The sequence below is a fragment of the Hymenobacter amundsenii genome (assembly GCF_002204745.1).
Classification (GTDB): domain Bacteria; phylum Bacteroidota; class Bacteroidia; order Cytophagales; family Hymenobacteraceae; genus Hymenobacter; species Hymenobacter amundsenii.
Genome location: NZ_NIRR01000005.1, coordinates 1 through 55835, shown reverse-complemented (window position 1 = coordinate 55835; position 55835 = coordinate 1). Strand labels below are relative to the sequence as shown.

Genomic DNA, 55835 nt, shown 5'->3' with positions numbered 1-55835 from the left:
AAGGTGAATTTAGCGACCTGCTTTATGTTCGTTTCATTTTTTATACTATTCTCCATCTATGCAACGCCGCCCTATCCGTTCTACTTCCCTCAAAGCCGTGGGCTACGACCCGGCCACGCTAACGCTAGAAATCGAATACCGCCACGGGGGGCTGGTGCGCTATACCGGCGTGTCGGAGGAACTGCATCAGGCGTTACTGCGGGTGCCGGGCAAGGCGCTGTTTGTGGAGCAGGTTATAGAGCGCGGCGGTTTCGGGCGTGAGCAGTTGCGGGGGTAGCCCCGCAACTACTTCGGCCAGGCGTAAGCATCCGACCACTCCTGGAACTCGGCCAGCGTGGCCGTATGGGCCGCCAGCCACTGCTGCACCTCAGGCGTGGCGGCAGCGCGGGATTCCTGCACCGAATAGGCCAGCGCGGGCAGGTAGCCCTGCTTCTTCAGCTCCACGAAATACGGCACGAAGTACTGCCAGGCAAATCCCTGCTGCTGTGCGGGGCGCTGCTCATCTAGCACGCCAACCAGAGATTCGAGCTTGCGGATGAGCTGCTCGGTGGGCGTTTTATCCTTGTTCGCTTCGTCGAAGTCCAGGGCCCCGCTCATGCTCAGTAGCAGGTCAGCGCTGGCGAAATTGTCGGGGCCGCCTTTTTTGCCGGCGCCCTTCATAGTTTCTGCCGCTACGCTGATAGTCACGGCCTGTTCGCCGGTCTGCGCTACGCCCTGGCCCACCAGCTTATCGAGGCGGGCGAGGGTGGCGGCGGCCCGCTCGCCGGTGGGCTCCAGTTGCAGCTGGCGCAGCATTGCGAGCAGGGCCGGCACGCGGTTGCCCTGCTCCAGGGTGAGCTGCATCAGCGAATTAAGCGAGTTGAGGTGGGTGGGCCGACAGCGCACGGCCTGTTGCATACTCGCCAGCGACTCGTCTAACTGCCCCAGGCTCGCGGCCTGAGTTATGCCCAGGTTGTAGTACAGCGAGCCTTCGTTGGGGTAACGGCGCAGGCCCTGCTGGTAGGCTTTCACGGCTTCCTTGCTCTTGTGAAGGCCATCGAGGGCGTTGCCCCAGGTGTCGTAGAGGCTGGGGCCGGGGTTTGGGTCGTCTTTAGCCAACTGCCGGCACAGGCTTACGGCTTCCTCATTCTGGCCCAGCGAGTTGTAGGTCATGGCCAGCTCGTAGCGGGCCACATGGTTGGCTGGCTCCTGCCGCAGGGCCTGCTTGTAGCGCAGCACCGCTTCGTCGGGCTTGCCCTGGTCGAAGAGGGCCACCCCCTGCTTGATGAGGTCGGCGGCCGTGGTAGTTTGCTGGGCTTGCAAGGAGCCGGAGAGCAGGTGGAGACCGAGCAGCAGAACGGAACGGCAGAAATTCAAACGCATAACGACAGGTTTAGCGAGGTAGCAGAGGGATAATAAAAAGGAAACGGGGCCGTCTATCGAGTGACCAGCACAAAGCGGGACAGCGGCCCATTATCCGCCTGCCCAGCCTCGTCTGCCTCAGCCTTCGCGCAACTCAATTTCGCCTTTCAGATACGTCACGGCGTGGCCGCTCATCAGCACCCGGTCGGCGCGCAACTCGCACCACAGGTCGCCGCCCCGGGCCGATACCTGGCGGGCGTGGAGGGTGGTTTTACCCAGGCGCTCGGCCCAGTACGGCACCAGTGTGGTGTGGGCCGAACCGGTCACCGGGTCTTCGGGCACGCCCACCCGGGGGCCGAAAAAGCGCGACACGAAATCGATGCCGTCGGAGCCAGGGGCGGTGGCAATAACGCCCCGGTACTCGACCTCCGCCAGCCGGGTTTGGTTGGGCTGCAGGGCGCGCACATCGGCTTCGGAGCCGAAGACGCACACGAGGTCGGGGCCAGCCAGCAGGTGCAGGGGCGTGGCGCGCAGCCCGTCGAGCAGGCCGGTGGGGTGCTGGCTGATGGGGTGCGGGGGCCGGGCCGGAAAGTCGAGGGTGAGCATTCCCTGTTCAGCCCGGCTCACGCGCAAGGGGCCGCTTTTCGAGTGAAACACGATTTCCGGACCCTGGAAATTAAGGTGGTGGTAGAGCACGTGGGCCGAGGCCAGGGTTGCGTGCCCGCAGAGCTCCACCTCCACGGCCGGCGTAAACCAGCGGATTTCGTACGCGCCTGCGCTACCGGCTTGCGGCACGAAGAAGGCGGTTTCGGCAAGGTTGTTTTCGGCGGCAATGGCCTGCATGGTTTCGGCCGGCAGCCACTCGGCGAGGGGGCAGACGGCGGCGGGGTTGCCGGCGAAAGGCCGGTCGGTAAAGGCATCAACCTGATAAAGCGGTAGCAGCATAACGAAGCAAGAGAAGGAGAACCTGGGCCGCAACCGGAGCGGCCCGGCGAAACTACGGTTTCGGGCGCTATTGTTCGCCCGAAGAGCCTACCCGCCACCGGGCTCCGAAAAAATACTTACCTCCCGACGCAACCCGCCGCCGGGCCGCGTCGGTCATGGGGGCAGAATGTTAGCGCACGAAGTGTCTATCCGCTTATCTTCCTACGCCTATGGCCGAATCAATTGAAGCACTGGTAGCGGACTGCCGCCGCGGCCGGCCGGCGGCCCAACGGGCCCTCTACGAGCGGCTGGGCTACCAGCTGATGGGCGTGTGCCTGCGCTACTGCCCGTCGCGGGAGGAGGCCGAAGACGCCTTGCAACTCACGTTCGTGAAGATTTTCACCCGCCTCGACCAGTTTCGCAACCAGGGGCCGTTCGAGGCCTGGGCCCGGCGTATTGCCGTCACTACCTCGCTCAACCTCTGGCACCAGCACCAGCAACGAGGCCTGCCCCTGGCTATTGATGAAGCCCACGACGTGCCGGCGCCCGGCGGCACGCCCCTCGACCAACTCTCGGCCGACGACTTAGTGGGCCAGATTAACGCCCTGCCTCCGGGCTACCGGGCCGTACTGAACCTGTACGCTATTGAGGGCTACTCGCACGCCGAAATCGGGGAGCTGCTGGGTATTTCAGAGGGCACCAGCAAGTCGCAACTTTCCCGGGCCCGCCGCCTGCTCGAAGCCCGCCTGCACCAGCAGGCCCACATCTCCCGCTGCCATGACTGAGAAAGACTCTGACCAATTTTACCAGGACCTGCGCCGCAAACTGGAACCCTACGGCAGTCCGCCGCCCGAATCGGTGTGGGCGGGCATTCAGCAGCAGTTGCCACCCCAACGGCCGCCGTGGTGGCGGCGGCTCTTACCAGTAGCCGCGCTAATAGCCCTGCTGGTCGGCATCACGGTGAGCACTGCCTACTGGCGGCCCTTGTTTCAGGGTGAGTCGGCGAAACGCAGCCCTCTAGCGGTGAGCTCTCTGCCCACCCAGCGTGGGTCGGCAGAGCCAGAAGCCAGTTCAGCCGGCACTCCCGGGGCAGCAGTTCCGAGGGATAAGGCGGCGGCCGTTACTAGTTCCGCTGCTTCTAATATCTCCACCGCTTCAACCCCTTCGCCAGCGGCCTCCGGGCCCGATGTGCAGCTACTTAACCAAGCCTCCCCTACGGTGGCTGCGCTGCTCCAGGGCCGGCGCGGCGTACGGGCCAGTCGCCGTAAAATGCGTTCTGTCGCCAATCAGCCAGCTTCGGCCACCAAACAGTCCGCTCCAGCCGGAGGCACCACACACCTCCGCCCCGGGTCTGATCGGACTACTAATGAACGGGTGCCATCCGTTTCGGCCGCGGCCCGCCGCTTGGGTTTGCTGGTGGCCAGCAGCCCGACTAATAGCCGAGCCCGCTATCGGCTCACGGGCCGCAACGACCTAGCTACCCGCCCCGGCAGCCGCTCGGCCAGTCCTCGAACCCGGGCCGCCGAATTGGTGGCGCCAGCCGACCCGGTGGGTTCATTCGCGAATGGGCTACTGGTCCGGCGGCCCCGGCTAGCGTTGCGGCCGGCACCGCTTCTGGTAGTCCCGCCTAAGCTGGAAGGGTTGGCGCAACTCCCGCCGCCGCCCTCGCCGCAACGGCGCAACTGGAGCGTACAGCTCACCGGCGGCCCTAGCCTGACTTACCGGCGGCTACCTGGCACATCTACGCAGCTCGAAAAGCTGGAGCGCCCCGCCTGGGGCGGCAGCGGACAGCTGCTGGGGGCCTATGCCTTCTCGCCCCGGCTGACGGTCGCGGGGGGCCTGGGCTTCGCGCAGCATGCTGGTTCGTTGCGCTACACGCTCCAGAGTACGGCGTCGGGAGAAACCCGGCAGGTTGATTTCCGCGACGTGTACAACTTCGTAACCCTGCCGGTACAGGCCCAACTAACACTTGGGGGCAACCACCGCTGGCGTTACGGCGTGCTCGGTGGCGCCGTGGCGGCCCAGCTCATTAGTGCGCGCGTCACGACAGGCTCGGCTTGCAACTGCGCGCAGCAGCGCTGGCGCCCCAGCTCGGCCGATTCCATTTTTCAGCGCCGGAATCTGACCCTAACCGTTGGCGCGTTTGCCGATTACCAGCTCTCGCCCGGCAGGTGGCTGACCGTCCGGCCGCAAGCCGAGCTGTTTCTTAACTCCCTTACGCTTCCGCCCCGCACCTCCCGCTACCCCTGGGGACTCGGCGTGCAGGTAGGCTACCGCTGGGACCTCGCTCCCCGCAAACCCTAATAGCCAATCAAGCTGTCATTTCACTACCCTTACTCGCCTTATGAAACGGTTTTTGCTCGCCTCCCTGCTGTTACTACCCCTGCTGCCGGCTTGCCAGTTTGATGCTGGTACGGTTATCTGCGAAGATGGCACCACGCCCGGCCCCCAACTGCCGGCTACCATCCGCGAGCTGCAGACGCAGCTCGGGGCGGCCCGCCAGACGTTTACGTATATGCCCGGCCGGGCCAACACCTTTACCGGCACAAAAGGCACGGTGGTCACGATTCCGGCCAACGCCTTCGTCCGAAACGGACAAGCCCTGACAGCCCCCATTCAGCTTACGTTGCGCGAGGTGTACAGCCGGGCCGACATGGTGCTCAGCAATACGCCGACGGTGGCCTACGACCTAGCCCTCGAATCGGCGGGCGAAGTGTTTCTGCGGGCCGAGCAGGATTCGCTCGTCCGAATGGCCGCCGGAGCTACCATTCAGCTCCAGACCCTGAACCCACCCAACCTAGCCAGCCGCGACTCGATGCGCTTATTCGTGGCCGGGCTGGCCGGCGGCACCTGTTTTAATTGGTACCTGAACCCTGATTTTAACTCCGGCCTCAGCCCCACGCCCACGGGCAACATCCTAACTATCGGCAGCCTGCTTTACAACGGCGGCATCGGCTGGTTCAACTGCGACCGGTTCTACAACGCACCCAATCCGCTACCAGTGGTCGTGAATGTACCCGGTACCAACATCGACCCGACCACGAACACCACGGTGTTTGCCGTATTTCGGGATTTCAACGGCTCCGTGTCGGCCTGTAACTTCACCGCTCCCAACACGTTCCGGTCCGGCAACATGCCCCGTGGAGCCCGCGTGAGCGTAGTTGTTATCCGCATCGTCGAGGGCAAGCTCTACTATGGCCGGCAGGATGGCACGGTGCAGGCAACTACTCCTTTCGCACCAGCAATGCGGGAAATTACCACCGCCGCGCTGGTCACCGAACTGAACACTTTATAGGTTGAGTTGGCCGATACAAAAAGCCCGGTTGCCAGATTGGCAACCGGGCTTTTTGTATCGGCCTCAGCCCTAGCTTTTTTATTTGGCCGTCCGTAACAACGCTGAAACACCTAGTTCTCGTCCAGCCAACGTGGCATCATGGGCAAAATAGCCACGTGCAGCACCAACGCAGCGGCCCGCTTACCGGGTTCCAGGCGGCCACATCCAGGCTGCTGGCCGATAGTTCAAGCAATATCATCGATGACGGCGGCCCCGGCTTCTCCGGGCATCCGGTTCACTTTCAGTTGGGCTGGGCTCAAGATTAGCCACACAGATTCTCTTGGTCAAAAAACCAACTATCACCGTCGTATAATTCGCCGGCGGCTCTGGCTACATCTGAGCGTAGTGTTTTTCAGTGGAATTCGGAACAAAGCAGCTTTTTTGGAACAACAAAACTGCATACTTCCGTATATTAGAACGCATACCCTTTTTAGTCCTAAATTTACTATATATAGAAATACGCTATAAGCAGTTAATCATCAGTATATTAGCTCTCATATGTTAGTTATTACCTGCTCTTCCACCTCTGTTGCTTTCCCAAAATGAAAAAGTATCTACTGTTACTACTGACGCTTACCTCGGTTATCCAGGCGCGGGCGCAGTTTCCATCCAATAGCTTCGCCGTGCGTTCGGCCTGCCCAGGCAGTGCCAACAACCCCTCCACGCTCGAAATAATCAACGTTGATGGGTCGCTGACGCTGATTGGAACTGTGCAGGAAGGCACGACCCCGTTGGTGCTGAATGCCTTGGGCAACGATGCCCAGGACCGGCAAAACCTTTATGCGATGAACGTGGTGCAGCCCACGCTTTCCAACTTCAATACGCCACCCAATCTCTACCGCGTAAGCTTGGCCACGGCCCAGGCCACCAACCTCGGGCCAGTAGCGTCTCCTCCACCCGCGCCCACCACCACGGGGCCAACTGGCCCTGGCTATGTGCCTTTCAGTTTCAACCAAACCCTCAACTTTATCGGCGACGGCGATAATACCTCGAGCTATTTTGTGGGGGGCGTGGCTTTCAACTACAACCGTAACGCGTTCAACGCCAGCGCCAGCACCATCACCGATTTCCGCTTTTACGTGGGGCAGGTGCAGCTTACGCCCTTCGTCACGGCCACGCCTGTTTGGCGGCTGCTCGATGTGAGTGACCCCGCTACTGCGTCTATCATCAACGCATTCCGGTTGCAGACGCAAGCATACCTCAATAATTTTACCTTAACTGGCCAAAACAACAATACAGGCCCGATTCCCTCCGGAGGCATACAGGATTGGGTGTTTGACCCGTTTTCGGGCAATCTGGTCAGCTATATTGGTCAAGACAGTAAGTTCCTTACCATCAGCGGCATCAGTAGCAATCCGGTAGCCGTTACCACAACGCCCACCACTCCCCTGCCAGCAACCCAAGATATTGGGGCCATGTTTTCTGACCGCCAGGGCGGAGTATACGCCGTGACGGCCAACGATGGTACCATTTACAAGATTGACCGCCTGACTGGTAACTGGACGGGTCGCTCCTTCGGCTCGGATCTGGACTGCAACCGGGGCGATGCCGTGAGCTTCCCCGATGCGATACCCCTGCCCGTTACGCTCACTCGCTTCGAGGCCGCCACGGCCGGACAAGTGGTGCGCCTGAACTGGGCCACAGCTACCGAGGAGAAGGTTGGCTACTTCGAAGTGGAGCGCAGCGCCACGGCTACCAACTGGAGCCCCGTAGCGCGGGTGAGCGCCGGCAATCAGCCCGCGGGCCAGCAGTACAGCGTAGTTGATGAGCGTCCGCTTACCGGCCCGGCCTACTACCGGCTGGCCATCCACGACCTCGATGGCACGGTGGCCTACTCCGGCGTTCGGGCGGTACGCACCGCTTCTTCGGCCGCGGTGTATCCCAACCCAGTCCGGGGCGAGGCCCAGGTTCAGCTCCCCGACCCAGTGGGCGCGGCCACGCTGGAACTGCTTTCGGCTCAGGGGCAGGTGGTACGCCGCCTCGCGGTACCGGCCGGCCGGGGCCACGCCAGCCTGACCACCACCGGGCTACCCGGCGGCGTGTACTTGCTACGGGTGCAGCAGGCCGGAACCAGCACCACCACCCGGCTGGTAGTGCTCGAATAGTAAATCGCCTCGTTGGAAAACCAGGGCCTAGGTAGCGGTTTTCATCCGTCAATACCCCCGATCTGCGGCCAGCCGCGTATCGGGGGTATTCTGTTTACTGCCCATCTGCCTGCTCCTGATGATTGACGCTCCCCTGATTTTGACGCTCACCCTCGACGAAAACGCCCAGCAGTACTTCGACCAGTTGCGCACCGCCCACTTCCCTCCGGCCCGCAACTACCTGCGGGCTCACGTCACGCTATTTCATCACTTGCCGGGAGCCGATTACGCGGCCGTAACAGCCCGGTTGCGGACGGTAGCAGCAGGTACCCCACAACTGATGCTGCGCGTAACCGGCGTGCGGTTTTTAGGCCAGGGCGTGGCCTACACGCTCGAAAATGCGGCTTTGCAGCACCTGCACCGCGAGCTACAGGCTACCTGGGCCCCGGTGCTTCGCCCCCAAGACCTGCAACCACTGCGGCCCCACGTCACGGTGCAAAACAAAGTAACGCCGGCCACAGCCCGCGCCCTCCACGAGGAGCTGACGGCATCTTTTGAGCCTCATACAGTTACCGGCACTGGTCTGGCCCTGTGGGCCTACCGCAACGGCCCCTGGGACTTGCTCGACCGTTTCGCGTTCGAGCAGGAAAAGTAGCCCGTTAGCAACGAGAAAAACCAATTTACCTTCACTCCTAGCCGTTTACCGAGCCTTAATGGTGTGGGTAAGGGCTTTGAAGTGGCTGAGGGCCTGCTCGAAATCGGTGTGGGCGATGCCCTGCATAGCCACCGCCGTATTGCCCACCACCGTTACCTGCTGGTACACCAGCACCGCGTGCCCCCGCAGCTGCGCTAGGCCCTCGGTCTCGTAGGTCACCAAGTCGTTAATCTTGCTTGAAGTCGTTTTGCGAACGTGGTAGCCGTTGAGGCCGGTTTCGCGGCCCAGTACCTGCGCACCAATATCGGCGGCCGTGAGGGAGGGGTTGTAGGGGTAGGTGGTTACGGTCAGCAGCGGTTCGAGGCCGTAATCGGCCTTGCGCTGCCCCCCAACGGCGTAGGTATAGCGGTTATGGCCAGCCAGCGCCAGCGCGAACGGCGACTTGCTGCCATTGAGCACGAACACGGTGTTGCCCAGCTCGGCCGGGCCGGTTGCCTTAGTGGGGCGGTAAGTAGCCGAGAGCAAACTCCGGCGCAGGGCCGCACCCGTGGCGGTGTCGGCGGCAGGGTAGCGGGCATCGAGTAGCACTACGAAGGTAGAGTCGCCGAACAGCAGTTGGGCCGACTCTTGGGTGGGGCTTAGCCGCACCCGCGCCAGCTGCCCCGCGTACTCGCCTGCCACCAGCGGCCGGAATTCGAGTACCTGGCCTCCGCGAGCCGCGAAACGGGCGGGGCTGAAGCCGGCCGCCTGCTGGTAGTAGTTGCTGCCCGGCATTTCCATCACCTGCAACGCGGCCGCTCCCCGGCGCACCCCGCTCAGGCCGGCCGTGGGGCCGAAACCCGGGGGCGGCACCAACCAAACCTTAGTGCCCGCCATTTCGCGGGCCGCTGGCTCCGGCGCCGCTACCTGGGCCCGGACCTGCCCGGCCAGCATCGCGCTGCCGCCCACTAGTACTACTACCGCAAAAGAATGATTTTTCATGAATGCTACTGCCCAACCGGCCGATTTCCGGCCCATGTGGCCGCAAGGTAGGCAGGAATCGGGTCCGGGCAGGGGCCGGCGGCAGTTAGGGGCGGTAACGCACGGCCGCGCTTAGCACGGTATGCTGAAAATCCTGCAGCAGCAACTGGAGCGTGTGGTCGGCGAGGGCGTCGGGGGTTGGCTCGCAGCTGTCTCCTTGCTTCAGCAGCCGCCCCGACCTGCGGAGGATAGCCATTTCCCAGCACTGGAACTGCCGTTGCGCAATGGGCCCATTGGCCAGTACCTGCACATCGGCGTGGCGGCAATCGAGCCGAATGCGGGCAAACAGCTCACGCACTACGGCCCCGGGGCCCTCCAGGATATGCAGAAAACGCTGGCCATCGTACCAAAGGATTCCCGTGATGCCGGCCCGTTGGTTGGCTTGTTGCGACTGGTCGCGCAGGCGCTCCAGTTCGGTAGCCGATAGTGCCCGCAGCACCCGGCTCTGATAGATGAGATGATGTAATCTTTTCATAGTACTATACTTAAACTAATTGCTCCGGGCCAGATTACCGGTGGCCTGGGTAAATCTTAGATAAAATACGTAGCTCAACCGTAAACAATTAACCCGGAAGTATACTATTTTGAGCCCCGATCATCCCATTCTGACACTGCCGCTCGCATCGGCCCGCCTCGTACCTTTGCGTCTATGAAAGCTCTCCTGCTCATCGATATCCAGCATGACTTTATGCCCGGCGGCGCCCTGGCCGTAGCCGACGGCGATGCTATTATACCGCTGGTCAACGCCTTACAGCCAGCTTTTGGATTGGTGGTGGCCACCCAGGACTGGCACCCGGCCGACCACGGCAGTTTTGCCAGCCAGCATCCCGGCCGCCAGCCCTTTGAGCAAGCCGAGCTGCACGGGTTACCCCAAACCCTCTGGCCCGACCACTGCGTGCAAACCACAGCCGGAGCCGAATTCCACCCGGCCCTCGACCAGCAGCGCATCGAGGCCATTTTCCGCAAGGGCACCGACCCGGCCATCGATTCGTACAGTGGCTTTTTCGACAACGGCCACCGCAAAAGCACCGGCTTGGCCGACTACCTGCGCGGCCGGGGCGTCCGCCAAGTTTACCTAGCTGGCTTAGCCGCCGACTACTGCGTGTATTTCTCGGCGAAAGATGCGCTGGCAGAAGGATTCGAAGTGTTTTTCGTGGATGACGCCACCCGTGCCATCAACCCCGGGGGCTACGCACAGGCCCGCACCGATCTGCAGGCCCGCGGTGCCCGGTTCGTGCGGGCCGCAACGGTGCGTTAGGTTAGCCCCGCGAGGGTTAGGCCAGGGTGCTGAAGTCGCGGATCAGCTCGCGGATAGGCGACTCGGCCGGCGTAGGCAAGCCGGCCGTGAGCCAGTCGCCAACAGGGTCGCAGTAGCCGGCCAGCAGCGCGAAATCCTGGGGTACGGCCACCGCGAAGCCCATCGACCAGTCGGGAAACTCACGCTGCTCCACGAGGCCGTCGGCCAGCTTTTGCACTCGGCTGTGGCGGCAGTCCTGCTCGATGCGCGCGAAAAGCTGCTGCACAATCTGCTCTTCGCCCTCAATTACCTGCAGAATCTGGTTTCCGCAGTAGAGCAGTATGCCCGTAATGGCGCGGGCCTCGTTAGTTTTCCGCCAGCGCAGCAGCAGCTCCTTAAGTAGCGTTTCGTCCAGCTCACTGGTAGCCTGGCTCAGGTATACTATATGATACAAACTCATCGTGTCGCGGGGCCAGCAGCCCTCTGTTTTGCGTATGTGGGCGGCGGCCAACCTGTGCCGAACTCCCCTATGAAGATGATTTGGTTGCAGCTTAGTCAAAAGTAAACCAGTTGCACTATTCCCACAAGCTAAACTATAAGCCCACGGCTTCCGGCCCTAAGGGCCGGCACTAGTATTTTCGGGCTGGCGGGGTGCCAAAATACTCCTTCCGGCCGTATCTTTGTCGTCCGCCGGCCTGCTGCCGGGGGCTGCTCTTTGCTTCATGATTCGCCTCGATTACTTCACCCCCGCCGATTTTTCGCAACTTATTTCCTGGATTACTGATGAGCGTCTGATGCTAAGCTGGTCGGGCTCGCTCTTCTCCTTCCCCCTTACCCCCGACAAGCTAGCCTGGTACCTCGACGGCACCAACGACCCGGCTACGGCCGATGCCCTCGTGTATAAGGCTACCGATACGCTCACCGGCGAGGTAGTAGGTCATATTTCGCTTGGTGGCATCAGCCGCAAAAACCAGGCGGCCCGCATCAGCCGCGTAATTGTAGGCGCGCCCAACGCCCGGGGCCGGGGCATTGGCCGGCAGATGGTGGAGGCCGTACTGGACGTAGGTTTCGGACAGCTGGGACTGCACCGCATCGATTTGGGCGTTTACGATTTCAATACGGCCGCGCTGCGCTGCTACGAGCAGGCCGGCCTAGTGCGCGAGGGTTGCTCGCGCGACGTACTGCGCCACGAAAACGAGTACTGGAGCCTAGTTGAAATGAGCATGCTCGCTCCCGAGTGGCGGGCCCGACAGGCCGCCCGTACCAGCCAGCCGACGGCCGGGGAGCTGGCCGCCTGAGTCCGGCACCTGGGGTCCGGACTGAGTTCTTTGCCCGCAAAGGCGGCTTTTTCCGGGTTAACGCCGTAGGATAAACGTCCTATTTGACCTTTCCCTATGAGCCAACCAAACGCAACTACTCCCCCACTCACCGATGTGGTACTGATTGGCGCCGGCATTATGAGCGCCACGCTGGGCCTGATGCTCAAGGAGCTCGACCCGACGCTGAGTATCACCATTTTTGAGCGCCTCGACGTGGCCGCCGCCGAAAGCTCCGACGCCTGGAACAACGCCGGCACCGGCCACTCGGCCTTCTGCGAACTTAACTACACGCCCGAGCGCCCCGATGGCTCCATCGACATCAGCAAGGCGCTCAAAATTGCTGAGCAGTTCGAGCAGAGCAAGCAGTTCTGGGCCTACCTCATCGAGACCTATGACGTCCACGAAATCCAACGCTTCGTCAACCACATTCCGCACCTAAGCTTCGTGATGGGGGCTGAAAACGTGGAATTCCTGCGCAAGCGCCATGCGGCTCTCACCGAGTCGGCCCTGTTCAAGGGCATGAAATACACGCAAGACCGGGCCGAGATGGCAGACTGGATGCCGCTGATTATGGAGGGCCGCGACCCCGCCCAAACAGTGGCCGCCACCCGCATGGACCTGGGCACCGACGTCAACTTCGGTTCCCTGACCCGGGGCATGTTCTACCTGCTCCAGGAAAAGCCCGGGGTAACGGTGCATTTCCACCACGAGGTGGAGAAGTTGCGCCACAAGTTCGATGGTGCCTGGAGCGTGCAGGCCGAAAACCTCGATACCGGCGAGAACCTGAAAGTACGGGCCCGGTTCGTGTTCATCGGGGCCGGGGGTGGCTCGCTGCCGTTGCTCGAAAAATCGGGTATTCCGGAGGCCAATGGCTTTGGGGGTTTTCCGGTGAGCGGGCAATGGCTACGTTGCACCAACCCGGCCATTATTGCCCGCCACGAGGCCAAGGTATATGGCAAAGCCTCGGTAGGCTCGCCGCCCATGTCGGTGCCCCACCTCGACACGCGCCTGATTGACGGCGAGAAGCAGTTGCTATTTGGGCCCTACGCCGGCTTCAGCACTAAGTTCCTTAAAACGGGCTCCTACTTCGACCTGCCGGCGTCCATTCAGTTCGGCAACGTGAAGCCCATGATTATGGCGGGCCTCAAAAACCTCTCGCTCACTAAGTACCTCATTCAGCAGGTACGCCAGTCGCCCCAGGATCGGCTCGCGGCCCTGCGCGAATACATGCCCGAAGCCCAGGCCCCCGACTGGGAGTTGGCCATTGCCGGCCAGCGCGTGCAGGTCATCAAGAAAGACAAGAAGGAAGGCGGCGTCCTCGAATTCGGTACCGAAGTCGTGACGGCCACTGATGGCTCGATTGCCGCGCTACTCGGGGCCTCGCCCGGAGCTTCCACAGCCGTGAGCATTATGCTGGGCCTAGTGCAAAAGTGCTTCCCCGAGCAATCGGCCACGCCCGAATGGCAGGCTAAATTTCGCCAGATGATTCCCTCCTTTGGCCACACCCTGGCCGAAGAGCCGGAGTTGGTAGCCCAAATCAGGGCCCGCACCAGTGCCCTGCTGGGGCTGGTTGAGGTGGAAGGCTAGCGAGGAGAAAGCAAAAAGCCCCGATGGGGCATCCTTCGCTTTACTGAGGATGCCCCATCGGGGCTTTTTGCTTTCCCCTACGTCCAGTACAGCACTGGCGCATTCGGAAAGCGACGCTGCCATTCGGCGTAGAAGAACTCCTTTAGCTGGCGCATATCGGCGGGCTGATACACGAATTTGGTGCCGCCAAACTTGTTGCGCTTCACGGCCCGGGTGGCTTCGTCGAAATCGAGGCTGGTATTGGGATACCAGTCGAGGAGCACGTTCTTGGAACCCGGCGTGAAGCGATGGGTGATAAACTCCACCGTCAGGTCGCAGTCGAAATCGAGGGCCGCCGCGACCCGGTCGAGCAACTGGCCGTACGCCTGCTGCCAGTCCGGCAGGGGCATAATGGGCGCCAGCACCACACCCACGGGGTAGCCGCCCCCGCCCCGTTCCCGGGGCAGCGCCAGCCGACGCAACGCTTGCAGGCGGGCCTCCACCGAGGCCGTGCCGCCTTCGATCTTCCGCACCACCGGCTCAGCATTCAGGCTAAACCGGGCCCGGGTGCGGCCGTGGTGGGGCAGGCCGAGCAGCGAATCCACGTGGTCGTACTTGCTTACAAACCGCAAATGGGTGCCCTCGCGCCGCCCATAGTAGCGGATGCATTCGGCCAGCGAGCCAGTAAGGTGCTCAATGCCCAGCACATCGGTATAACAACTCACCTCGAAGCTCGTGGTGCGGCCGGGCTGCTCGTAGGTTTGGGTGTTCTGAAGCAGTTGGGGCAGGTTGGCGAAGGCCTTTATTACCGGCGGACCGCTCAGGCTGCCGGCCAGGTAGCAGTACTGGCAGTGCGCCGGGCAGCCCTCGGCTAAGTTCATCTGCCAATCGGCCGAGGGAGGCGTGGGTTGCAGGCGCAAGGCACCGGGCGGGGCGCACACTACGGCCAGCGTGCTTTTGGCCCGGCGATACGTCTCGCGCACATCGTCGCCGCGCAGGCCAGTGAGGCGGTTGCTCTTGAGCAGCTCTACTTCGAGGCCCTGGGCCGTTACGCGTGCCAGCATCTGCTGCCCGAAGGCCTCATCAAGGGCGGCCGGGGTGAACACCACGCGCTTAGGCAGCCACAGCTTGGCACTGTGCTGCCGCGGCGTGGAAGCGGGTTCGGGCAGGATATCGAGCGAGGGAAACAGGGCGGTTTGCGTCATTGGGTTGATAACGCTTTTCGAACCTTAAAAACTCCGTTAAATGGCTTTTTTGGCAAAGATTTCGACCTGGCAACTGTCCTAAATTTGCCCCGTGGCTACGCCCAACAATTCGGGCAGGAACACCTCGGCCAGCATGCACCGGACGCTGCCGCCGCCCAGGGTTTCGATGGTAGGGATGGGCAGTGGCAGCAACTCGGCGTGGCGGCTTAGCTGTTGCCGCTGCCGGGCCGTGAGCGAGTCGTGGGCCCTCTGCGACATGGCCAGCAGCACGGGGCCGCCGGCGGGCTGCAGGGCCAACATGTTGCCGGCAAAGCAAGCCACCTGGACCAGCGAAATAGGCACGATTTCGTGGCCTGTTTCGCGGAGCGAGTCCTCCACGGCCCGGCGCTCGGCTGCATCGGCAATGCTTTCCAGGCAGGCCACCGCAAAGCCGGGCCCGATGCTGAGCATCACGTTGGTGTGGTAAATTTCCTGTCCCCGCGCATCAACGGAGCGAAACAGTACCGGCTGATAACCCAGCCGGGCACAGATATCGGCCAGCAGGGCCGGCTCGGTGCGGGCCGAGCGGCCGGCGTAAGCGCGGCGGTGCTCGTGGTCGAAGATGATGCTGCCCGTGCCCTCCAAAAACCGGCCTTCCGCCTCCGCGCCCGACCAGTCCAGTACTTCCGTTATCCGAAATTCCTGGCCCAGGGCCGCCACAATATCGGGCCGGCGCTCGGGGCGGCGGCTGGGGGCGCACAGGGGGTAGAGCACGGCGTGCCCATCGGCGTGCAACGAAAGCCAGTTGTTGGGGAACACGGCATCGGGCTTGGCGGGCGCGGGTGTATCATCGAACACGCGCACCTGCACGCCTCGTCCGCGCAGCGTTTCCACCAGGGCATCGAACTCGGCCACGGCGCGGGCTTCAGCGGCGGCGGCGCTCAGATCGGCGGGGGCCTGCTGGAAGTGGTTGGACAGGGCCGTTTCGGCATTAAAGCCAAAGCGGGCGGGGCGGACGACAAAGACGGTGGAGGCGGCTTGCTTCATGGGGCTAAACTACGGGAAACTACCCCACAAATCCGGCCCGCTACCGCCCGCTATAGCGCACAAAAAAAGCACGCCCCTAGGTGGAGCGTGCTTTTTGCAACTACAAAAAGTAGGTTAGGCTAAGCGCGACGCACTTTAACGGCGTTCAGGCCCTTACGACCCTGCTCTACTTCGAATTCTACCTTATCATTGTCGCGGATTTCGTCAATGAGGCCGGTTACGTGTACGAAGATGTCTTCGCCGGTTTCGGCGTTGTTGATGAAACCAAACCCTTTGGTCTCATTGAAAAATTTTACGGTTCCCGTCTGCATGATGCTTTTTAGGAGGGTGATGGATGATGAAGCAAGCAGCAGCGGGACTATAACGTTAATTCAAACACACTGAATTAAGCTAGCGACTCGTTGGCGATTTGCCTTTTAACGCTGTAAAGATAGACTTTATTTTGACATCGCGCCGTGGGATTGCCAAGGCAGGTAAACTCGGCTGCAACTATCATCAGCAATCAGCGTCCCGCTTCCCGGCCAACGGCTTCGTAGCAGCCGTTTAACCTGTTTACAGAGCGGGAACAGCGGTTGCGCTGAATTAGGTAATCGAACGGACACCGCGTTTATATTTTTAAAAATCAAGCTATTATATCGGCAGCCCCTCATTGTTCACGAATGACCCAAGCAGAATCCGCAGGCCCTCGTCCATTTCGGGCGGGTGCGCTTCCAGGAATCGGAAGCGGCACGGACTTACGTAGCCAGTGAGCCGGACAAAATTTTCATCCGATAGTTTTTGGAAGCCCATCGACCAGGTAGCAAAAACCCGCTTTTGGATGGGCCCGGCCGACAAGGCCGCTACCCGGCTGTGGCGGCAATCCTGCTTGATTACACTAAACAGGTGTTCCAGAGGCATTTGCAAGCCTTCCAACACTTGTAGGTAGCGGCCATTGCCGTAAAGCAGCAGCCCCGTAATACCCAGCCCCGCATTGTTGCGCCTCGATTGCCGGAGCAGGAAGCGCAGGTCATCGGTCGTGGGCTGCCCAACGGCAACGCTGTGGTAAATGATATGATACATGGCGACAGACGACTAAAAGCAGGATGAGTCCAACGCGCCAATCTGGACAGGGCGAACTGGCTTTCAACAAGTTACTCTTTCTGAAAGCCTAATGCAAGCGCTGGGGCGCCACCCTTGATTTATGGGTCAGGAGGCCCGTGCAACACAACCGGTTTGCCCGCTGGACGTTGAATAGCGGGAACATTGGCGCTTCTGCGGCCGCTGTTTCTTCTGTTCGCCTCTCATTCCTGCTTATGCCAAAGCCTACTACCGCTTCCGTTTCCGATACCCCACTGATTGTACTGGCCGGCTCTACCGGGGCGCTAGGCCTGCTCATTGCCTACCACCTGCGCCGGCGCGGGGCCACTGTGCGGGCGTTGGTGCGGCCCCAGAGCAGCACCGGCGCGGAAGCCGAATCGTTGCGCCTCCAGGGTGCGGAAGTGCTGGCCGTGGATTATGAGAGCGTAGATGACCTTACGCAGGCCTGCCAAGGTGCCAGTTGCGTAGTATCGGCCCTGAACGGGCTGCGCGATATTATCGTGGATACCCAGCGGCGGCTGCTCGAAGCGGCCGTGGCGGCGGGAGTGCCGCGCTTTATCCCATCTGACTTCTCCGCTGATTTCACCCGCTTGCCCGAGGGCAGCAACCGCAACTTCGATCTGCGCCGGGAGTTTCAGCGCCATCTTGACAAAGCCCCCATTCAGGCTACTTCCGTGCTCAACGGTATGTTCACGGATTTGCTCACCGGCCAGGCCCCGCTGATTCAGCCCGGCATTGGCCGGGTGCTATACTGGGGCGACGCCGACCAGCCCCTGGACTTCACGACAATGGTGAACACGGCCGATTTCACGGCCGCAGCTGCCCTCGATGCCACCACGCCCCGCTACTTGCACGTGGCTGGCCAAGTGGCCAGCATCCGGGAGTTGGCCGGGGCCGCTACCGCCGCCACGGGCCGGCGCTTCGGCCTGTTGCGGGTGGGCAGCCTGGGGTTGCTCAGTACGCTCATCAAAGTCACCAAAACGCTCGTGCCGGCCCCCAACGAGGCCTTTCCGCCCTGGCAGGGCATGCAGTACCTGCACAATATGCTCAGCGGCCAGGCCAAGCTCCCCGAGCCCCTCGACAACGCCCGCTACCCCGATATCAGCTGGACGCCGGTGGAGGATGTATTGGCGAAGCGCCAGTAGGCAGGCCAGAAAGCGTGGCCGGCATGCGTAAGCAATGGCCGGGCTTTTGGCTACGGCCGTGACTGCCACCATGCCCACCCAAGCCGGCCCATCCAAGCCAGGGCCAGTAGCCAGAGCACCAATACCAGCCCGCCTACCAGCCAGTTGGCGCGCCGGGAAACCGGCGTAGTGGCCGCCCGCTGCCGGGCTTCACGCATCACCTCGGCTGGCACCAGCCGAATGCTGAGTGCGATGCCCGCCGGCACCAGAATCAGGTCGTCGAGGTAGCCCAAGACGGGGATAAAATCGGGAATCAGGTCGATGGGGCTGGCGGCGTAGGCCAGCGTTGCCAGCATTACCAGGCGGGCGTACCAGGGTGTGCGCGGGTCGCGGGCGGCATAGTAGAGGGCCACCAGTTCGGTTTTGAGGGCCCGGGCGCGTTTCTGAAGGTTGGCGAACATCATCGGCAAGGTAAGCTGCCGCTTGAGAACGGCACGAGCGGGGTATCTGGCTACCGGTTGCATTTTGCCGCCATCATCGTCTGGCCCACCGGCATCGTATCGGTCCGAATGTCGCGTCACTAGGTCAAAACGTAGCATTTGCCCCCGCCCGCCTGCAAGCAGGCCCCCTGACCCCGCTGCCAATCCGCCGCCCACCGCCCCGATACCGCGTTCTGCTGGCACTGCGGCGGCCCGGTGTAGCAGTATGGGTTTGGAGTGTTAGAACTATTAGTAAACCACAATGGGCTGCCCCTTTAGGGCAGTTCGTTGAAGGTACGCACGCGCACGTTGGGCATCTGCTGCAGCAGCAGGCGCATCTGCTGCCCGTGCGAGGCACCCACGGCTACCAGTACGCGCCGGGCACCCTGTTGCCGGGCTTGGCGCACCACGTTGTCGCACATGCCCTGGTTGCGCAGCACCCACTGCCGGCGCATTTCCTGCACGGCTTCGGTGGGGAAGCCCGGCGCACCATACAGCTCGTCGCCACCAAAGAAGTTGAGGGCCTTGTCGAGCTTTTCGTAGGCGGGGGCATTGAGCAGCAGGTATGCATCCACGTCGGTTTCAGCCTGGTTGAGGTGGGCAAAGTAGGCCTTGCGGGAGGCAGCCATCCGCCGGTAGGTCTGGGCCTGGGCGGTGGAGGAATCGGTTTGAAAACCCGCTTTCAGTGCGTTGTTCTGGGTGGCCGCCTGGGAGTACGCCTGGCCCCAGGGCTCCTCATACCGCTGGCAATCCATGCCGTAGAGTTGGGCCTGGCCCAACTCCGTGAGTAGAGGGAAGATGACTTTGTGGTATTCGCTCAGAGGCCGCACCAGCCGGATTTTACGCAGCGAATCGACTGGCCCCAGGGCTTGGGTGTAATAGAGCTGGTCGGCGGCAGTCAGGTTCTTTTTCAGCGGTTCTTCCAGCAGATACAGCTGATACTCGGCGTTGCCCCGGTCGTTGGTGAAGATGTAGTAGCGGGCCAGATCGATGCGCAGGCGGGCGAGCTGGGGCTGGCGGCGCAGCTGCCGGGTGGCGGCTACAGCGGCTCGGCTGGTCAGGGGGGCGGTGGTTAATGCGCGCCGGCGCAGGTAGCTTAGGCGGCGCTGCTGGGCCAGTTGGTACGGGCTGGTGGCGGGCAGCGCCTGGGCATCGGGGGCCGTGAGGTACTCGCCAAACACCATATCGGGCTTATAGGCCCGGAGCTTCCCGATGATGGGCTGATAGGTGGCCGCAGGGCTGTCGTTGTAGTGGGAAGCGGCCACAATCACCACTTCCAGGGGCTGCTGGGCATAGGCCGGGCTTATGGCTGCGCCCAGCAGACCGATGAATACGCTCAAAGTATGAAGTAGACGCATAGTTTATAACTGGAATGGCTGGCGCGATGGGTGCTCACTGAGGGCCAATACTACTCATAAATCATCAGCCCTGAATGGTAGCAAATGGCTCAATTCTTTCCAGAATTTACAGGCCCCGCTCCCGGCCCACTTCGGGCGTAAGTTCATGTTGCGCGTCGGCGTGGCGAAACGCATTTGTACCGTGGTCGGTAGTCAGAATCCGGTTTATATTCTCGGCCTTTTAGGGGGTGTCGGTGGCTATGGTGGTCGTGCCGGCGTGGGTGCCGTTGCCGATGCCCATGCTGCCGTTGTGGTGCAGGGCCCAGTGCGACCGAGGAAGAGGGCGCGTGAGCCTTAAAAAGAGGGAAGCAAATGGTGTACGGTGAGGCCCTAACTTCACCCCACCCTACCCGGACGAAGAAATATCGCCCTGTTTTCGGGCTTCATGACCCATAAACGCGTGTTCATATAATAATAATCTTCCGACAACAGACCAAGGTTTACCTTTGCCGTATGTATCGGCGTTGCCCCCAGGTGGTGGGCAATTTATTGACCAGGCTTTCTTTTTTTATGCAGCGTTTTTCTACTCTGTTCCGCTTTATTGCTCTGCTGTTATTACTCGCGCTAGGTGCCGCCAACCGGCCCCGCCCCGTGCAGCAGTCTTCCCTCTCTGATGATGTTTCGGCTCTCCTTCGGACCGTTACCATTACCAGAGGCTAACGGCGGATTTTCTTCCGGGTGTACTTATTAAACGCGGCGCTTCGGCTCCGCGTTTTTTTTGTGGGCGAGGGGTAGAGAAGGTTGGCAGACAGCTAGCAAACCAAGCCGTCATTCCGAGCCAAGCACAGGAATGGCGACCTGCCTACCCGTCGAGGCGGGCCAGGAGCTCCTCTACCTGCCGTTCCAGGCGGGTCACGCGGTCTTCGATGCGGGAGGGCGGGCGCAGGTGAGTAGTGAAAACGGCCTTTACTTCCCAAACCTCCAGTGCCTGATCGAAGGCGAATTCCTGGGCCCCATAGTCGGGGTTATCGGCGCGGAGCTTGAGCAGGCCGGCGGGCAGGCGCTCGGAAAGACGGCGCACCAACAGGCTGTTTTGGGTCACGAAGGCGTAGATGCGGCCGGGACGCAGGGTGGCCGTCGCCTTATCGACGCGGCAGCACAGCACTACGTCCTGGTGGCGCAGGCCCTGCTGCTGGTGCTGCATTTCGGCCCCCACGATTTCGAAGGCCCGCGTGGCGGGGCCGAGCTGGTGCGGAAACGTGAGCGGGGGCAGCGAATCGATAAAGCCGGTGTCGTGGTGCTGCACGATGTATTCGAGCAGCCGGTCAGCGGGCACGAAGGGCGTGGTGTTGGTGTGGCGGTCGGCTTCGGCGGTGGCCAAGGGCAACGCCGTGGCAGTACCCTCCTGGCGGAAGATATCGAAGTGGTACAGCTCGTTTACCGTCAGCTCTTTTGTTAGTAGCAAGTCTACAGACAAGCCAAAATGCTGAGCAATCTGGATCAGCGTCTCCATTTTGGGTTCCGACCGGCCCTCCTCGTAAGCCCCCACGCTGGGCCGGGCGAGGCCAAATAATTCGGCAAAAGCAGCCTGACTGAGCTTTTTGACGGTTCTAATCTTCCGAATGTTTTTTCCTACGTGCGACATGAGGCAAAATATTTTTCGCTCAAAGCTTGAGCATATCTCAAACTTTGAGTACACTTGCATCGTAAATCTACCACATTAGTTCCAACCACCCGGCTACCGGGGCTCTTTTTTTGAGCAACCCCACCCTACTGTGCTCCTCCTTCCGCTAACGACTCCTTCCACATCCCTATTTTTTCAGCAGATGACCAACTCCTACTTTACCACCATCCGGACTTATCTGCTGGAGCTAGGCTACGAGATTCACCACGAGCACGAGGCCAGCAACCTGCTGGTAGTAAGCCGTCCGGAACTGGGCATCGACCATCTGGTGCTGGGCTGCGGCGAACCGCTCCTGATTATGGAGCAGTACCTGCTGGAGCTGCCCGCCCCCAACTGCGACATCTACCAGCGCCTGCTTCAGAAAAACCGCGACATCATCCACGGCGCGTTCGTGCTCGACGAATCCGGCCTCAAAGTGATTTACCGCGACACGCTACAACTGGATTTCCTCGACCGCTCCGCCCTGGAAACCGTGCTCAATTCCCTGGCCTTGCTACTCAGCGAGTTTGGCGACGAGTTGATTGAGTTTTCTCACTTGAGTTCTGGTGACTAACTGAGCACGTCGTCTCAAGCATCCAAATCTCCTTACCAATCCCCATTGCTATGAACTTTCTCAACCGCCTTTTCAAAATCGGGCAGGCCGAAGCCCATTCAGCCGTCAATCAGCTCGAAGACCCCATCAAAATGACCGAGCAGGGCCTGCGCGACCTGCGCGCGGACCTCGACAAGGCTCTGCACGCGCTGGCCGAGGTGAAAGCCCTGGCCATCCGGAGCCGCAACGACGCCGAGCAGGACCGTAACCGCGCCCTCGACTACGAGAACAAGGCCGTACTGCTGCTGCAAAAAGCCCAGCGCGAGGAGCTGGAGCCCGCCGAAGCCGACCGCCTGGCCACCGAAGCGCTGACTAGGAAAACCCAGCACGAAGCCCAGGCCACCCGCGCCACCCAGGATCAGACGAAGTTCGAAGCCTCGGCCGCCGGCCTCGACCAGAACGTGCAGCAACTCAAGCAAACCATTTCGCAGTGGGATAACGAGTTGCGCACCCTGAAGGCCCGCGTCACGGTGAGCACGGCCACCAAAACCATCAATCAGCAGCTGGCCCAACTCGACTCTTCGGGCACCGTGACGCTACTGGAGCGCATGAAGGAAAAAGTAGCCACCGAAGAAGCCCTGGCCGAATCGTACGGCCAGATAGCCCAGGAAAGCAGGTCTGTGGATCAGGAAATCGATAAAGCCTTGGGCGCCGACGGCAGCGGTCAGGCCTCGTCCGATTTGGTGGTCCTCAAGGCTAGGCTGGGCATCCAGAAACAGTTGGGCAGCTTCGAACTATAAGGCAATCTTTTCCCCTCTGATTCTATGACAACCCTCGAAAAAATACTGTTTTATGCTGGCTTGGCGCTGATTTTGGGTTCGACCCTCGCACGTATTTCCCATGTCATCGAACTGGAGCAGGCTTATTTTCTGATGCTGATCGGCGCGGCGCTCCAGTTCAATGGCCAGAATCGGTACAACCGCCGCTTGGTTAAGCGTATCGAAGAACTGGAGGCGCCTGGGTAAGCGGGCGAAGTGCCGGGGTGCTGGGTTTATTGTTCAGATTGCGCTACTTGCATCAGCAATACTTACCCATGCTTTTTATTTAGTCTGTCCTCTAGGATGTTAGACCCACTAGTGCCTCATCTCCTTACACTACTGCCATGAAAGAACTGCTCCACGCGGCCGTAGCCCCGGCCAACCTGCTGCCCACGGGCCTGCTGGTATTCGTGCTGCTGTATTGGCTCACGGTGATGGTGGGTTTGCTCGACTTCAAGTCGCTGGATTTGGAGGTGCAGGCCGACGTGGATGCCGATGCCGATATGCACACCGGGGCGCATGGCCACGCGGGCGAGGCGGGCACGTCGTTTATGAACGGGGTGCTGGGCTTTTTCAACCTCGGGCGGGTACCCCTGATGGTATTCGTGAGCTTCGTGGTACTGCCGTGGTGGGTGGGCAGCATTCTGGCCAACTACTACCTGGGCAACGAAACGCTGCTGGTGGGCGGTATTCTGCTCGTGCCCTTACTACTAGGCAGCCTACTAATAGCGAAGGTCCTGACTACACCTTTTGTGCACTTATTCGCGGCCATGGAGCAAGACCACGAGGGCGATAACTCGCCGCTGGGCAAAATGTGCACCGTGTTGCTACCCGCCACCCACGAGCAGGTGGGCCAGGCCAGCGTCCGGCTCCGGCAGGGTGCCCCGCTCATGCTCACCGTGCGCGCCGCCTCCGCTGCGGCCGAGCTGCGCAAGGGCGATACGGCCCTCATCATCGATTACGATAAGGGCCGCCGCTGCTACCTGATTGAGCCGTTTGAGCTGGGCGTCTGACCACCTCGGCTACTCCTTAATTTCCTATCACTTACCAACATCACTATGAAAAAGGTATTCCCTTCCGCCATCAGCTGGTGGCTGTTCGGCCCCATTATCGCCCTGCTGATTGGCATTGGCATTTACGCGGCCATGGAGCAGCGCTTGCTCGACGCGCTGGTGGTGGTGCCCGCATTAGGTCTCTTCTACTGGCTGCTGCGCTATACCTACTACGAGGTGCAGCCCGAGCAGCAAGTGCTGCGCGTGGTGTCGGGGCCGTTTGTGTGGCGGGTGCCGGTGCAGGATATCACTTCGGTGCTGCCCACGCACAATCCGCTCAGCTCGCCGGCCCTCTCGCTTAGCCGGCTCAAAATCCATTATGGCAAGTACGGCTCCGTGATGATTTCGCCCGCCGACCGCGCCGGTTTCCTGGCCGCGCTGCTGCAGCTAAACCCAGCCATTCGCCATGACTGAGCTGCTTGATTTCCTCCACCGGGGCCTGCACTGGCTCGGTGAAGTGCTCCTGGACGGCCTGCTGGCTGATTTCTTCAACTGGCTGGCCGACTGGCTGCTGACGTGAAGATGGGCGGCGTAGGGGCAGGGCGTAGCTTCGCTGTCCTTCGGTTACCCCTGCCCACCGCTTGCACCGTTGCAACGAGTCCGTTCAACGGCGGGCGAAGCTAAGCCCCGCTCCTACCTCTCCTCCACAACTCCTCTCCCTCCGAAACACTCCTACTCCCTACTTTCATGTTAGAACAACTTTCCCTGGTGGTGCTGGTCATCGTCGCCGTCTTCGTGCTGGGCTTTATCGCCATTGTGGCCCGCATGTACAAAAAAGCCGTGCAGGGCGAGGCCCTGGTACGCACCGGCATGGGCGACACGAAGGTGTCGTTCAGCGGCATCATGGTGGTGCCGGTCCTCCACAAGCTGGAGGTGATGGACATCAAGCTCAAAACCATCATCATTCAGCGGGCCGGCTCCGAGGGGCTGGTGTGCAAAGACAACCTACGGGCCGATGTGAAGGTGAACTTCTTCGTGCGGGTCAACAAAACCCACGACGACGTAATCAACGTAGCCCAGAGCATCGGCGCGCACCGCGCCTCCGACCCGGCGGCCCTGGAAAACCTCTTCGACGCCAAGTTCTCGGAAGCCCTCAAAACGGTGGGCAAGCACTTCGACTTCATTGAGCTCTACAACTCCCGCGAGCAATTCAAGCAGCAAATCCTCACCATCATCGGCACCGACCTCAACGGTTACGTGCTCGACGACTGCGCCATCGACTACCTGGAGCAAACCCCGCTCACAGCCCTCAACCAGGATAATATTCTGGACGCCGAAGGCATCAAGAAAATTATTGCCCTGACCTCGGAGCAGAAAATCCAGGCCAACTCCATTGAGCGCGAGAAGCAGAAAACCATCAAGAAGCAGGATGTGGAGGCCCAGGAAACCATTCTGCAGCTCGAAAAGCAACTGATTGAAAACCAGGAAAAGCAGAAGCGGGAAATTGCCAACATCCGGTCCCGCGAGAATGCTGAGTCGGCCAAGGTGCAGCAGGAAGAAACCCTGAAATCGGAGAAGGCCCGCATTGCCACCGAGGAAGAAGTACGCATCGCCGAGCAGAACCGCGACCGGCAGGTGCTGGTGGCCGAGCGCAACAAGGAGCGCACCGATGCCGTGGAAACCGAGCGCGTGGCCCAGGCCAAAGCCCTCGAAGTAAACGAGCGGGAGCGGATTGTGGCCCTGGCCCAGATTGAGAAGGAAAAGGCGCTGGAAGAAGAGAAAAAGAACATCCAGACCATCATCCGGGAGCGGATTACGGTGGAGAAAGCCACGGTAATCGAGGAAGAGAAAATCAAGGATACCCGCGCCCAGGCCCTGGCCGAGCGTGAGAAGCTGGTGGCCCTGACCGCCGCCCGCCAGGAAACCGAAGCCGCCACCGTGAGCATGGTGGGCGCGGCCGACATGGAGCGCCAGGCTGCCGAGTTCCGTGCCAAGCAGGCCCTCATTGACGCCGAAGCCGAAAAGGCCGCCGCCGAGTTCAAGGGCCAGGCCATCCGCACTTTGGCCGAAGCCGAAGCCAGCAAGGCTACGGCCGTAGGCCTGGCCGAAGCCCAGGTGATGCAGGCCAAGGCCAGCGCCCGCCAGAAGGAAGGCGAGTCGGAGGCCAACGTGCTCCAGCTGACGGCCGCCGCCGAGGCGCAGGGCATTCAGGTGAAAGCCGGGGCCCAGGCCGAAGCCGACGAGAAGCTGGGGATGGTAGCTGCCAAAGTGAGCCGCGAGAAAGGTTTAGCCGACGCCGACATCATTCAGGCTCGCGCCGACGCCGACCAGAAGAAGGGTCTGGCCGAAGCCGCCGTGTCGGAGCAGAAGTACGCGGTGGAAGCCAAGGGCATCGAAGCCAAGGCCGACGCCATGAAAAAGCTCGACGGGGTGGGCAAGGACCACGAGGAGTTCAAGCTGCGCCTCGACAAGGAGAAGTCGGTGGAGCTGGCCCAGATCAGCATTCAGAAGGACATTGCCGCCTCCCAGGCCGACGTTATCGGCGAGGCCCTCAAGGCCGCCAAAATCGACATCGTGGGCGGCGAAACCATGTTCTTCGACCAGATTATCGGCTCCATCACGAAGGGCAAGATGGTGGACCGCGCCGTGCACAACTCCGAGGTGCTGGGCACCGTGAAGGACGCCTTCTTCGGCGAAAACGGCGGGGGCGACTTCAAAGCCAACCTGCGCCGCTTCGTCGACCAGTTCGGCCTCAGTTCGGAAGACATGAAGAACCTGAGCGTGTCGGCCCTGCTACTCAAACTCACCAGCCAGGCCGGCGACGACGCTACCCGCAGCACCTTAAAGCAACTGACCGGCACGGCCAAAGCCCTGGGCATTGGCGAGACGCCGGTGAAGCTGCTGATGTAAGGGCCTCGTGTTGCGCCTTACGTGCGCCTCACCCCCTAGCCCCCTCTCCGAAAGAGGGGGGGACTAGCTTCTAACTTTTTAGAACTAGTGCTAAAAGCTAGCTCCCCTCCTCAGCTGAGGAGGGGTTGGGGGTGGTTGACAATCGTTGCCCGTAAACCACCTGTTATGGCATTGTTCACGCAGCATCAACACCCCTAGCCCCTCCTCAATTAAGGAGGGGGACTAGTCTTAGCCTTTAGCTTTCTAACGCAATGGATGGCAAGCCCCCAACCAACCACGTCCATAATCTCGGCTATCAGAAACCAATCCGCCGGGCGCTACGTGGTAGCCTGACCCAAGCAGAAACCCTATTGTGGAAGGCGTTGCAGAACAGCCAACTGGCCGGCCGTAAGTTCCGGCGGCAGCACGGTATCGGGCCGTACATCGTGGATTTCTACTGTCCAGCGGAACGGCTGGTGGTGGAGCTGGACGGGGCGCAGCATTTTACGGCCAGTGGCGCAAGCCATGATGCGGAACGCGACGCTTACCTGAACGCACTGGGCTTTTGGGTCCTGCGGTTTGAGAATAGGCTGGTTCTGAATCACCTGGAAAGTGTGTTAGCAGCTGTTGAGGCGGCTTTTCAACGGGTCGTTCCACCAACATCAACCACCCCTAGCCCCTCCTCAGCTGAGGAGGGGAACTAGTTTTTTGCTTTTAATTCTAATTATCACCGACTGGCTGCTAGCATTAAAAACTAGAAGCTAGTCCCCCCTCTCCTTTTTCGGAGAGGGGGCTAGGGGGTGAGGCTACCATATGGAACAACTCGAAACCGGCACCTACGAAATTCTGCGCAACCGCCTGCACGCCGCCAGCACCGAGCTGCGCCAGCGCCTGACTACGCTCAACACCGAGCGCAAGCAGGTGTTCGGGGCCGTGGATACGCGCCTGCTCGGGACGGGCCGCATTACCACCGACAACAACTGCGTGGCCTGGGACCTGGTGCCCGTGGGCGAACAGTTTATCTTCGGCTACAACGTGGTGCTGGGCCTCAAAACCGAACCCGATCTGGCCGACGTGTTCGGGGTGTATGCCTACCAGGACCACGAATTCCGGCCCCTGGGGCTGGAACTGCTGGCGCAGCCGCAGTTTATGGAGGAGTTCCGCAACCTCTACCGCTACTACAAGAACACCCAGTTCGTGAAGTTCGCCGTGCGCGGGGCCCACCTGTTCATGGTGTTCCAGATTGGCAAGGGCGCTTCGGATGTGAAGACGTTTAAGTGGCTCATGCGGGGCGACACGCTCACCTACCTCGACAACCGCTCCGACCACGAGTACAGCTTCCCGCCCCAGCACGAGTTCCAGTGGCAGCGCGCCACCCGCGACATGCACCGGGGCGGGAAGCACCCGCACGTGAGCATCGAGGACAAGGTGTTCGTGGAAACCGTGGGCGGCGACCTGACCATCAAAATCGAGGATAATACCGCCACCGGCCAGGGCATTCTGAGCGAGCCGGTGGACGACGCCGACCAGACCCTCGACGACTCCGAAATCTACTACGCCGTGGTGGGCAATTTGGTGCTGCTGCGCATCCGGCCCTACCAGGAAACCCGCTACCGCCACTTCCTCTTCAATCATAAGCTCCAGACTGCCCAGCGCCTCGACGCGCTGGCCGACGCCTGTTTGCTGCTGCCCGACGGCCAGGGCCTCATCTTCCCCCACGGCTTCTACCTCCAGACCGGCGACCATAAGCTTTTCGATAATGGTCTGCGCGACATGGTGTTTGAGAAGCGGCTGGCCTCGCCCAACGGCGAGGATTTTCTGTACGTGTTTTATCAGAAAGACAGCGGCCTATACCTGCTGCTGAGCTACAACCGCATTGCCCAGCGCGTGGACAACCCCATTGTGTGCCACGGCTACGCGGTGTTTGAGAACGGGGAGCTGTGCTATTTCCGCACCGACGAGGAGCCCAAGAAGCACCACGCCGTGCAGATCTGGCAGACGCCCTACACGGGCGTTGATTTCGAGCTGCCAGTCACCTCCGATTCCTACCTCTACAAGCTGGGCAACAAGGAAATTGTGCGGGCCATGAGCGAGGTGCAGGAGGTGCTCACGCTCACCGGCAAGGACGACTCCTACGCCGGCCTCTACCTCGACCTGATCCGCCAGACCACGGCCCTCACCGACGCCTACCACTGGCTGCGCGAGCCCGCCACCCAGAACCTGGCCGAGCCCCTGGCCGACATCCGCCAGGCCGCCACGGCCGCCGTGGAGGAGTTCGAGAAGGTGCGCGGCATTCGTAAAGGCACCGCTCAGCAAACCCAAATGGTGTTTCAGCGGGCCACCGAGCTTACTGACCGCATCCGCCGTAGCGCCCCCGACGACGTGACGGGCTTTGTGGAGCAGCTGGGCGAGCTGCGCACCGTGCGCGGGGCCGTTATCGGCCTCAAGGAGCTGCGCTACGGGGAGCTGCCGGCCGTGGAAAGCCAGGCCGAAGCCCTGCAAACCCTCAGCCAGGAAGTGGCCGCCCAGACGGTGAAGTTCCTGCTCCGCGACGACGCGCTGGCGCCCTACGAGCAGCGCGTGCAGGCCATTGCCGAGGCAGTAGCGCTGGTGAGCAAAACCGTGGAAGCCGACCAGCGTGAGCAGGAAACCGCCGCCGTGGCCCGGGAGCTGGAGCTGCTGATTGAGGTGGTCAGCAACCTACCCATCCCCGACCCCACCCAGACCACGGCCATCATCGATCGGATTTCGACGGTATACGCCCGCTTCAACCAGATTCGGGCGGCCCTGAAGCGGCGGCGGCAGGCGCTGGCCGGCACCGAGGCCCAGGCCGAGTTCACGGCCAAGCTCAAGCTCCTCGACCAGGCCCTGACCAACTACCTCGACCTGGCCGACACGCCTGCCAAGTGCGACGAGTACCTGACCAAGCTCATGGTACAGCTGGAGGAGTTGGAGGGCAAGTTCCCCGATTTCGACCAGTTTCTGGAGCAGCTCACCACCCGCCGCGAGCAGGTGGTGGAGGCCTTCGACACGAAGAAAACCGGCCTCGTGGCCGCCCGCAACCAGCGCGCCACGGCGTTGCTGCAAAGCGCCGAACAGTTGCTGAAAGCCGTGCAGAGCCGCCTGGGCCGGCTGGCGGCGGTGGCCGATATCAACGGCTACTTCGCGGCCGACCTGATGGTGGAAAAGGTGCGCCAGACCGCCCAGGACCTGCTGGCCCTCGGCGACTCGGTGAAGGCCGACGACGTGCAGAGCCGCCTCAAAACCCTGCGCGAAGACGCCGTGCGCCAGCTCCGCGACCGGTCCGACCTGTTCGCCGACGGCGGCCAGACCCTACGGTTTGGCATCCACGCTTTCACGGTGAACACCCAGCCATTGGAGCTGACGCTGGTGCTGCGCGACGACGAGCTATACTACCACCTCACCGGTACTAACTTCTATCAGAAAATTACCGATGACACCCTGTTGGCCGCCCGGCCAGTCTGGGACCAGACGGTGGTATCGGAAAACGCGGCCGTGTACCGGGGCGAGTACCTGGCCTGGCGCGTGCTGCAAGCCGCCCACCACCCCACCCCCGCCAGCACCGAAACGGGCCGGGCAGCGGTGCTGAGTGTGCCCGAGCTGGCCCACCTGAGCGAGGCCGAGCTGCTGAGCTACGTGCAGCAGTTTATGGCTTCGCGCTACCAGGAGGGCTACCTAAAAGGCGTGCACGACCACGACGCGGCCCACCTGCTCACGGCCCTGGTGCGCCTCACCCGCACCGCCGATCTGCTCCGCTACCCCGCCGATACCCGCGCCGCCGCCGCCCTGTTCTGGCTCCGCTTCGCCGCGCCCGCCCACCGCGCCCACTGGCAGCAGCAGCTCCAGGGCATCGGCGTGCTCCTGCAAATCTTCCCCGACTCCCAGCAGTTCGACACGCTCAAAACCGAGCTGCAAGCTGCTGTGGACGACTTCGCCGAAGAAACCGGCCTCTTCACCCTGGAGCAAGTGCAGGAAGCGGGCGAGTACCTGTTTCAGGAACTCACCCACACCGGCAGCTTTATCATCTCCCAGGAAGCCGCCGACGGCTACCAGCAGTTCGAAAAGCAGCTCCACGCCCGCCAGGCCACCGACCTGTTCCAGCAGTCCATTCAGCAGCTCCAGGACCAGCCGGTGGCCCAGTTCCGGCTGGTGCAGCAGTGGGTGGCTAGTTGCCTCACCCCCCAGCCCCCGCAAACGCTAGATGCGCGTTACCTTCAGAGAGGGGGAGCCACGGCGGCGCAAACCGCCGAATTGACCATCTCGATAGCTCAACAAGTTTCAGCAGAACCACAATCGTCAGGCTCCCCCTCTCTGAAGGAGAGGGGGCTGGGGGGTGAGGCAACCGAGGTAGCCGTCCTGCTGCTCACTCAGTCCTTCGACCCGGCCCGGGTCATCCATACGCCCACCCGCGAAACGCTTTTCGATTTCCAGGGTACCCACCCGCGCCTGAGCCCCGAGCGCACCTACGCGCTGGATTTTCCGGCTTTCCGGCGGCGGTTGCGCCAGTTTGAGGCCGTCACGGTGCCCCGGTTCGAGACATTTCAGGCCCTGAAGAAGCAGCGGCTGGCCGAGGCTACCGAGGCGCTGCGCCTGGAGAGCTTCCGGCCGCGGGTGCTCACGTCGTTCGTGCGCAACCAGCTCATTGATCAGGTGTATCTGCCGCTGATTGGGGCCAACCTGGCCAAGCAGATTGGCACGGCCGGCGAGGGCAAGCGCACCGACCTGATGGGGCTGCTGCTGCTGATTTCGCCCCCCGGCTACGGCAAAACCACGCTCATGGAGTACGTGGCCAACCGGCTGGGGCTCATCTTCATGAAAATCAACGGGCCGGCGCTGGGGCACGCCGTGGTCAGCCTCGACCCGGCCCAGGCGCCCAACGCCGGGGCCCGGCAGGAGCTGGAAAAGCTTAACCTGGCCTTCGAGATGGGCGACAACGTGATGATTTACGTGGACGACATCCAGCACTGCCACCCCGAGTTTCTGCAGAAGTTCATCTCGCTCTGCGACGCCCAGCGCAAGATCGAGGGCGTGTACCAAGGCCGCCCGCGCACCTATGACTTCCGGGGCCGTAAGGTAGCCGTGGTGATGGCCGGCAACCCCTACACCGAAAGCGGCGACGTGTTCCAGTTGCCCGACATGCTGGCCAACCGCGCCGACATCTACAACCTCGGCGACATCCTCACGGCCGGCTCCGAGGCCGCGTTCCGCCTATCCTACCTCGAAAACGCCCTCACCAGCCACCCCACCCTGGCCCGCCTCGCCACCCAAAGCCCCCAGGACGTGCCGGCGCTGCTGCGCCTCACCGAAACCGGCTCGGCCGAGGGCCTCAGCTTCGAGGGCAACCACTCGCCCGAGGAGCTCAGTGAGTACGTGGCCGTGCTGCGCCAGCTGCTGCGCCTGCGCGACGTGGTGGCCCAGGTGAATGCCGCCTATATTGCCAGCGCCGCCCAAGCCGACGCCTACCGCACCGAGCCGCCGTTCAAGCTCCAGGGCTCCTACCGCAACATGAACAAGCTGACCGAAAAGGTCCGCCCCGTGATGAACGACCAGGAAGTAACCGACCTGCTGGCCGCCCACTACGCCAGCGAGGCCCAGACCCTAACCAGCGCCACCGAGGCCAACCTGCTCAAGCTCCGCGAGCTGCTCGGCTGGCTCACCCCCCCCGAAGCCGCCCGCTGGGAGGAAATCAAAACCACCTACCGCGCCAACCTGCGCAACTCCGGCGCCGGCCAGCTCCTCCAGCTACTGGAAAAGCTGGAGGGCATTACGGGTGGGTTGAGTGGGATTCGGGAGGTGTTGAAGAAATAGAGCTAACTGCTTTAGCAAAATTTGGCTATAAAGTCGCAAATTGCCGTCAGATGCAAGACACATTTAGTCTGAACTTGTGATGTCTCTCAAACCGCATTTACGAACGATACAAATCTCTTATCTTAAATCCTCACAAAATGGAAGTGCCAGTAAAAAATATTGTTGAAACTGTAGATTTAACAAATGATGATGTTTTATTACCATTAATGGAATGTGTCGTTAATTCTATAGTTAGTCTACAAAAAACAGATCTAATAAGCCAGCAGAGGAAAATTAAAATAGAGATAGATAGAGGTCCATCTATAAGCAATCCAACATTTGATGATTATAAAAGTATAATATCATTTAGAATAACGGATAATGGCGTAGGCTTCGACTCAAAAAATTACAACTCGTTCCAAACACCATTCTCACAAGTTAACAGAGATTATGGGTGCAAGGGGGTTGGCCGATTCACTGTTCTTGCGGCATACGAGGAATACATAGTTGATAGTACATATCAAGAAGATTCTAAGTGGTACAATAGAAAATTCAAGTTTACTTCAGACAAGGAAGTAGAGAATATAAGCCTTAAAGAGACCCAAAGCAATATTTACACCACCACGGTATCGATAAATAATTGCAATAACACCCATCTTCTCCAAGCTTCAGCAATGTCTGCTACTCAAGTTGCTGAGGCTATTATGCAACACTGCTTGATATATTATTTAAGCGGAAGCTTGCCGAATATATATTTAAATGACATACATTATAGCAAAAGCATCAGCTTAAATGACTTATTTAAAAAAGTATCAAAGGACAAAGAAAGAACATTCTATATAAAAAATAATGAATTTAAGATTTATATCACAAAGACACATAAGGAAGGAAATAGAAGAAATAACTACGTTCATTATTGCGCAAATAATAGAACAGTCGGCAGCCCTAGAAATTTAAAACATATCAACAGCATATTCAGCTATCCAATACTCATAAATGGAATAAGCTATTTCTTTGATATTTATATAGTATCAGATTACTTAGATTTGAAGACATATCGAACTAGAAATGGCTTTACAATTCCCAAAGAAAATGAAGATAATTTATTTGGGTTAAATAATATAATTTCATTTCAAGAGATAGAAGAAAATATATCCTTAATAATCGAGAATGAATACGATACATTTGTGAAAGATGCCAAAGCCAAAAATATTCGATTTATAAAAGACTATATAAAGGTAAAGGCACCTAGATATAATAGTTTTTTAAAGAATGAATCAATTTTACAATCTATACCACCCAATCTATCGGAGGATAAACTCGAAGAATTTTTGTATAAAATATCATATGAAGCAAGAAAAGAAATTGACAAGAATATACAATCTTTTATTGACAATAAAACAATCAATGAGAAAGCCATTAGCGAAATTATAAATGATATAAGAGATAAGACTGCATATGATGTAGACAGTCTTGCAGATTATATGACTAGACGCAAAGCAATACTTCAACTGTTTGACAAGTTTCTTGATGCTGATGAAAAAGGGACTTATAAGTTAGAAGAGGACATTCATAATATTATCTTTCCTTTGGGATTAACTAATGGCGATTTGGAGTATGAGAATCACAATCTGTGGCTTTTAGATGAAAGGTTTATATCTTATAAATTCATAGCATCAGATAAGCCAATTACATCATACTCACAAATAAAAAGTAGCAAAGAAATTGACTTATTACTTATAGATAATTCAATATACACCGAGCCTGAACAAATGTTCGATAATCCAATCAGCTTTGGAGACAAGAATAGTGGAGACGTAAATTCATTAGTGATATTTGAATTTAAGCGTCCTGGCGATATTGCTTATCAAAAGAGAAAAACGGATTTTACTTGGGAGTTTTCGGATTTAATCGAACCATATTTTGATAAATTTCTTTATGAATCTGTGAAAAAAAATTGGAAAGGAAATCAAGTAAATGTCAAAGAAACTACACCTAAATTTGGGTTTATAATTGTAGACAACATTCCTGAACAATTAGTTAGATATAATAGAAATAAGGGATGGAAAGCGACTCCTTTTGGAACTTACTTTAAAATGACACCAGAAACCAATTTACATATAGAAGTCATGACTTTTAGAAAGCTATTAGAATTTTCCACAAGCCGTCATGCACCCTTTTTCGATAAACTTTTCAAATAGTAGATAACGGTTGTATGTGTAGAAATAGAAACGTCCCGCCGCAACCGCGCCGGGACGTTTCTATTCCAAAAATCGTCAGGCTCCCCCTCTCCCGGAGGAGAGGGGGCCGGGGGGGTGAGGTGCTACGGCGTACCGTTGCCGCCCATGGCCCCGTACACCTGCCCGGTGGTGTAGCTCGACTGCGAATCGGCCAGCAGCACGTAGATGGCGGCCAGCTCCGCCGGCTGCCCGGGGCGACCCGTGGGAGCTTAGGCCACTGAAAGCAGCACCACGCTTTCCTTGTAGGCGGCATAGAGCAGGCAGGCCCGCACCTGCTCCGGCCCGATGGCCGGGAAGTCCTCGGCAATATCGACCGCACTCATGCCGTTGGCCAGCATCTCCAGCACCTCAGCTACTGTTGTGCGGGTACCCTTCACGATGGGCTTGCCGAACCGCACCTGCGGGTTTAGCCCGATATGTTCGTGGATGGTGGCAGTGTTCATAGTGGCAAATTCCTAAGTCAGACAACGATGAAAGGTAACAAAAAACGCCCCGGCAGCTACCGGGGTGGGCTGGGGCACCACTACGCCGCCAGCAGCCCAATGTGCCCCAGATGGTGGCGGCCGTGCCAGCTGTACTGCACCAGCGCCTGATCGAGGGAGTAGGTCCGGTCGTAGAGCGGGTGGTAGAAGGTGCGCTGCCACTGCTCGTCGGTGAGGTGCCAGAGCAGCGTGACCCAGCGCGAATGCAGCGCCTCCAGCAGCGCCAACGACACCGTAACGGGCACCGCGTCGTTGTCAGGCAATTCGGCCCAGGCGTTGATATCAAAGGCCCGGATAGTGGGGTTGTCTTCGGTGAGGGCCAGCCGGAAACGGAGGTAGAAGTTCAGGTGCACGTCGGCCACGTGATGGATTACCTGCCGGCCGCTCCAGCTGCCGGGGCGGTAGGGCTGCTCCAGCCGCACGCCCCCGGCCTGCCGGGCGGCGGCGGTGAGCTGAGCCGGCAGCGCCGCCAGCTGCTCGATGTAGCCGGCCCGCTCGGTGGCCGTGAGCGGTTGTTCGGGCAGCACGGGAGGCTTGCCGATGGGATATTGCAAGTCGATGAGGGGCGTTTCCATGCGGGTTGCGTGGTTAGGGAACGTAGTTGATGGCCGCCGCGCTGGTCTGGGCGTAGCTAAAGCAGTTTAACAAGGAGTATCTGGCCGGCCCGGAGGTGGTGTACTGGTAATTCGGGCGGTTCGGGCGGCCGGAGGAAGGAGTCGGGGGCTTACGCTCCGAGCGAGAAGTTGAACACCACCCGCGACCCATCCGGGGCAATAGCCAGCATCTGGATCATACCATTTTGGGCCGAGAGTAAGGCGCGGTCAATATCCTGGGGATTCTGAATGGATTTGCCATTGATGAAGGCAATGATGGTTCCGCTCGGGATGCCAATCTGGTCGAAGAAGCCACCCTGCCGGACGGCGGCTACCAGCACCCCGGCCTGTAGATTCAGCCGTTGTTTGAGCGAGCTGGGCAAGGGCGAGAAGCTGGCCCCGAGCTTCGTATAGATCTTATCCAGATCGGTATTGCTTTTGGCCGTTGCCGGGGCCTCCTCTCCTTTCAACGTGGCCGAGGTGGAGCGGGTCTTGCTGTCCCGTAAGTAGGTCAGCTTAACAACATCACCAGGACGGTGTCGGGCTATCCGTTCGGAGAACTCGGCGGACGAGTTCAACTGCATGCCGTCGATGCGTTGGATAATATCACCCTCCTGTAAGCCGGCGGCGGCGGCGGCGCTATTGCCGAGGACCCCGGTGATGTAAACGCCTTTCACGACGCCCGGCTGGAGCCCTTGCTGTTGTAAGAATTGCGCCTCGGCAGTAGGCGACGGGAAAGACACGCCCAATAGCCCGCGTTTTACTGCGCCATATTCCCGCAAATCTCCCAGAACTTTCTTGGCCAGATTCACGGGGATGGCAAACGCGTAGCCGGCATAGCTGCCCGTCTGGGAGGCAATGGCCGAGTTGATGCCAATTAGCTCGCCATCTGTGTTTACCAGGGCACCCCCGCTATTGCCGGGGTTAATGGCCGCATCGGTTTGGATGAACGACTCCACCCCCAGGTTACCCGTGGGCCCGGCATTGCCATTACGGCTGGGGCGGTTGATAATGCCGATGCTACGCGCTTTGGCACTAACGATACCGGCCGTGACAGTGGTATTGAGCGAAAAGGGATACCCCACTGCTACCACCCATTCGCCCACCTGCACGCTATCGGAGTTGCCGAGTTTGATGCTGGGCAGGTTGTCGGCCTTGACTTTGATAAGCGCCAGGTCGGTATTCGGGTCCCGGCCAATCAGTTCCGCCGCAAACTGCCGGTTGTCGGGCAAAACCACGGTGATTGTAGTGGCATTTTCTACCACATGATTATTGGTGGCGATGTAACCGTTGCCGCTGATAAGCACCCCGGAGCCGGAGCCCATGGCTTGGCTGCCCCCGGGAGGGGAGCCGTACGCCTGACCAAACGCGACATCAGAATCCGCGGGAGCATTATAGGTCGTTTTAATGTGTACGACTGCGGGCGTTGCCGCCTTGGAGGCCTTCACAAAGTTTCCAATACCCGCTGAGGCCGTGCTTCTGGGGGTATCGTCGGCCGGAGTATCGTCGGCTAAAAATGCCGTTCCGGTGCGCTCAGTAGCGGCTGCTTCGTCGGGGCTTTGCTTGGTAGTGCAACTTGCACCACCCAGTTGCAGGAGGCAAGAGCTACTGAAAAGCAAAAGGATAGTCGATTTTCTCATCGGAATACTTTTAGGTAAGGAATCAGGAAACCGCTGCCTAGCGCGCCCGAGCGGGCGGTAGAGTTCTTGCTTTGAGGCAGCGGAAAATTATCTAAACGCAGTTAAGCGCTTCCGAGATATTCATTCAGCAAACTGATGGGTAGCATGCAAAAGGAAAGTCGCAGCTATGTCCCGACGCAATATCGGGGTGCCACGCAGTAAGAGTTACGCCGATGCAAGTGCTGCCTCGGGTATCATTTGCGCTGCTTGCCGGGTGGTGCGGTTGGCTTCTTCCTGCATTGTACAGGGGATACAACAGTTGAGCACGGGCTGGATTTCAGCCGTTGTATTTTCCGGAAAAAGGCTATCAGTTTTTTACCCTGAATACTGCTTTTCTAAATGACCACATGCCAGATCTGCCCCAACGGTTTCAGGAAAGCGAGCAACCTCGGAACACGGCAATTTTGCAGACGAGCTGTTGGTGAAATTGGCCCAGAAAGTCGTATCCGACCTCTTTTATTCCCTTAGCAGAAACTTCCGCTTCCAATCTAGGCTACTCCAGTCTACCTGAAGTTGCAACTTGTGCCACTCCACAAGCTGGTAATAACGGCCTCCTTTCCGGGTCCATCCAGCAGCCCGTACAGGCCGGAAGTGGTAGAAAACTCCTGCCCCAACGTCGATTCAAAAACCTTGATGACGTAGGCGCCTTCCAATTCGGCCCGGGTGGAGCCAATACCGACCCCGGCCATGGTGGCTACTTTGGGCGTTGCGCCACTGGCCGCCCCCGCGTACCAGCCCACAAATTGCCACTCCCGGGCAGCACGGGCTTTGTTCTGCTGAAATACCAAGGTCAGCCCGTTGCTCCACGAAGCCATTTTCAAGGGGCCAGCCCCACATTCGGTATTAATCCCGACGCTCTTGGGCTCAGCTTGTAGCACCTTGCCGATTATCGCCATCAGCTCCCGCTGCGGCATGCCAAAGGGTATCTCCCGGGTAGAACCCGTCGGCTGGCTCACCAGCTGTAGCGCATTCGAGGTCAGGGCCAGCAGCTGCGGGCTTGCCGAAACCGTATCCGGCGATGCGGCGCTTTGCGTTGGCTGGGCTGGGCCGGGCATGGCACTAGGCGCAGTCGCGGTTATTGGGGAACTCTGCGCGGCGTCAGAACCAGGCTGACAGCCAGCTAGAAGAGAAATGAGCAGCGGAACGAGCAGAAGTTGTTTCATAGAACAATGTGTACTCCTTTTACCCGGTATGAGGTTACCCCTCTGTAGCACCAACCCCACCGGCATATCCCGCGCCTACGTTAACGGGCTGGGCCTGACGCCGCTTTTGGTGCGGTACCGCTAAGACATGGTGGCGGCGGAAGCGGCCGTGCGTGGTCAGCCGGCCGCGCAATAGTCGACTAACCCAACCCGCCGGCGTTGCGTACCTTTGCCCTGATGCGGCTGCTTCCCCTCCTGTTCTCGCTTTATTTCGCTTGCCTCTCGTGCCTGCCGTGCACCGACGGGGCCGTGGCGTGCGTAGAACCGGCGGGCCGGCCAACGGTAACCGCAACGCATTCCGACCTGGCCGGGGCCAGCCGCGCCGACTGGTGCTCCCCGTTGTGCCAGTGCCATTGCTGCGCTGGCGTTGTAGCCCCGGCGCCCCGGCCCCGCTGTTGGCGGCGCCCCGGGGCTGGCCTGGCTGCGGGCCCCACGCCGGGCCCGGCTGGTAGAACAAGCACCGACCCGGATGCCGGGCGGCGTGTGGCAGCCGCCCTGGGTTTAACCCCTTCTTTTTCCTGCTGACCCCACTGGGCCGTCGGATGCTTTGTAGCGTTCGATTAGTCAGACTAAGGGCGTAGTCGTGCCTAGCTGGGTCATGTCGCCGCCACTTGCGCCCGTTGGGCCGGGGCCGCCGCGCCGCAGGGTTTCACTGAAAGCGTTAGACCTAACCCCCAACCCAGCGGATGTTCGACCGGCTGATTCATTTTTCCATTCATAACAAGCTCATCATCGGGCTACTGACCCTGGCCCTGGTGGCCTGGGGCAGCTACTCGCTGAAGCATTTACCCATCGATGCCGTGCCCGACATCACGACCAACCAGGTGGTGGTGTACACGGTAGCGCCCTCATTGGCCGCCAGCGACATCGAGCGCCTCGTCTCGTTTCCGGTGGAGCAGAGCGTGGCCACCATCCCCGACCTGGAAGAAGTGCGCTCGTTCTCGCGCTTCGGGCTGTCGGTAGTCACCATCGTCTTCCAGGACAAGGTGGATATCTACTGGGCCCGCCAGCAGATATCCGAGCGCCTGCAGGAAGCGCAGGACCAGATTCCGCCGGGCATCGGACGGCCCACGCTGGCCCCGGTGAGCACCGGCCTGGGCGAGATTTACCAGTACGTGCTGCGCCCCGCACCCGGCTACGAGCAGCAGCACGACGCCCGCGACCTGCGCACCATGCAGGACTGGCTGGTGCGCCGGCAGCTGCTGGGCACACCCGGCGTGGCCGACGTCAGTTCGTTCGGCGGCCTGCTCAAGCAGTATGAAATTGCCCTCGACCCCTCCCGGCTGCGCTCCCTGGGCGTGAGCGTGGACGAGGTGTACCAGGCCGTGTCGCGCAACAACCAGAACACCGGCGGGGCCTACCTGGACGTCAATCCGCAGTCCTACTTTATCCGCACCGAAGGCCTGGCCGCCACGCCCGCCGACCTGGGCAACATCGTGGTGCGCAAAACCGCCAGCGGCCAGCCCGTGCTGGTGCGCGACGTGGCCCAGGTGCGCATCGGCTCGGCCGTGCGCTACGGAGCCATGACCCGCAACGGGCAAGGCGAAGTGGTGGGCGGCGTGGTGCTCATGCTCAAGGGTGCCAATGCCAACGAAGTAATTCAGGCCGTGAAAACGCGCATGGAAACCGTTCGTAAATCCTTGCCCAAGGGCGTTATCGTCGATGTGTACCTGGACCGGTCCGAGCTGGTGGGCCGGGCCATTGGCACCGTAACCAAGAACCTGGCCGAGGGGGCCCTGATTGTGATTCTGGTGCTGGTGCTGTTTCTGGGCAACTGGCGGGCCGGCCTAGTGGTAGCCTCGGTTATTCCGCTGGCTATGCTGTTTGCCATCAGCCTGATGCGCGTGTTCGGCGTATCGGGCAACCTGCTGAGCCTGGGGGCCATTGACTTCGGACTGGTCGTGGATGGGGCCGTCATTATCGTGGAAGCCATTGTGCACCGCCTGCACGGCGGCACGCTGGCCGCTACCGCCCGCCTCAACCAGGACCAGATGAACGAGGAAACCTACCAGGCCGCCTCCAAAATCCGCTCCTCGGCCGCGTTTGGCGAAATCATCATCCTCATCGTGTACCTGCCCCTACTGGCCCTGGTAGGCACCGAGGGCAAGATGTTCCGGCCCATGGCCCAGACGGTGGCCTTTGCCATTCTGGGGGCTTTCATTCTAAGTCTGACCTACGTGCCGATGATGTCGGCGCTGGCGCTCAGCCGTAACACCCAGCCCAAGCAGAACTTTTCGGACCGGATGATGGCCTTTTTCACCCGCCTCTACGAACCTGTGCTGCTGTGGGCGCTACGCAGCAAAGTGCTGGTGCTGGGCACGGCAGTGGCGTTGCTCGTGGGGGCCGGGCTGCTGTTTAGCACGCTGGGTGGCGAGTTCATTCCCACGCTGGCCGAGGGTGACTTCGCGGTCGAAATGCGCACGCTGGTGGGCAGCTCGCTGAGCTACACGGCCGACAAAACTCAACAGGCCGAGCGCATCTTATTGAAGCAGTTTCCGGAGGTGAAGGAGGTGGTGGGCAAGGTTGGTTCGGCCGAAATCCCGACCGACCCCATGCCGGTAGATGCGGCCGATTTGATGATCGTGCTGGAAAAGGACCAGGACAAGTGGACCTCGGCTGACACCCAGGAAGGGCTAGCCGCGAAAATGGCGGAAGCCGTGGGTGTGATTCCGGGCGTCACCTTCAGCTTTCAGCAGCCCATTCAGATGCGCTTCAACGAGCTGAGCACCGGGGCCAAGCAGGATGTGGTGATGAAAATCTACGGTGAAGACCTGCAGCAGCTCAGCCGCTACGCCCGGCAGGCGGCGGCGCTGGCCCGCAAAGTACCCGGCGCGGTAGACATCTACGCCGAGGAAGTAACTGGCCTGCCCCAGATTGTGGTGACGCTCGACCGCAACCGCCTCGCCCAGTTCGGTCTCAACGTGGAGGACGTGAACCGCACCGTACAAACGGCCTTCGCCGGCCAGACGGCCGGGCAGGTGTTCGAGCAGGAACGCCGCTTCGACGTGGTGCTGCGCCTGCGCGCCGACCTGCGCCAGGATATTAACTCGGTGAAGCAGCTCTTCATTGCCACGTCGGGCGGTGCGCAGGTGCCGCTGGAGCAAGTAGCCACCGTGGCCCTGGTCGACGGGCCCAACCAGATTCAGCGCGACGACGCCAAGCGCCGCATCACTATGGCCTTTAACGTGCGGGGCCGCGACGTGGAAAGCGTGGTGCAGGAGCTGCAAACCCGGGTGGACCGGGACCTGAAGCTGCCCCCCGGCTACTACGCCACCTACGGCGGCCAGTTCGAGAACCTGCGCCAGGCCACCGACCGGCTCTTAATAGCAGTGCCGGTGGCGCTGCTACTCATTTTCGTGCTGCTGTTCTTTACCTTCCGCTCGCTCAAGCAGTCGGTGCTGATTTTTACGGCCATTCCGCTCTCCGCCATCGGCGGGGTGCTGGCATTATGGCTGCGCGGGATGCCGTTCAGCATCTCGGCCGGGGTGGGCTTTATTGCCCTCTTTGGCGTGGCCGTGCTCAATGGCATCGTGCTCATCGGCTACTTCAACCAGCTCAAAACCGAAGGCGTGACCGACTTGGTGGAGCGCATCCGACTCGGGGCCGAAGTGCGCCTGCGGCCGGTGCTGATGACGGCCACGGTGGCCTCACTGGGCTTTCTGCCGATGGCCCTGAGCACCTCGGCCGGCTCGGAAGTGCAGCGGCCCCTGGCTACGGTAGTAATTGGCGGGCTGCTCACGGCCACGCTGCTTACCCTGCTGGTGCTGCCGGTGCTGTATGCGCTGGCGGAAACCTCATCCCCCCGGCCCCCTTCTCCAAAAGAGAAGGGGGAGCCTGACGATTTCTCATTAATATCGGCTGGCTCCCCTCTCCCGCGGAGAGGGGACGGGGGTGAAGTTAAACGCCTGGCCATACTACTTCTGCTGCTGCTCCCGCTCGCCGCCCAGGCCCAGCAAGCGCCGCTTTCCGCCGCCCAGGCCGTTGCGCAGGCCCTGCAAACGAACGGCACGGTGACGGCCGCCCGGGGGGCGCTCGAAGCCCAGCAGGCCGTGCGCCGCGGGGCCTTGGACGTGCTGGGACGCACTACCATTCAGGGCTCTTACGGCCAGTTCAACTCCTACCGCAACGACAACCAAATCAGCATCACCCAGCCCTTGAGCCTGCCCGGCGTGTACCGCAGCCAGGCCCGCCTGGCTGATGCGCGGGTTGCAACCCGCGAGCTGGAGCTAGCGCAGGTGCAGGCCGAGCTGCGCCGGCAGGTGCGCCTGAGCTACGAGCAGGCCGTGCACGCCCGCCACCGCCTGGGGGTGCTGCGCGGGCAGGACAGCCTTTATACCGAGTTTCTGCGGGCGGCCAACCTGCGCTTTAAAACCGGCGAAGTGGCCCGCCTGGAGCCCGCCACCGCCCTGGTGCAGCAGGGCGAAACCCAAGCCCACTTGCGGCAGGCCCGCACCGATTACGCTGTGGCCCGGCGCCAGCTCCAGGCACTATTGCAGCAACCCGACGGGGTCGTTATTGCCGACAGCGTGCTGCGTCCACTCACCGCCACCGCTACCCCGGCGGCCGGGCCCGACACGGCCCTGTTGGCCCAAAACACCCAAGCCAGGGTCTTGCAGCAGCAGGTGCTGGAACGGCAGGCCGCCACCCAGGCCGAGCAGGCCCAGGGCTTGCCCAGCTTCACGCTGGGCTACTTCAACCAAAGCCTGATTGGCCCGCAGACCGTGGGCGGCGTGGGCGGGCCGGAACGCTACTACGGCGGCGGCGACCGGTTCCAGGGCGTGACGGCCGGCGTGGCGCTGCCCCTGATTAGGGGCCCGCAGAAAGCCCGGGTGGAAGCTGCTCGCCTCCAGGAAAAAGTGGCCCAAGCTCAAGCCCAGCGCTACCAGGCCGAGCTGGCTGCCCGCGTGGACGAGCTGCAGGGCCGCCGCCAAGAGCTGGCCGAGCGGGTGCAGTTCTACGAGCAGACCGGCCTGCCCCAGGCCGCCGTCATCGTGCGCCTGAGCACCCGCGCCTTCAAAGCGGGCGAGATGGGCTACTCCGAATACCTGCTCAACCTCGACCGGGCGCTGCGCCTGCGCACCGCCCACCTCGATGCCCTGCTGGCCCATAATCAAACCATCATCGAACTCGACTACCTGCTCGGCACCGCCGCGCAGTAGGGTATTCCTCTTCTGACTTAAACAATGCGTACTCCCTTTATATTTCTGCTGCTGCTGCTGGGCCTCGGCCTGGCCGGGTGCGACTCTAAAACCGATGCAGCGGCCTCGACAGACTTGGAAGCAACGGCCGGCGAAGCCCCTGGCGAAGCCGCCGAGGCCGACCCGGAAGTTGTAATCCTCTCGCCCGCCGAGCAGCAGGCCGGCGGCCTGCAAACCGGCCGCATCAGCTCCCGCCCGATGGGCACGGGCCTGGCCGTGACGGGCACCTTGGACGTGCCGCCGGAAAGCTCCGTGGCCATTACCGCGCCGCTGGGCGGCTTCGTGGAAAACACCGAGCTGCTGCAAGGCACGCGGGTGCGCAAGGGCCAGGTGCTGGCCACCATCCGCAACCCCGATTTTGTGCAGCTCCAGCAGGACTACCTCGAAACCCGCGCCCGCCTCGAATACGCCCGCACCGAGCTGGCCCGCCAAAAAGAGCTGTACGAGCAGGAAGTAGCCCCCCAGAAAAACTACCAGCGGGCCCAGGCCGACTACCACGCCCTGCGCGTGCAAACCAACGCCCAGGCCGCCCGGCTGCGGCTGGCGGGCCTGCCCGTGGGCGGGCGCATCGTGAGTACGGCCCCGCTGCGCGCTCCCCGGGCCGGCTTCGTGAAAACGGTGAACGTGACCGTGGGCCAGGCCGTAACGCCCACCGAAACCCTGTTCGAAATCGTGGACCCCGAGCACCTGCACGTCGAATTGACCGTGTTTGAGAAGGACGTGAGCAAGCTGCAGAAGGGCCAGCTCATCCGGTTCTCGCTACCCGCCGACTCGGCCAGCGGCGGCCAGGAGCGCACGGCGCGCGTCTACCTTATTGCCCAGGCTATTGGGGCCGACCGCACGGTGCGCGTTCACGGCCACCTGGACAAGGAGAACGACCCCACCCTGCTGCCGGGCCTCTACGTGCGGGCCATCATCGAAACCGGCCGCGCCGACGTCATGGCTTTGCCCAACGCGGCGCTGGTGCGCTTCGAGGGCCAGAGCTACGGTTTCGTGGCCGAAGCGGCGGGTCGTTACCGCATGGTGGCCCTGCCCACCGGCCGTAGCGAAGACGGCTTCACCGAAGTGACGCTGCCCGCCGACCTGCCGGCCACAACCACCTTCGTGACCGAAGGCGCGTATTCGCTGCTGGCGAAGATGAAAAACGCCGAAGAAGAAGAGTAGCCGCCGTTTTTATCCGGCCCATGGGGCCGCGTTTTTCCTGCCTGTTCTTTCGTCTATACATGCCCATGTCCTCCCTGGCAACCCCTTTCCGAAGCCTGCGCAACCCCGTATTTGCCCGGCTCTACGCCGCGCAAACTACTTCGCTGCTCGGCGATGCCTTGACGTGGGTGGGCCTGGCTCTGCTGGCCTTCGAGCTGGGCGGCAACGACTCGGCCCAAATCCTGGCCTTTGCCCTGACGCTGCGCGTGACGGCCTTCGTGCTGCTCTCGCCCCTGGCCGGGGTGCTGGCCGACCGCCTCAACCGCAAAACCATTCTGGTGGTGGCCGACGTGGTGCGCATGGGCGTTATTGCCCTGCTGCCCTTCGTGACGGAAGTGTGGCAGGTGTACACGCTCATGTTTGTGGTCAATGCCTTCACGGCTTTTTTCACGCCCACGTTCCAGGCCGTGATTCCGGCCGTTACCACCGACGCAGAATTCCCGCAGGCCATCAGCCTCTCGGGCGCGACCTACGAGCTGCTGGGCGTGCTGGGGCCGGGGCTGGCGGGAGCCGTGGCCGCGTTTATGGGGGCCCGCAACATCTTTTTTCTGGATGCCGCCACGTTCCTGGTGTCGGCGGCGCTGGTGCTCACGTTGCCCGGCCGCCTGCAAAGTCCCGAGGCCGAAGCCGCCCAGGCCAAGCCCGGCGCCGAAGTGCCCCGCGTAAACCTGCAAACCCTGCTCGAAGGCACCCGGCGCCTGTGGGCCAATGGCCTGATGCGCTACGCGCTGCTGCTGGAATTGGTGGCCGCCGTGAGCGGCGCCCTGATTCTGGTGAATACCGTGGGCTACGTGAAAGGTCAGCTGGGGCTCGACACCACGTACTATGGCTGGGTGATGTCGGCCTTTGGCGTGGGGGCCACGGTGGCCGCGCTGCTCACCGGCGTGCTCGACAAGCGCCTGGCCCGGCCCACGTTCGTGCTCATCGGCGCATTGCTCACCACGCTGGCCGTGCTGCCCGCCAACCGGGCCGGGCTCTGGCCGCTGCTGGCCCTGTGGCTGGTGGCCGGGGCCGGCCAGAACTGGGTGAACCTGACCACCCAAACCATTATTGCCGAACAGACGCCCGAGGCGTTTCAGGGCCGCGTGTACGGGGCGCACTTCGCCTGGAGCCACCTGTGGTGGGCTTTCGCCTACCCGCTGGCCGGCTTTCTGGGGACGCGCTTTGCCACCGGCTCGTTTCTGTACGGCGGCCTGGTAGCCCTGGCCCTGCTGGCCGGCACCTGGCTGCTGCGCCGCCGGACGCCCGCCGTACCGGCCGTGGCCGCTGCCCCCGAAGTACCTGCCACTACCTGAACCACCGGTTTCCTTATCCTGTGCCTTCTAGAAATCGACTTCCTATGCCGGTTGCTGGGTTGTGTTGCTGAGCGGCTGATCCTCTGCAACGCCCCGCTGGCCGGCAACTACCGTTTTGTTAGTATCAGCTGCTTGTTCACGTAATCGATGGTAGTGCGGTACTAGCTGAGCATCGGGTAGCCCGCAATGCCCTGAATACTCGTTGCGCCGAGCGTTTTGTTGAGGTGGGAAATGTTGGAAAACACCGTTTGCTGCCGGCAGAAAGCTAGCTTTCCGGCCAGCTGCATTTCCGGCAGTTCCCCCTGCACTACCTGCCGGGTTACGCTGTCGGCGCCGGCTAGGGCGGCGTAGGTGCTTTTGCGCAGCTTCGAAGCCAGTCCCCCAAATTGCGTCCCTGCCAGTGCTGAAGCACTGATTTTCAACAAACTGCCCCACACAACGCAGCCAACCTAACTCCCCATGAACGACGCCCCCACTCCCCTACTCGATGAGCTGGAGTTTCTGCTCACCGAAGGCAACGCCCACGTCTCGCTCGAAGATGCCTGCACTGGCCTTACGCCGGCGCTAATGAATACCGCCGCACCGGGGCTGCCACACACCATCTGGCAACTGGCCGAGCACCTGCGCATTGCCCAATGGGACATCGTGGAGTTCTGCCTGAACCCGGCCCACAAGTCGCCCGAGTTTCCGGCCGGCTACTGGCCCGCTCCCACCCCGCCCGCCGACGCGGCTACTTGGCAGCAGCCGACCGCACCCGGTTTCTGAAACACCTGCGCCAAGCCCCCGACCTGCTCGCACCCTTGCCCCAGGGCACCGGCCAGAACCTGCTGCGCGAAGCCCTGCTCATCGCCGACCACAACGCCTATCACGTGGGCCAGATCGTACTGGTGCGCCGGCTGCTGGGGGCCTGGGAATAGTGGCCAGCGCGCGGCTAATGGCTCGAAGCCTGCCAGCTTCGGCCTACCGGCCACGAAAGCCCCGGGCGGGCTTTCTACAGGCTTTGCACGGAGTAGTGCTCGTCGATGGCCTTATCCATAGCTTTCTTGAAGCAAGACAGCAGATGGGTGCGCTCCGCTTCCGGGAGTTCCTTCAGGGTCTGCTCGAACGTCATGCGGTACACGTGGGTCATGAAATCAGCCCCGTACATGGTAAAAAAGCCGTCGTGGATTTTATCGAAGGCTATTTTCTCGGCCGAGGAAATAGAGAGGGAAAGCGCCAGCCATTCCTTGGCGTTGTTGGCTAAGCTGAGTTGAAGGTCCTGATCCAAGGGAGAAGAGTTGAGCAAGCTTAAAAAAATAGAAAATCACCTTGGAGGTCGTAATGTTTCGGTGGCGCTCGGCCTACCGGTACCGGTAACCGGCACCGGAAGTCAGCCAGATACTTCGGCGGGCCAGTTTACCTGGCGCAGCAATACCCGTAGTTCTGCTTCGGAAGCCACGCGGCCCTGGAAACAGTAGAGCATTTGGCCGTTCACGGCTTCGAGCAGCGTCATTTCGCCGTCGGCGTAGAGCACTACTGTTTCCTGGCCGACCTCGCTGGGGCGGCTGTAGCGGATTTGCCCCGCCGGGGAGGCATGGCTGCGAAAGCCAAACTTGGCCAGCAGTTCGGCCGGGGGTTGATAAGCAGATTCCATGGAGAGAAAGCCCAAAAACGGGACGCGGGGCCGGAAGGCCGGGCGCTAAGCCACTCCGCCCAGGCGCGGGCCGTAGCTGGCCCCGGCGGGGCCGAATTACAGCCGGGTACGGTTGAGTTCCGGAAGGTCGTCATTTCCCAGCCAACTACGGCGTAAAATTTCCCGGCCAAAGCCCAGTCGGGCAGTTGGCCGCACTGCTCAGCGCAGCTCCCGCTCCAGAAACCGCCGCAGGTACGGGGCCGTTTTGCTGGCCTTCGACTTGGCCACGGTGGCCGGCGAACCTTCGGCTACTATCTGGCCGCCCTCGTCGCCGGCGCCGGGGCCCATGTCGATTACCCAGTCGGAAGCCGCCACTACGCGCATGTCGTGCTCCACTACTACCACCGTGTTACCGGCCGAAACCAGTCCCTGGAGCTGGGTGAGCAGCTTTTCCACGTCGGCGGGGTGCAGGCCGTGGTAGGCTCGTCGAGCACGTAGAGGGTGGTGCCGCGCTGTGTGCGCTGCAGCTCGGTGGCCAGCTTGATGCGCTGGGCCTCGCCCCCGCTCAGCTCGGTGGCCGGCTGGCCGAGGCGCAGGTAGCCCAGGCCCACTTCGCGCAGCACCGTGAGGGCCCGGTGCACGGGCGGCTCGTCGGCAAAGAACCCGGCGGCGGCGTCCACGGTCAGGGCCAGCACCTCGGCAATATTCTTCCCCTGATACTGAATTTCGAGGGTTTTGGCATTGTAGCGGGCGCCGTGGCACACCGGGCAGGGCGCGTACACGCTGGGCAGAAACAGCAGCTCCACCATCACGAACCCCTCGCCCTGGCAGTTTTCGCAGCGCCCTTTGGCAACGTTGAAGCTGAACCGGCCGGCATCGTAGCGGCGCTTGCGGGCCTCAGGCGTGGCCGCGAACAGCTTGCGCACGTGGTCGAAGAGGCCGGTGTAGGTGGCCATGTTGGAGCGCGGCGTGCGCCCGATGGGCTTCTGATCCACGCGCACCAACCGCCGGATGTGTTCCAGCCCGGCCACAATCCGGCCCTCAGTAGCGGCGATTTCCACGTGCTCTAGCAGGTCGGTTTCTTCGGTTTCGGCTTCCACCCGCTGGCCCAGCTGTCCGGCTACCAGTTCCACCAGCACTTGGCCCACGAGGCTCGATTTGCCCGAACCCGACACGCCCGTCACGGTAGTCAGCACGCCCAGTGGGAACTGCACCGCGAGGCCCGCCAGATTATTGCGGGTCACGCCTTCGAGCTGCAGCCAGCCGGTGGGCTCCCGGGGCGCGGCGGCCGGCGCGGCTTCGTGGTCTTCCCGGAACAGAAACCGGCGGGTCTGGGACTCTTTTACCTCCCGTAAACCCTCGGGCGGACCGCTGTACAGGATTTCGCCGCCCTGCTCCCCGGCCTGGGGGCCCACGTCTACCAGCCAGTCGGCTTGGCGCACCACGTCGAGGTTGTGCTCGACTACAAACAGGGAGTTGCCGGCCTGCTTGAGGCTGGCCAGGGCCGCGAGCAGGGCTTCGGTATCCGAAGGGTGCAGTCCGGCCGAGGGCTCATCGAGCACGTACACCACCCCGAACAGGTTGGAGTAGAGCTGGGTAGCCAAACGCAGCCGTTGCAGCTCACCGGGCGATAAGGTGGGCGTACTTCTTTCGAGCGATAAATACCCGAGCCCCAGGTCGAGCAGCACGGCCAGGCGGGCGCGCAGGTCCTGGGCAATGCGGCGGGCAGCCTCCACCTGCTCGGGGTGGGCGGCCTCGTGGCGGGCGTGGCCGGTTTCAGTCCCGGTTTCGTAGGGCCGCAGCAGTTCCACCACCCGCTTGAGGGGCAAAGCGGAGAAATCGGCAATGTCGAGGCCCGCGAAGGTTACGCTCAGCGACTCGCGGCGCAGGCGCTTACCGTGGCAGGTAGGGCAGGCCGTACCCAGCATGTACTGCTGCACCCGCTTTTTCATGAGGGCACTCTGGGTGTTAGCGAAGGTGTGCAGCACGTGTCGCCGCACGCCCGTAAAGGTGCCCATGTAGTTTGGCTCCGCCTTCCGCTTGAGGGCCCGCTGGGTTTGCTCGGGCGAGAGGCCGGGGTACACTGGCACCACCGGCTGCTCGTCGGTGAATAAAATCCAGTCGCGCTGCTTCTGGGGCAAGTCCTGCCAGGGCGTGTCCACGTCGTAGCCCAGCGTCACGAGAATGTCGCGCTGGTTCTGGCCGCCCCAGGCCTGGGGCCAGGCCGCAATGGCCCGCTCCCGGATGGTGAGCGTGGGGTCGGGCACCATGGTCTGCTCCGTGACTTCGTACACCCGGCCCAGGCCGTGGCAGGTGGGGCAGGCGCCCTCGGGCGTGTTGGCCGAAAAGGCTTCGGCGTAGATGATACCCTGCCCCTTAGGGTAGTCGCCTGCCCGCGAGTACAGCATCCGCACGAGGTTGGAAAGCGTGGTAACCGAGCCCACCGACGAGCGGGTGGTGGGCGTGCCGCGCTGCTGCTGCAACGCTACGGCCGGCGGCAGGCCCTCAATGGCATCTACCTCGGGCACCGACATCTGATGAAACAGCCGCCGCGCGTAGGGCGACACCGACTCCAAGTAGCGCCGCTGGGCCTCGGCATAGAGCGTGCCGAACGCCAGGCTGCTTTTGCCCGAACCCGATACGCCGGTAAATACCACCAGCGCATCGCGCGGAATATCGACGTCGATGTTTTTGAGGTTGTGCTCCCGGGCCCCGCGCACGCGCACAAAACCGGTGGTGGTATCGGGTTGGGTAATCGGTTTTGATTCAGACATAGCAGAAACTCAGGTAGAACCCGAGAATACGTGAAATCAGCCTTTTTTGCTGAATTTCAGCCCAAATCCTCCCTGCGCCCCCGCTGCCAACACCTGCCCAAAGCCAAATCAGCACCGTCGGAGGACATATGAAGCAGGGGTTTCGCGCTGCTTCTTACATTAGCTGCCTCCATAGATATATCCATCGACTCATGCGCCCGTTCCTACTCTTGGCTGTCGTTCTGTTTGTGTTAAGTGGTTGCCAGAAGGATGTGCAACCGACCCCACCGCTTCAGCAGACCCGCTGGATGCTCTCCCAGGTCGATGATTTCTCGATTTCCCTGTCCAGCTACAGTGATTCGTACCGTACATACGTGCAGTTCGGCACCGATAACACGACCAGTGGCTTGACACCCTGTAATTCATTTGTGGGCACCTACAGCCTGAATACCTCACCCGGCAAGCTGTCCATCAGTCAGCAAGCGGCTACTCGAATCGGTTGCCCCGTTCAAGACTTGGAAACCTGTTATCTGGCGGCTTTTCCTCGCACCGTCCGCTACGAAGTGGTGGGGCAGGAACTACGGCTATACGAAACCGGCACGCCGAAGCCTCATTTGATTTTTACAGCTGCTCCGTAGCTCATTGGTTACCCCACGGTAACCAATGAGCTACGGAGCATAATTGAACGGCTCCGCACTTCCTTCGTGGGAAAGCTACCCGCGCCGCTACTCCAGCACTAAGCTCGCCGAGTTGATGCAAAACCGCAGCCCGGCTGGCGCCGGCCCGTCGGCCGAAACGTGGCCCAGGTGGCCCGCGCACACGTTGCAGCGCACTTCCACCCGCTGCATGTGGTGGCTGTCATCGAAATGAAAGCTGAGCGCGGCGCGAGCGGCGGGCTGGGTGAAGCTGGGCCAACCGGAAATGGCGTGGTACTTGGCCTCAGCGGCGAACAGCACCTGCCCGCACCCGGCGCAGACGTAGCAGCCGGGCGCGTAGGCACGGCAGTACTCGTTGCGGTAAGCCGGCTCGGTGCGGGCCTCACGCAGCACCCGAAACCGCGCCGGACCCAGCCGGGCGGCCCATTCGGCTTCGGGCAGCACTAGCCGGCGCGAAGGCTCGGGGTTGCCGTAGCGGGCAAACGTGAGCACGTCGCGCCAATATAGCAACGGCGAGTTCAGGAGCTGCACGAGAGCGTAGCGCTGCCGGGCTTGGTGGCCGCCCACTCGGGGCGGCGGGCGGCCAGGGCCTCCTGTTCGGGCTGCTCGTCGAAGGGCCGTTTCAGCACTTCGTGCAGGGTATGTAGCGGGGCCAGGTCGCCGGCCTCAGCCGCTTCGATGGCCTGCTGGGCCAGGTAGTTGCGCAGCACGTACTTGGGGTTGACGGCCAGCATGCCGGCCCGAATGGCCTCAAGAGTGGCCGGCTCCTGCCGCAGCCGGGCGGCATATTGCGCCAACCAAACCAGCAACGAGGCCGAGGCAGCGTCGTCGGGCGCGGCATAAGAAGCGGCGGCCAATAGCTCACGGCCCAGGCTTTCTACCGGCTCGGAAGCAGCCAGCAGGCGGGGCGTGAGGTGAGCAAGCTGGCGGTAGAAGATGGTCATGTCCACCTCGGCGGCTTCCATGGCGGGCAGCAGCGCCCCCACGAGTTGCTTGTCAGCATCCTCATCGTTGGAGGCCGTGAGGCCGAGCTTGGCCAGCAGCCGCACGTGGTGGGCGCGGTTGAAGGTGGCCACGAACTGGTTGAGGGCCGGGCGCAGCAGCTCGGGGTCGGGCACCAACGGCGTGAGGGCCTGGGCCAGCTGCGTCAGGTTCCAGAGCGCTACACGGGGCTGTTGGCCGAAAGCGTAGCGGTAGTTGGTGAAGTCGGTGGTATTGGGCGTCCAGCCGGGCTCGTAGGGCTCCAGCCAGCCGTAGGGGCCGTAGTCGATGGTCAGGCCCAAAATGCTCATGTTATCGGTGTTCATGACTCCGTGCACGAAACCCACCGTTTGCCAGTGAGCCACCATTTCGGCAGTACGCCGGCTGATTTCGGCCAGCCAGGCTACGTACACCTCCGGCGCGGGTTCGCCCAGCTCGGGGAAGTGCTGACGGATGACGTAGTCGGCCAGGGCCCGCAGGTTCTCGGGTTCATCGTGGGCCAGCAGGATCTGGAAGTTGCCGAAGCGCACGAACGACGGCGCTATCCGGGCCACCACGGCCCCCGGCTCGGGGTGGGCGTTGCCGTCGTAGAACATGTCGCGCACTACTGCGTCGCCGGTGCTTACCAGGCTCAGGGCCCGGGTGGTGGGCACGCCCAGGTGGTACATGGCCTCGGAGCACAGAAACTCCCGCACCGAAGAGCGCAGTACGGCCCGCCCATCGGCCCGCCGCGAGTAGGGCGTGGGCCCGGCGCCTTTTAGCTGGACCTCCCAGCGCAGCCCATCCTGCCCCGGCAGCTCCCCCAGCGAAATGGCGCGCCCGTCGCCGAGCTGCCCGGCCCAGTTGCCGAACTGGTGGCCGCCGTAGCGGGCCGCGTAGGGCCGCATGGAGTCGGCTACGCGGTTGCCGGCCAGCAGTTCCGTGGCCGCGCCCTGCTCCGGCGGCCGCGCCAGCCCCAGCTCCGCCCCCATTTCCTCCGACCAAATCAGCAGCCGGGGCGCGGCCACCGGCGTAGGGGCCACGGGCGAGTAGTGGTAGCCCGGCACCTGCCGCGGCACGTTCTCGCGCGAAGGGTCGCCGGCCAGCTCATCAACGAAGGAATTGGTAAACGTGGCGTTTTCGAGAGGCTGTGGCATAATTCGGGTCTGAGTTTTTGAGGCTGGATTCTGGTAATTGAACATTTATCGGCACGCAGCCTACCTAAGGCTACGCAGCAGCTTCTTACTGGTTACCCAGGGCTTCAGCCCTGGGTAACCGCAGCCCCGGCCAGCACCTGCCGCGCCGCCCGTTCGCCGGCCTCGATGGCGCCATCGAGGCGGCCCCATTCGCCGGTGGCGGTTTCGGCACCCGCCCAAAGCAGGCGGCCCTGCCAAAGCGGCGTGGCCAGCTCCACCGGAGCTTGCAACGGCACCGACAGCGGCGGAGCCGCATCGGCGGGCGTACTGGTGAATGGCTCGCGGGTCCAGTCGAGCTCCTGGTAGGCCAGCGGGCGGGCAGCGGGCGGGCCAAATAGCCTTGTCAGCTGGGCTGTTACCGCCGTTTCGCGGGCGGCGGGCACGGCGCTCCGCAACGGGTGGGGGCCGGCAAAAAAACCGAACAGTACCCCGGGTTCGCCTTCAGGCGGGGTGGCGTCGTGGATTTCGGTGAGCGGGCCCAACTGGCTCACCGCAAACCCCGACCAGCCCTGGCCGCGCCAGAACGGCGTTTCGTAGGTGATGACGCTTTTCATGGCGTGGCTCATCCAGGTGGGCATGGCCTGCTGGGCGGCCCGCACGGCGGCCGGCAGCTCGGGCTCGAAACGCAGGCTGTGCGCGGCCAGCCGTGGCGGCAAGGCCACCACTACGGCGGCAGCGTGGTAGGTGCGCAGCTGACCACCCTCTTCAGCCTCCACTTCTACCCCACCCGCCACCTGCCGGAGCTGGGTTACGCGGGTATTGAGCTGCATGGTGCCCGCTGGCAGGGCTGCTGCCACGGTTTGGGCCACCACGGCCGCGCCGCCTCCAAAGCGCAGGTAGCCCGCCGAGCCCGACGCCTGCCCCAGCCGGTGCACGGTGCCGCCCGTTTCGTAGGCCAGATGCCCGGCGCTGTACTGCTCGAAGGGGGCAATACTTAGCTCCCGGGCCAAAGCCATCAGGTACGGGTGGTGGGCCCAGCCCCAGGTAGCGCCCACATCGACGAGGCCGGCGCCAGGTACCGCGGCCACGGCCCGGGTGCGTCCGCCCACTAAGTCGCGGGCTTCGAGCACCCGCACAGGTTGGCCGGCGGCTACCAACCGCCGCGCCGCCACCAGGCCCGACAGCCCGGCCCCGATTACCACCACTCCTGAATTTTCCGACATAGGCCTGTTAACCATCCAACGCGCACAAAGTAACCAGCCGCCCCGCTAATTCCACGCGCTGGCACCCTTATAAACCGCGGCCCGCACCCAGCGCTGGCCAAGAGTTGCCGGTGGGCGGGGTTGCTTATTCAGCTTTTTTTGGCTAAATTAACTCATTAGTTCTCTGTTGATTACCACTCTGCCGCACTTCCACTCCCTAGCCCTACCATCATGAAAAACATTCTGGTTCCTACCGATTTCTCCCCCGAAGCCCAGTACGCCTTCGATGCCGCCCTCCAACTGGCCCAACGCAGCGGCGGGCAGCTCCTGCTGCTGCACACCATTGAGCTGCCCGTTACCTCGCACATTGCCACTGCCGGCGGCCTGGTGGGCAGCCACGGCCTCAACGACGTGTACGTGCTCAAGACCCTGCAAGCCACCAAGCGCCGGATGCACCAACTCATCGACCAGGCCCACCGGGTAGCTCCTGGGGTGCCGGTGCGCGAGCTGGTGCTCACCACCGACCTGGAAGCGGCCGTACTCGATACCATTGCGCAGCACGAGGTTGATTTGGTGGTCATGGGCGCCCACGAGCATACCTCCTGGACGCGGTTTTTCCTCAATTCCAGCACCGAACAGATTATGCGCGTGGCTTCTTGCCCGGTGCTTACCGTGAAGCATCCGGCCCCCGATTTCGATGTGCGCCACCTGGTATTCGCGTCTGATTTTTCGGACGAAGCTGATCTGGTGGCTCCCGGCCTGCACCAGCTGCTGGCCCTGTTCCCCGAAGCCACCCTGCACCTCCTCGACGTAGTGCCCTCCGCCGACCGTCACGACCAGGCCCTGGCGGCCATCCACGGGTTTGCCGACCGCCACGATTTCCGCCACTACGAGCCCGAAGTGTTCGACGCGCCCCGGGCCAGCACCGGCATCCCGCGCTTCGCCGAGCAGGCCCACGCCGATCTGGTGGTTATGCTCACCCACGGTCGTTCCGCGCTCAGCCACCTGTTCCAGGCCAGCATCTCCGAAGACGTCGCCCTGCACGCTACTCCGCCCGTTATGACGGTGCATGCGTAGGGAGAGATGAGAGATGAGAGATGAGAAACGGTACGGTCGATTGGCCTGTCCCAACAATACCGGCCGCGCCGTTTTATGCCGTATCAGGCATAAAAC

At 61.5% G+C, this 55835-nt stretch carries 49 protein-coding genes and 1 pseudogene; 27 read left to right on the top strand and 23 right to left on the bottom strand.

Annotation, left to right across the window (positions count from 1 at the left end; translation table 11 throughout):
- The first annotated feature begins 58 nt into the window (after positions 1–58).
- On the top strand, positions 59–277 hold the full coding sequence (locus CDA63_RS05200) for a KTSC domain-containing protein (protein ID WP_088463393.1): 219 nt from the start codon (positions 59–61) through the stop codon (positions 275–277).
- A gap of 8 nt (positions 278–285) precedes the next feature.
- Here CDA63_RS05200 and CDA63_RS05195 read toward each other — a convergent pair whose 3' ends face one another.
- Together CDA63_RS05195 and CDA63_RS05190 are read right to left on the bottom strand one after the other, a co-directional pair.
- Positions 286–1362 carry a tetratricopeptide repeat protein gene (locus tag CDA63_RS05195; RefSeq protein WP_088463392.1) on the bottom strand — a complete coding sequence of 359 codons (1077 nt, stop codon included), beginning with the start codon at positions 1360–1362 and terminating at the stop codon, positions 286–288.
- A 117-nt stretch (positions 1363–1479) separates the two neighbouring features.
- Positions 1480–2286, bottom strand: coding sequence for a PhzF family phenazine biosynthesis protein (locus tag CDA63_RS05190; protein ID WP_088463391.1), 807 nt, complete (start codon positions 2284–2286; stop codon positions 1480–1482).
- A 209-nt stretch (positions 2287–2495) separates the two neighbouring features.
- On the opposite strand from CDA63_RS05190, the gene CDA63_RS05185 reads away from it, so the two are divergent.
- The 5 genes from CDA63_RS05185 to CDA63_RS05165 all read left to right on the top strand — a co-directional run bounded on the left by CDA63_RS05185 (position 2496) and on the right by CDA63_RS05165 (position 8338).
- Positions 2496–3050 (top strand): RNA polymerase sigma factor, encoded by a 555-nt coding sequence (locus CDA63_RS05185; RefSeq protein ID WP_088463390.1) that lies wholly within the window; start codon positions 2496–2498, stop codon positions 3048–3050.
- Positions 3043–4569, top strand: a complete 1527-nt coding sequence (locus tag CDA63_RS20340) for a hypothetical protein (RefSeq protein ID WP_126546745.1) — start codon at positions 3043–3045, stop codon at positions 4567–4569. Before CDA63_RS05185 ends, CDA63_RS20340 begins: the two co-directional genes overlap by 8 nt.
- Positions 4570–4609: 40 nt before the next feature.
- Entirely contained in the window at positions 4610–5560 is a 951-nt protein-coding gene (locus CDA63_RS05175) for a hypothetical protein (RefSeq protein ID WP_088463388.1), read from the top strand.
- A gap of 581 nt (positions 5561–6141) precedes the next feature.
- Entirely contained in the window at positions 6142–7704 is a 1563-nt protein-coding gene (locus CDA63_RS05170) for a T9SS type A sorting domain-containing protein (RefSeq protein WP_088463387.1), read from the top strand.
- Positions 7705–7822: 118 nt separating this feature from the next.
- Positions 7823–8338, top strand: a complete 516-nt coding sequence (locus CDA63_RS05165) for a 2'-5' RNA ligase family protein (RefSeq protein WP_199797498.1) — start codon at positions 7823–7825, stop codon at positions 8336–8338.
- 45 nt (positions 8339–8383) lie between these two features.
- Here the strand turns inward: CDA63_RS05165 and CDA63_RS05160 are convergent, their stop codons facing one another.
- Positions 8384–9319, bottom strand: coding sequence for a hypothetical protein (locus CDA63_RS05160; RefSeq protein ID WP_126546744.1), 936 nt, complete (start codon positions 9317–9319; stop codon positions 8384–8386).
- 85 nt (positions 9320–9404) lie between these two features.
- Positions 9405–9833: a BLUF domain-containing protein gene (locus CDA63_RS05155; RefSeq protein WP_088463384.1), complete on the bottom strand. Its 429-nt coding sequence runs from the start codon at positions 9831–9833 to the stop codon at positions 9405–9407.
- Between the two features lie 174 nt (positions 9834–10007).
- On the opposite strand from CDA63_RS05155, the gene pncA reads away from it, so the two are divergent.
- Positions 10008–10616: a bifunctional nicotinamidase/pyrazinamidase gene (gene pncA / locus CDA63_RS05150; RefSeq protein WP_088463383.1), complete on the top strand. Its 609-nt coding sequence runs from the start codon at positions 10008–10010 to the stop codon at positions 10614–10616.
- 16 nt (positions 10617–10632) lie between these two features.
- Here pncA and CDA63_RS05145 read toward each other — a convergent pair whose 3' ends face one another.
- Positions 10633–11055 carry a BLUF domain-containing protein gene (locus CDA63_RS05145; protein ID WP_126546743.1) on the bottom strand — a complete coding sequence of 141 codons (423 nt, stop codon included), beginning with the start codon at positions 11053–11055 and terminating at the stop codon, positions 10633–10635.
- A 262-nt stretch (positions 11056–11317) separates the two neighbouring features.
- On the opposite strand from CDA63_RS05145, the gene CDA63_RS05140 reads away from it, so the two are divergent.
- Positions 11318–11893: a GNAT family N-acetyltransferase gene (locus tag CDA63_RS05140; RefSeq protein WP_088463381.1), complete on the top strand. Its 576-nt coding sequence runs from the start codon at positions 11318–11320 to the stop codon at positions 11891–11893.
- Positions 11894–11989: 96 nt separating this feature from the next.
- Positions 11990–13501, top strand: a complete 1512-nt coding sequence (locus CDA63_RS05135; protein WP_088463380.1) for a malate:quinone oxidoreductase — start codon at positions 11990–11992, stop codon at positions 13499–13501.
- Between the two features lie 77 nt (positions 13502–13578).
- On the opposite strand, the gene CDA63_RS05130 is transcribed toward CDA63_RS05135, so the two are convergent.
- From CDA63_RS05130 to CDA63_RS05115, 4 genes are all read right to left on the bottom strand, one after another.
- A complete protein-coding gene (locus tag CDA63_RS05130; RefSeq protein WP_088463379.1) occupies positions 13579–14685 on the bottom strand; it encodes an SPL family radical SAM protein in 1107 nt (368 codons plus the stop codon).
- Between the two features lie 78 nt (positions 14686–14763).
- Positions 14764–15711: a citrulline utilization hydrolase CtlX gene (ctlX, locus tag CDA63_RS05125; RefSeq protein ID WP_088463378.1), complete on the bottom strand. Its 948-nt coding sequence runs from the start codon at positions 15709–15711 to the stop codon at positions 14764–14766.
- A gap of 119 nt (positions 15712–15830) precedes the next feature.
- On the bottom strand, positions 15831–16022 hold the full coding sequence (locus tag CDA63_RS05120) for a cold-shock protein (RefSeq protein WP_019949498.1): 192 nt from the start codon (positions 16020–16022) through the stop codon (positions 15831–15833).
- Positions 16023–16341: 319 nt separating this feature from the next.
- Positions 16342–16770, bottom strand: coding sequence for a BLUF domain-containing protein (locus tag CDA63_RS05115; protein ID WP_088463377.1), 429 nt, complete (start codon positions 16768–16770; stop codon positions 16342–16344).
- A 233-nt stretch (positions 16771–17003) separates the two neighbouring features.
- Here CDA63_RS05115 and CDA63_RS05110 point away from each other — a divergent pair, with 233 nt between their 5' ends.
- Complete coding sequence (locus CDA63_RS05110) at positions 17004–17933, top strand: NmrA family NAD(P)-binding protein (protein WP_088463376.1); 930 nt, start codon at positions 17004–17006, stop codon at positions 17931–17933.
- Between the two features lie 50 nt (positions 17934–17983).
- Here the strand turns inward: CDA63_RS05110 and CDA63_RS05105 are convergent, their stop codons facing one another.
- From CDA63_RS05105 to CDA63_RS05095, 3 genes are all read right to left on the bottom strand, one after another.
- Positions 17984–18376: a YkvA family protein gene (locus CDA63_RS05105; RefSeq protein WP_199797497.1), complete on the bottom strand. Its 393-nt coding sequence runs from the start codon at positions 18374–18376 to the stop codon at positions 17984–17986.
- Between the two features lie 290 nt (positions 18377–18666).
- On the bottom strand, positions 18667–19749 hold the full coding sequence (locus tag CDA63_RS05100) for a DUF5694 domain-containing protein (protein ID WP_206780450.1): 1083 nt from the start codon (positions 19747–19749) through the stop codon (positions 18667–18669).
- A gap of 841 nt (positions 19750–20590) precedes the next feature.
- Positions 20591–21373 carry an XRE family transcriptional regulator gene (locus CDA63_RS05095; RefSeq protein WP_088463374.1) on the bottom strand — a complete coding sequence of 261 codons (783 nt, stop codon included), beginning with the start codon at positions 21371–21373 and terminating at the stop codon, positions 20591–20593.
- Between the two features lie 181 nt (positions 21374–21554).
- Between CDA63_RS05095 and CDA63_RS05090 the strand changes: the two genes are divergently transcribed.
- The 9 genes from CDA63_RS05090 to CDA63_RS20335 all read left to right on the top strand — a co-directional run bounded on the left by CDA63_RS05090 (position 21555) and on the right by CDA63_RS20335 (position 34652).
- A complete protein-coding gene (locus CDA63_RS05090) occupies positions 21555–21965 on the top strand; it encodes a YbjN domain-containing protein (protein WP_088463373.1) in 411 nt (136 codons plus the stop codon).
- Between the two features lie 50 nt (positions 21966–22015).
- On the top strand, positions 22016–22744 hold the full coding sequence (locus CDA63_RS05085) for a PspA/IM30 family protein (protein ID WP_088463372.1): 729 nt from the start codon (positions 22016–22018) through the stop codon (positions 22742–22744).
- Positions 22745–22768: 24 nt separating this feature from the next.
- On the top strand, positions 22769–22969 hold the full coding sequence (locus tag CDA63_RS05080) for a hypothetical protein (RefSeq protein ID WP_088463371.1): 201 nt from the start codon (positions 22769–22771) through the stop codon (positions 22967–22969).
- Positions 22970–23106: 137 nt separating this feature from the next.
- The gene (locus CDA63_RS05075; protein WP_088463370.1) at positions 23107–23775 is read left to right on the top strand and encodes an OB-fold-containig protein; all 669 of its coding nucleotides are present in this window, start codon (positions 23107–23109) and stop codon (positions 23773–23775) included.
- A 45-nt stretch (positions 23776–23820) separates the two neighbouring features.
- Positions 23821–24228 (top strand): PH domain-containing protein, encoded by a 408-nt coding sequence (locus CDA63_RS05070; RefSeq protein ID WP_088463369.1) that lies wholly within the window; start codon positions 23821–23823, stop codon positions 24226–24228.
- A 273-nt stretch (positions 24229–24501) separates the two neighbouring features.
- Positions 24502–26664, top strand: a complete 2163-nt coding sequence (locus CDA63_RS05065) for a flotillin family protein (RefSeq protein WP_242434550.1) — start codon at positions 24502–24504, stop codon at positions 26662–26664.
- 251 nt (positions 26665–26915) lie between these two features.
- Positions 26916–27347, top strand: a complete 432-nt coding sequence (locus CDA63_RS05060) for an endonuclease domain-containing protein (RefSeq protein ID WP_088463368.1) — start codon at positions 26916–26918, stop codon at positions 27345–27347.
- A gap of 109 nt (positions 27348–27456) precedes the next feature.
- A complete protein-coding gene (locus tag CDA63_RS05055) occupies positions 27457–32472 on the top strand; it encodes a DNA repair ATPase (RefSeq protein WP_088463367.1) in 5016 nt (1671 codons plus the stop codon).
- Between the two features lie 137 nt (positions 32473–32609).
- Entirely contained in the window at positions 32610–34652 is a 2043-nt protein-coding gene (locus CDA63_RS20335; RefSeq protein ID WP_126546742.1) for a hypothetical protein, read from the top strand.
- A 248-nt stretch (positions 34653–34900) separates the two neighbouring features.
- Here the strand turns inward: CDA63_RS20335 and CDA63_RS05045 are convergent, their stop codons facing one another.
- The 4 genes from CDA63_RS05045 to CDA63_RS05030 form a co-directional block, all read right to left on the bottom strand.
- Positions 34901–35134: a DUF433 domain-containing protein gene (locus CDA63_RS05045; RefSeq protein ID WP_088463365.1), complete on the bottom strand. Its 234-nt coding sequence runs from the start codon at positions 35132–35134 to the stop codon at positions 34901–34903.
- A gap of 80 nt (positions 35135–35214) precedes the next feature.
- Positions 35215–35748 carry a YfiT family bacillithiol transferase gene (locus CDA63_RS05040; protein WP_088463364.1) on the bottom strand — a complete coding sequence of 178 codons (534 nt, stop codon included), beginning with the start codon at positions 35746–35748 and terminating at the stop codon, positions 35215–35217.
- 149 nt (positions 35749–35897) lie between these two features.
- On the bottom strand, positions 35898–37091 hold the full coding sequence (locus CDA63_RS05035) for a trypsin-like peptidase domain-containing protein (protein ID WP_199797496.1): 1194 nt from the start codon (positions 37089–37091) through the stop codon (positions 35898–35900).
- An 857-nt stretch (positions 37092–37948) separates the two neighbouring features.
- Complete coding sequence (locus CDA63_RS05030; RefSeq protein WP_126546741.1) at positions 37949–38608, bottom strand: hypothetical protein; 660 nt, start codon at positions 38606–38608, stop codon at positions 37949–37951.
- Between the two features lie 216 nt (positions 38609–38824).
- Between CDA63_RS05030 and CDA63_RS21840 the strand changes: the two genes are divergently transcribed.
- The 4 genes from CDA63_RS21840 (at position 38825) to CDA63_RS05015 (ending at position 46343) form a co-directional block, all read left to right on the top strand.
- Positions 38825–39172, top strand: a complete 348-nt coding sequence (locus tag CDA63_RS21840; protein WP_394335382.1) for a DUF6660 family protein — start codon at positions 38825–38827, stop codon at positions 39170–39172.
- Between the two features lie 161 nt (positions 39173–39333).
- Entirely contained in the window at positions 39334–43806 is a 4473-nt protein-coding gene (locus CDA63_RS05025) for a CusA/CzcA family heavy metal efflux RND transporter (protein WP_088463361.1), read from the top strand.
- A gap of 24 nt (positions 43807–43830) precedes the next feature.
- On the top strand, positions 43831–45009 hold the full coding sequence (locus tag CDA63_RS05020) for an efflux RND transporter periplasmic adaptor subunit (RefSeq protein ID WP_088463360.1): 1179 nt from the start codon (positions 43831–43833) through the stop codon (positions 45007–45009).
- Between the two features lie 59 nt (positions 45010–45068).
- Complete coding sequence (locus CDA63_RS05015) at positions 45069–46343, top strand: MFS transporter (protein WP_199797495.1); 1275 nt, start codon at positions 45069–45071, stop codon at positions 46341–46343.
- Positions 46344–46504: 161 nt separating this feature from the next.
- Here the strand turns inward: CDA63_RS05015 and CDA63_RS05010 are convergent, their stop codons facing one another.
- Positions 46505–46765 (bottom strand): hypothetical protein, encoded by a 261-nt coding sequence (locus CDA63_RS05010; RefSeq protein ID WP_088463358.1) that lies wholly within the window; start codon positions 46763–46765, stop codon positions 46505–46507.
- A gap of 37 nt (positions 46766–46802) precedes the next feature.
- Between CDA63_RS05010 and CDA63_RS05005 the strand changes: the two genes are divergently transcribed.
- Both CDA63_RS05005 and CDA63_RS21245 read left to right on the top strand, forming a co-directional pair.
- A complete protein-coding gene (locus tag CDA63_RS05005) occupies positions 46803–47108 on the top strand; it encodes a hypothetical protein (RefSeq protein ID WP_242434549.1) in 306 nt (101 codons plus the stop codon).
- Positions 47078–47260: a hypothetical protein gene (locus CDA63_RS21245; protein ID WP_242434548.1), complete on the top strand. Its 183-nt coding sequence runs from the start codon at positions 47078–47080 to the stop codon at positions 47258–47260. Before CDA63_RS05005 ends, CDA63_RS21245 begins: the two co-directional genes overlap by 31 nt.
- Positions 47261–47334: 74 nt before the next feature.
- On the opposite strand, the gene CDA63_RS05000 is transcribed toward CDA63_RS21245, so the two are convergent.
- From CDA63_RS05000 to uvrA, 3 genes and pseudogenes are all read right to left on the bottom strand, one after another.
- Positions 47335–47610, bottom strand: a complete 276-nt coding sequence (locus tag CDA63_RS05000) for a hypothetical protein (RefSeq protein WP_088463357.1) — start codon at positions 47608–47610, stop codon at positions 47335–47337.
- A gap of 102 nt (positions 47611–47712) precedes the next feature.
- Positions 47713–47976 (bottom strand): hypothetical protein, encoded by a 264-nt coding sequence (locus tag CDA63_RS04995; RefSeq protein WP_088463356.1) that lies wholly within the window; start codon positions 47974–47976, stop codon positions 47713–47715.
- A 198-nt stretch (positions 47977–48174) separates the two neighbouring features.
- A pseudogene (uvrA, locus tag CDA63_RS04990) lies at positions 48175–50729 on the bottom strand (excinuclease ABC subunit UvrA).
- Positions 50730–50920: 191 nt separating this feature from the next.
- Here uvrA and CDA63_RS04985 point away from each other — a divergent pair.
- A complete protein-coding gene (locus tag CDA63_RS04985; protein WP_165768197.1) occupies positions 50921–51346 on the top strand; it encodes an META domain-containing protein in 426 nt (141 codons plus the stop codon).
- Positions 51347–51433: 87 nt separating this feature from the next.
- Here CDA63_RS04985 and msrB read toward each other — a convergent pair whose 3' ends face one another.
- The 3 genes from msrB to CDA63_RS04970 form a co-directional block, all read right to left on the bottom strand.
- Positions 51434–51895 carry a peptide-methionine (R)-S-oxide reductase MsrB gene (gene msrB, locus CDA63_RS04980; protein WP_242434547.1) on the bottom strand — a complete coding sequence of 154 codons (462 nt, stop codon included), beginning with the start codon at positions 51893–51895 and terminating at the stop codon, positions 51434–51436.
- A complete protein-coding gene (locus CDA63_RS04975) occupies positions 51883–53481 on the bottom strand; it encodes a protein adenylyltransferase SelO (protein WP_088463353.1) in 1599 nt (532 codons plus the stop codon). Before CDA63_RS04975 ends, msrB begins: the two co-directional genes overlap by 13 nt.
- 104 nt (positions 53482–53585) lie before the next feature.
- Positions 53586–54683 (bottom strand): flavin monoamine oxidase family protein, encoded by a 1098-nt coding sequence (locus CDA63_RS04970; RefSeq protein ID WP_165768196.1) that lies wholly within the window; start codon positions 54681–54683, stop codon positions 53586–53588.
- 210 nt (positions 54684–54893) lie between these two features.
- Here CDA63_RS04970 and CDA63_RS04965 point away from each other — a divergent pair, with 210 nt between their 5' ends.
- Positions 54894–55739, top strand: a complete 846-nt coding sequence (locus tag CDA63_RS04965) for a universal stress protein (protein ID WP_088463351.1) — start codon at positions 54894–54896, stop codon at positions 55737–55739.
- Positions 55740–55835: the final 96 nt, after the last annotated feature.

What these genes read in the sequence shown, in the direction of transcription:
- CDA63_RS05190 (WP_088463391.1), bottom strand. Translation starts at nt 2,286, where the DNA reads ATGCTGCTACCGCTTTATCAGGTTGATGCCTTTACCGACCGGCCTTTC.
- CDA63_RS05200 (WP_088463393.1), top strand. Translation starts at nt 59, where the DNA reads ATGCAACGCCGCCCTATCCGTTCTACTTCCCTCAAAGCCGTGGGCTAC.
- CDA63_RS05030 (WP_126546741.1), bottom strand. Translation starts at nt 38,608, where the DNA reads ATGAAACAACTTCTGCTCGTTCCGCTGCTCATTTCTCTTCTAGCTGGC.
- CDA63_RS05100 (WP_206780450.1), bottom strand. Translation starts at nt 19,749, where the DNA reads ATGCGTCTACTTCATACTTTGAGCGTATTCATCGGTCTGCTGGGCGCA.
- CDA63_RS05145 (WP_126546743.1), bottom strand. Translation starts at nt 11,055, where the DNA reads ATGAGTTTGTATCATATAGTATACCTGAGCCAGGCTACCAGTGAGCTG.
- CDA63_RS05110 (WP_088463376.1), top strand. Translation starts at nt 17,004, where the DNA reads ATGCCAAAGCCTACTACCGCTTCCGTTTCCGATACCCCACTGATTGTA.
- CDA63_RS05155 (WP_088463384.1), bottom strand. Translation starts at nt 9,833, where the DNA reads ATGAAAAGATTACATCATCTCATCTATCAGAGCCGGGTGCTGCGGGCA.
- CDA63_RS05065 (WP_242434550.1), top strand. Translation starts at nt 24,502, where the DNA reads ATGTTAGAACAACTTTCCCTGGTGGTGCTGGTCATCGTCGCCGTCTTC.
- CDA63_RS04975 (WP_088463353.1), bottom strand. Translation starts at nt 53,481, where the DNA reads ATGCCACAGCCTCTCGAAAACGCCACGTTTACCAATTCCTTCGTTGAT.
- CDA63_RS05020 (WP_088463360.1), top strand. Translation starts at nt 43,831, where the DNA reads ATGCGTACTCCCTTTATATTTCTGCTGCTGCTGCTGGGCCTCGGCCTG.
- CDA63_RS05025 (WP_088463361.1), top strand. Translation starts at nt 39,334, where the DNA reads ATGTTCGACCGGCTGATTCATTTTTCCATTCATAACAAGCTCATCATC.
- CDA63_RS05090 (WP_088463373.1), top strand. Translation starts at nt 21,555, where the DNA reads ATGACCAACTCCTACTTTACCACCATCCGGACTTATCTGCTGGAGCTA.
- CDA63_RS05015 (WP_199797495.1), top strand. Translation starts at nt 45,069, where the DNA reads ATGCCCATGTCCTCCCTGGCAACCCCTTTCCGAAGCCTGCGCAACCCC.
- pncA (WP_088463383.1), top strand. Translation starts at nt 10,008, where the DNA reads ATGAAAGCTCTCCTGCTCATCGATATCCAGCATGACTTTATGCCCGGC.
- CDA63_RS05120 (WP_019949498.1), bottom strand. Translation starts at nt 16,022, where the DNA reads ATGCAGACGGGAACCGTAAAATTTTTCAATGAGACCAAAGGGTTTGGT.
- CDA63_RS05060 (WP_088463368.1), top strand. Translation starts at nt 26,916, where the DNA reads ATGGATGGCAAGCCCCCAACCAACCACGTCCATAATCTCGGCTATCAG.
- CDA63_RS05130 (WP_088463379.1), bottom strand. Translation starts at nt 14,685, where the DNA reads ATGACGCAAACCGCCCTGTTTCCCTCGCTCGATATCCTGCCCGAACCC.
- CDA63_RS20335 (WP_126546742.1), top strand. Translation starts at nt 32,610, where the DNA reads ATGGAAGTGCCAGTAAAAAATATTGTTGAAACTGTAGATTTAACAAAT.
- CDA63_RS05115 (WP_088463377.1), bottom strand. Translation starts at nt 16,770, where the DNA reads ATGTATCATATCATTTACCACAGCGTTGCCGTTGGGCAGCCCACGACC.
- CDA63_RS05045 (WP_088463365.1), bottom strand. Translation starts at nt 35,134, where the DNA reads ATGAACACTGCCACCATCCACGAACATATCGGGCTAAACCCGCAGGTG.
- CDA63_RS05175 (WP_088463388.1), top strand. Translation starts at nt 4,610, where the DNA reads ATGAAACGGTTTTTGCTCGCCTCCCTGCTGTTACTACCCCTGCTGCCG.
- CDA63_RS05080 (WP_088463371.1), top strand. Translation starts at nt 22,769, where the DNA reads ATGACAACCCTCGAAAAAATACTGTTTTATGCTGGCTTGGCGCTGATT.
- CDA63_RS04985 (WP_165768197.1), top strand. Translation starts at nt 50,921, where the DNA reads ATGCGCCCGTTCCTACTCTTGGCTGTCGTTCTGTTTGTGTTAAGTGGT.
- CDA63_RS05085 (WP_088463372.1), top strand. Translation starts at nt 22,016, where the DNA reads ATGAACTTTCTCAACCGCCTTTTCAAAATCGGGCAGGCCGAAGCCCAT.
- CDA63_RS20340 (WP_126546745.1), top strand. Translation starts at nt 3,043, where the DNA reads ATGACTGAGAAAGACTCTGACCAATTTTACCAGGACCTGCGCCGCAAA.
- CDA63_RS05075 (WP_088463370.1), top strand. Translation starts at nt 23,107, where the DNA reads ATGAAAGAACTGCTCCACGCGGCCGTAGCCCCGGCCAACCTGCTGCCC.
- CDA63_RS05165 (WP_199797498.1), top strand. Translation starts at nt 7,823, where the DNA reads ATGATTGACGCTCCCCTGATTTTGACGCTCACCCTCGACGAAAACGCC.
- CDA63_RS04995 (WP_088463356.1), bottom strand. Translation starts at nt 47,976, where the DNA reads ATGGAATCTGCTTATCAACCCCCGGCCGAACTGCTGGCCAAGTTTGGC.
- CDA63_RS05185 (WP_088463390.1), top strand. Translation starts at nt 2,496, where the DNA reads ATGGCCGAATCAATTGAAGCACTGGTAGCGGACTGCCGCCGCGGCCGG.
- CDA63_RS05140 (WP_088463381.1), top strand. Translation starts at nt 11,318, where the DNA reads ATGATTCGCCTCGATTACTTCACCCCCGCCGATTTTTCGCAACTTATT.
- CDA63_RS05040 (WP_088463364.1), bottom strand. Translation starts at nt 35,748, where the DNA reads ATGGAAACGCCCCTCATCGACTTGCAATATCCCATCGGCAAGCCTCCC.
- CDA63_RS05195 (WP_088463392.1), bottom strand. Translation starts at nt 1,362, where the DNA reads ATGCGTTTGAATTTCTGCCGTTCCGTTCTGCTGCTCGGTCTCCACCTG.
- CDA63_RS05170 (WP_088463387.1), top strand. Translation starts at nt 6,142, where the DNA reads ATGAAAAAGTATCTACTGTTACTACTGACGCTTACCTCGGTTATCCAG.
- CDA63_RS05070 (WP_088463369.1), top strand. Translation starts at nt 23,821, where the DNA reads ATGAAAAAGGTATTCCCTTCCGCCATCAGCTGGTGGCTGTTCGGCCCC.
- CDA63_RS05035 (WP_199797496.1), bottom strand. Translation starts at nt 37,091, where the DNA reads ATGGGCTCCGGCTCCGGGGTGCTTATCAGCGGCAACGGTTACATCGCC.
- CDA63_RS04965 (WP_088463351.1), top strand. Translation starts at nt 54,894, where the DNA reads ATGAAAAACATTCTGGTTCCTACCGATTTCTCCCCCGAAGCCCAGTAC.
- ctlX (WP_088463378.1), bottom strand. Translation starts at nt 15,711, where the DNA reads ATGAAGCAAGCCGCCTCCACCGTCTTTGTCGTCCGCCCCGCCCGCTTT.
- CDA63_RS04970 (WP_165768196.1), bottom strand. Translation starts at nt 54,683, where the DNA reads ATGTCGGAAAATTCAGGAGTGGTGGTAATCGGGGCCGGGCTGTCGGGC.
- CDA63_RS05095 (WP_088463374.1), bottom strand. Translation starts at nt 21,373, where the DNA reads ATGTCGCACGTAGGAAAAAACATTCGGAAGATTAGAACCGTCAAAAAG.
- CDA63_RS05160 (WP_126546744.1), bottom strand. Translation starts at nt 9,319, where the DNA reads ATGAAAAATCATTCTTTTGCGGTAGTAGTACTAGTGGGCGGCAGCGCG.
- CDA63_RS21840 (WP_394335382.1), top strand. Translation starts at nt 38,825, where the DNA reads ATGCGGCTGCTTCCCCTCCTGTTCTCGCTTTATTTCGCTTGCCTCTCG.
- CDA63_RS05005 (WP_242434549.1), top strand. Translation starts at nt 46,803, where the DNA reads ATGAACGACGCCCCCACTCCCCTACTCGATGAGCTGGAGTTTCTGCTC.
- CDA63_RS05135 (WP_088463380.1), top strand. Translation starts at nt 11,990, where the DNA reads ATGAGCCAACCAAACGCAACTACTCCCCCACTCACCGATGTGGTACTG.
- CDA63_RS05105 (WP_199797497.1), bottom strand. Translation starts at nt 18,376, where the DNA reads ATGATGTTCGCCAACCTTCAGAAACGCGCCCGGGCCCTCAAAACCGAA.
- CDA63_RS05055 (WP_088463367.1), top strand. Translation starts at nt 27,457, where the DNA reads ATGGAACAACTCGAAACCGGCACCTACGAAATTCTGCGCAACCGCCTG.